The organism is Acinetobacter sp. YH12063, assembly GCF_013419715.1.
GTDB lineage: Bacteria > Pseudomonadota > Gammaproteobacteria > Pseudomonadales > Moraxellaceae > Acinetobacter > Acinetobacter amyesii.
Window position 1 is genome coordinate 1 of record NZ_VOZO01000010.1, and the last position, 57,671, is coordinate 57,671.

Consider the following 57,671-nt stretch of genomic DNA (forward strand, 5'->3'; position numbering starts at 1 on the left):
CCTTCCCGAACTCAGAAGTGAAACCTCTTAGCGCTGATGGTAGTGTGGGGTTACCCATGTGAGAGTAAGTCATCGCCAGCTCATTATTCGAAACACCCCCTGATACGTCAGGGGGTGTTTTTTTATGCGTGAGGGAAAGGGGAAAGGAAAAAGATAGAGGGGGATACGGAAATTAAGCGTTGGATATCCAACGCTATAAGTTTACATAGAACGATAAAATTATCTTAACTGACGTCGTGCATGCTTTAATGCTGTTCTTAACCCTTCTTCTAAAGTTGGATGATAGAAAGGTTTATCCAAAATTTCATGTATGCTTAGTTCTTCTGAAATCATCCAAGCTAGTAAATGTGCTAAATGTTCAGCTTCTGCACAGAATAGCTCAGCTCCTAATAGTGTATGGTTAATTGTATCCACATATACTTCGGCAGCCCCTTTATTTTTAGCAGCAACAATCGCACGACCTTGTTTTTCGTAAGAAACGAAACCAATGACGAATTCTGTGTTTTTATCTTGTAGTTGCTTATAGCTTTGACCAATAGTTGCCATTTGTGGTGTAGAAAATAAGATGCCTAAAGGGGTTAGCGTCTTGATGGATTTAATTTGTGGAAAGTTTAAACAGTTTTGTACTGTAAATTTACCTTCATGAGCTGCTTCGTGTTGGATAGGGGTATTGGTATGTGCATCACCGACAATAAAAATAGGATAATCAGCTAGTTGCTTTGTATGCGGATTGATCGGTAAATTTTTAATATCTTTAAATTCTGCACTTATACGTTCTAAACCTAAGGTATTTAATAATGTACGTCTGCCAGTTGCAGCTAAAACATAGTTAACTTGTAGCGACTTTTGTACGTTTTCTTCAGTATAGGTTAAATGAACTAGATCGCCTTCAAGAGAGTAATGTTCAGGTAAAATTTCAAACTTTAGCTTTAATTCTTTACTTAACTCTTCCTGTGCGAGCTTTTGCAATATAGGGCTACTCAGTGAGCCAATTTTTCGACTACGTGCAAAAACAGTGGTGTTTACATTAAGCCGTGTTAAAGCCTGAGCTAATTCCAAAGCGATGACGCCACTTCCAATAACTGCGACTGATTTAGGGAGTTGTTCTAATTCAAATATCTGATCTGATGTAATTAATTTATCGCCTAATATTTGTTTTTGTTCAGCATCTATAGCAGGAGTTGTACCTACAGCAAGGATAAATGACTTGGCTTTAAATGTTTGGTTGTTTACTTGAATGGTATTTGAATCAATAAATTCAGCTTTACCTGAAATTTTATGTTGGCTTGGCCAACTTTCAACATCTTTTAACGTGGCTCTTGTAAAACGATCACGTAAGGTTTGAACATGTTGCATGACGCTAGAGGTATCAATTTCACTTTTGACATCTAGTCCTAAATTATCTGCATGTCTTATTTCGTACATACGGTTGGCAGTAGAGATAAGTATTTTACTTGGCATACAACCAACGCGTGCACAGGTAGTATCCCAAGGCCCATCATTAATGATAAGAAGATTTTGTGTTTTTTTAATTGCTTCTTTATAGGCTGAAATGCCTGCTGTTCCTGAACCGATAATGATGATGTCGTACATTTGGATATGCTTCATTTCATGAGTTTAGATCTAATATATAAAAAACCCTCAGTATAGAGGGTTTAATTGCATTTTTTTACACTTAAAATTTAATACCAGAAGGTAATGTTAAACTTGTACTTACAGTTCCTGCATTATTAGTAGATGAACCTTTGAATGTTATTCCATTAATAGCATGTTCAAAACTAAGACTACCACTTGTAGCTTGTTTAAATTTCAAAATATTCGTCCCTGTTAATTTAATGCTTCCAGTAAATGTCTGGCTATTTAAACTAGAGGCTTCATTCTCAACTCGAGTCCCATCGATTGTTGTGATGCTAGGTAAAATTAGTTCTTGTTCACCTGAAGCTTTCACACGATAACTTGCTGAACTTGTGGTACCTGGTGTTGAGTTTAATACGAATGAAATTGGTTCTGCAAAAGGAATATTTGGGTTATCGTTAATTAATACATTAAATCCTGATCCAGATTGAATATTGTATAAATCTCCATCGAGAGAAGAGAGATCTTTGTAAATACTGATAGCACCTGTTGTTACTTCACGTTCAATATCATCACCAGTTTCTGGATCCGTAACTACTGCTGTTGTTGTAATTTTATAGTCGCTTGTATTGCCATTTATTAAAACAAACCTTTTTTGTTGAGTTTGTTGTATTCCCCAAGACTGTTGAAATGGATAAGCAAATGCACCAGTAATTGTTACATCATGGAAATTTTTATCTCCATTTTCATTTTCAAATACGTAAATGCGAGTATTGGATTCATATTCTTCTAAGTTTGGTGTCACTTCATCATGTTGTAATTTGATGTTTTTTAGATCATTAGCTGTAATATCGAAATCCCAGTTGTCATAACCCGGTAAGATATTTTTAATATCTTCGCCAATAAAAACATAACATGCTCTATAGTCAGTTTTACTTAAATAGAAACATTTATCTCTGTAGTGATAAGTATTTTTATATGAGTTTAAGTTTATTTTTCTAATATCTAAACTTAATTGTAATGGGCCTTGTGCAAATGTATCCATTGAATGATCAATATAGCCTTTTGCTGTTGATGCATCGTTAGGATCATAATTACCGAATAAATATTGCCCTTCACGTTTTAAAATTTCTAACTGTGCTTTTGCTGTTTCAGCTGGGGTTGTTGTACCACCATTGTTATTGTTTTGATTAGAAGAATCTGTTCCTTCGTTATTAAAATATCCATCACTACCGCCACCACCACAAGCAGTAAGTATCGTTGCTAAAGTAAGTACAAGTGTCCCTTGAACGAATTTCATGAAGTACCCCAAAATAGTTATTTATGTATAGAAAAAGTTATATTGCGTAAAGATACCACACATAAAAAATGGCGCAAATAGCGCCATCTTTATATTCGTCATTTTATAGTGCAGTCCCGACACTTACACCAACGGTTGGACGTACATTCATAGAATTACACCCTGTTAGCAACAACGTTGTAAATAAAACAGTGAGCACGAATTTAGTCATTGAGCAAACCTTGAGCCTGAGCTTGATTAAAAAGAGCTGTCGAACGTGAACCACTACGACAAATCATCAAAATGGGTTTAGGAAGCTCATTATAATATTTGGCAAATTCTTTCACGTCTGTTTGAGAAATTTTACCGCTTTGCACAGGTTGATACACAACACTCACATGAGACTTTTCAGCAATGCCTCGTAACTGTAAAACAGTCACTTCATTGCCCGCCTCATTATCTGGTCGGTTCACAATTACAGATTTAAATTTAAGTTGTTTGAGTAAACTTGAAAACTTATCTGTGGTCATTTGTCCAGAGACACTTAAATTTGCATTTAAGGGCTGACTGTTATTATCAGCAAATGTGGGTGCCGAAAAGATGCATGTTGCGATCAATAAAGCTTTTTGAATGAAAGCCTTAGTCATCCAAAAGATCCATCTGTTTTGCTAGTTGATATAGGTTATTTGAACGGTTACCTGTACGGCAGAACATTAGAACTGGCTTTGGCAATTCATTAAAATGATTAGCAAAGTTACGGACATCTAGCTCAGAAATTTGACCCGCAACAACAGGTTGATGAACATAGTCTAAACCAGCGCTACGTGCTGCTTCTTCAATTTGAGCACTGGTTGGTTGCTCAGGACCACCTTCCATGTCAGGGCGGTTATTGATAATCGATTTAAAGCCTTTTTCAACCACTTGCGCTACATGTTCTGGGCCGATTTGACCTGCAAAACCAACATTTTCGCTCATTGAGTCACTCCATAATTTAATTCGTAGAATTATGTTTTATGATAGCATTAAGCACAAACTTGAGCAGAATGTTCTTAAATTTTTATAAGCGATTACAACCATAAAATAACGCAATGGAGCGCGTATGCACGCCTATACAGTCGAACCACTGTATGTCAAAAGCGGACAAGATGTTATAGCTGCTGACTTTTATCGTCCAAAATCTGTTGAAAAACCTGCAGTCATTCTCATGGCACATGGTTTAGCGGCATTACGCCAATTTAAATTAGTGCAATATGCCAAGCGCTTTGTACAAGCGGGTTATGCTGTCGTGTTGTTTGATTATCGCTATTGGGGTGGCAGTACAGGGCGTCCGAGAGAGTTGGTGAATCTTAAAGCTCAACTTGAAGATTGGCGGACCATGATCGATCATTTACAGCAGCGTAAATCGATTGATTCGAGACGCATTGTATTATGGGGAACATCGCTGAGTGGTGGCTATGTACTTAGTTTGGCGGCAGAGCTTAAAAATATTAAAGCGCTGATGGTACAAGTTCCATTTGTCGATGGCGCTGAAAGTGCAAAGTTGTATCCCTTACAGCAATTACCCAAAGCGTTAAAATTATCGAGTCAGGACTATATGGGGTCTAAAGTTGGGATGAGTCCAACGACTTTACCTGTAGTTCATCCACATCGATTGTGTTTTTTACAGTCTGAAGATAGTTATGCCGGCTATTTATCGATTGTCAATCCTGATTTTTATTGGAGTGGCGAAATTCCAGCTCGGGCCTTTTTTAAGTTAATCCGTTATCGTCCAATTTTGGATGTCCGGAAAATTAGCATACCTGTACTTTTTATTGCGGCAAAAGAAGATAGTTTGATTCCCATCGAATCAAGCCGAGAAACTGCGACCAATATTGCACCGTATGTGCAATATTATGAGTGGGAAATGCAACATTTTGATATTTATCATGGGCAATGGTTTGAAAAAGCCATGGCAACCCAATTAGAATTTTTACATCAACATGTTGGAGTCAGCTAAATGATCGTTGTGTGTCCTGAATGTGGTGCAAAAAACCGTGTGCCTGAAGAAAAACTCGAAGTTGGACCTGCATGTGGTCAATGTCACCAAGCATTGATTCCATTGGCGCCCATCGAGTTGAATGAAAAGAACTTTGCAAATTTTATTAGCAATAGTGATTTACCTGTGCTGATTGATTTATGGGCTGAATGGTGTGGACCATGTAAGATGATGGCGCCACACTTTGCACAAGTTGCAAAATCAAATCCGAAGGTGGTTTTTGCCAAAATTGATACCGAAGCAAACCCTCGATTGAGCGGTGCATTTAATGTTCGTAGTATTCCTACACTGGTTTTGATGAATAAAACCAACGAAATTGCTAGAATAAGTGGTGCAATGCGTGCTGGTGAGTTACAACAATGGCTCAACCAGCAGTTAAATCTACCTCAATAAATGTCAGCGCCAGGAGCTAAAGTGTCAGAAACTCATGTAAAACCTGAAGGAACGCTTTCCCTACAAACCATCGCGATGCCTGCAGACACCAACTGGAGTGGTGATGTTTTCGGTGGTTGGATCGTGTCACAAATGGACTTGGCCGGTGCAATTCACGCAGAGCGTTTCAGTCAAGGACGCTGTGCAACGATTTCAATTAACCAAATGACCTTCCTCGTTCCAGTGAAAGTCGGGGATGTCATCAGTGTATATACCAAAATTTTAAAAGTAGGTAATACCTCTATCCAAATGCAGATTGAAGTTTGGGATAGCCATGACAGCTCACGTGATCCAATTCGCGTAACCGAAGGTGTGTTTACATTTGTCGCTGTGGATGTGAAAGGTGCTAAGCGTCAAATTCCTGCGGATGCAAAAGCTAAATTTGCTGCTGATCAAGCTTAATTAAAGTTAGACGCAAAAAAAAGCCGCTCAATCGAGTGGCTTTTTTATGAATAGTGACTGAGAAATTAGAACATCGTGTTTGAGTTGGCACTGGTTTCAGGAATGCTTTGTTGTACATCCCAATGTTCGACGATCTTGCCATTTTCAACACGGAAGATATCGATAATGGCTTCTCCACGGTCTTGATTATTTTGCGTAGAGTGCACATGTAAATAGACCAAATCACCTTCGGCAGCGGCACGTTTGATCTAGTTTTTTGCATCAGGATTTTGTTTAAAATACTCGGTAAAATAATCAACAAAAGGCGCTTTGCCATCAGGTACATGCGGATTATGTTGAATATATTGATTGCCAATATATCGGTCAGCATACGTCTTAACCTGATGTTTAAGAAAGACACCTTCATAAAAATCAATCACGATTTTCTTATTTTCCGCTGCTTGGCTGGTTTTAATATTGCTATCAGCCGCTTGATTTGGAGTCGTTGGCGTAGCAGGAATATTACTTTGACATGCAGTTAAAAAACCGCCATGCCGATGAATGAAAGGGGAATGATTTTTTTCATAAAGTGCTCAATATATTTGTGTCGTGCAAGCATATTGAGCGGAATTAGGGCGTATAAATAGTAAAAAACAGTCTTGATTTTGCTGAAATTTGGTAAAGTTTATACTTACCTAAAAGTAAGTTTTATTTACATTTATTTATTTTTCAGAGCGGATTTTGCCACCCAAGCCCAAAGCATTTCGCATTGAATAGGTGCTTCACCAGATTCATCGGTGACTAAGACCTGTACTAAGGTTTCACCTTTTTCTGTGCTTTGCATTTGTCGTTGCTGTTCGGGTGTAAGCGTTGCGATGGCTTTCATCCCACCTTGGGTTGGACGTTTAAAATCAACTTTGAAACTTTTAATCAGGACAATGGCGCTATCAGGGACGTTCATTGCTGTGACAAAACCTGTGGCTGTTTCTGCGATCAGCGCCATGGCACAGGCATGTACTTGCCCGATATGGTTTTGCATCGCCTTATGATTGGCGATGCTCACCTCAACACGCTCAGGGCTGACATGTTGATATTGGATTTTAGCTGTTCCAACCATGGGCACGACACGACCAAAAGCTCGACTGAGCAAACGACTCTGAAGACCTTTCGGTAATTTAGATGATGCGTTTACGATTTTATGTAGGCGGTTTGGTCGTGTCATGTCGTCCTCTATGGCAAATGTAATGCCTTAGTCTTTAAAGTTATTAAATTGAAGCGGCACACCAAACTGTTGCTCTTTTAAGAACGCCATCACTTGTTGCAAAGTGTCACGTTTCTTGTCAGTCACACGAATTTTGTCGCCTTGAATAGAAGATTGCACTTTAATGCCGCTTTCTTTAATGGCTTTATTGATTTTTTTTGCAGTATCAGAGTCAAGACCATCTTTCAGTTTGATCACTTGAATGACATTTTTACCAGAAGCGGTCATTTTTTGTGGATCGAGTGCTTGAATGTCAACTTTACGTTTGAAGAAATGATTTTCGAGCATGGTATACACTTGCTCACATTGGAAATCGCTTTCTGTTGAGATTTTGATTTCCTTATTTTTCTCATTTAACTCAATTGAAACGTCTTGACCACGGAAGTCAAAACGCGTCGCAATTTCTTTTTGCGTGTTTTGAACTGCATGATTTACTTCAAAAACTTCTAATTCCGAAACAATATCAAAAGAAGGCATAGATTAGACCTTTACAAAGGGAAAGAATATCTGAGATGCTAGGGATGTTTTCTTCATTTGCCAAGTGTTGTTTACATCAAAAGGAGTGTGCAATGATCCGTAAACAAGAAATTACAACATTTGAGTTCCCAGAAGACTCGATTATCTGGGATGTTCGCGATGCAAGTGCTTATGCTGAAGCACATGTGAAAGGTGCGGTTAACCGACCGATCAACGCATTGTCATCAGATGCACTGACTCAGGTGTCAACGGATCAACCCATTTACATTTTATGTGGTGGCGGAAGTAAAGCTCCACGTGCAGCAGAGTTACTAGAGGGTTTTGACAGCTCACGTGAATATGTAATCTTAATGGGCGGCACGCGTGCTGCTCGTGATGCCGGTCTTCCTTTGGAACAAGGGAAATGAGATCGAATCAAAAAAAGCGCCGAAAGGCGCTTTTTTATTGCAGGTTATTTTTTTGAGGTGGAGATGACGGCATCTGACCTTGAAAATAAGGCTTCTTGGTTTTTTGTTTCGCTTTAGCGCGTCGTATAAAACGTGCTGCATGAATCCTATCTAGTAGCTGTGTTGGAATAGGGCAGGCTTCTTTTAAGACCAGCGCGGCAATGATTTCACTACAGAGCGGGGCATACAGGAAACCTTTAGAACCGAGTCCACTACAGCTATAAATTTGCTGATCTTCATGGACTGCACCAATTACAGGGAAAAAGTCTTTTGTCTGTGCGCGAATTGCGGCACGTCCTTGCCATTGCTCAATCGGTGCTAAGGTTTTGGCAAAGTCGGGGAACACACTGTGGATAAGTTCATAGTTATGCACATGATCTTCTGTGAGAACGTCGGTGTCATCACGGCCGGGATAAAATGACGCGCCCATAATCATCTGTTCGGCATCCAGTTGCATGCAATAGCCTCCATAACTATAGGCGGTATGCATATCCATCTGTTGAGCGGGATTGTTCAACCAACTGACTTGTCCACGAATGGCACGCAGCTCTGGATAATCTGTTTGTAGCTGCATGCTCTCACGTGCCGCACAGAGAATGACATGCTCGGCAGATGGAAGCTGCTGATCCTGTGTAAATAGCGCAACGCCATTTTGTTGTTGCTCAATGCGTTGAATATCTGCTTGTAACAACTCAATGTGTGGATGCGCCAAGATTTGGTCACGAAGCTGATGTGGACTGACGGCACCTGCTTGTTTGAGGAGCAGGGTTGGAAATGCTGAAGCTAATTGATTTGGCGTGCCTTCTTCAGCAGCTAACACCTCTGAAGGATAAGCTTGAGCTAAATCAAGATGCTCTGCTTTATTTTTTAAAATAGATTGGTGAATCTGTAAGGGACGAAATGCCTTGAAGTTTTGATAATGCTTGAGCGCATATAACCAACTCAGGGTCATCAAATGTTCAGCACTTTGTTCAATTGAACTGAGTTTAGGGTTGAGTAGGGCAAGAGGATTACCCGACCCACCGCTGAGTGGTGCTGATTTCTCGTAAATACGCACTTGATGCCCACGTTGAGCAAATGCCCAAGCACAGCTTAAACCAGCTATGCCAGCGCCAATAATCGCGATTTGACGGGGCTTATGACCTAGAGTGATTTCAGAATTTTTTTTTTCGTCTAAAGTGGGTATGTCAGCAACTACGGATTGATCATCTGATCTTTCAGGTGCGAGCCAAAAAGCTTTGAGCATTTCACGCTTATGAGCAAAGCCACGAGGTCGTGTAATGGTAATACCATGCTCACGTAAGCCGCGTTTCAGTACACCTGCCACACTAAATGAGGAGAAGGTCGTCCCAATGTCTGATAGACGCACGATATTTTTGAGTACGTTTTCTTCCCACATGTCAGGATTACAGGCGGGTGCAAAACCGTCCAAGAACCATGCATTGACCGTAGCAGTTTTTGCCATGACCGGAAAAACGTCGTGTGCATCGCCTAACCAAAGATCAATCGAAAAACGCTCTTCTGGAAAATTGAGTCGATGACATCCCGCAATGGGTTCAGGATATTGCGCAATCAGTTGCTGTGCCAAAGGCTGTAATTCAGGCCATGCATTTAATGCACGAATGAGGTCTGCTTTAGATAAAGGAAATTTTTCTACAGAAATAGCATGTAGATGGCTGTGATTATCTGGACGAACCTGTTGCCATAATTGCCACAGGGCCAAAATATTTAAGCCTGTACCAAAACCTGTTTCACCGACACTGAAATATTCAAAATCAGTCAGTGCCGCAAGGCGAGTGTCGAGGTCATTCCCTTTTAAAAACACATGACGTGTTTCGAGTAGGCCATTATCCTTCGAAAAATACACATCACCAAACTGTTTAGACACTGGAATATCAATGCCATCGATCATTTGCCAATCGAGATCGGCAGTCTGAATTGCACTTGACAAAACTCAAGCAACCTTTAAATTGAAGTAGAAAAACGAATTACCATTGACGACGACGTTTGGTATAGACGTAACTGGCCAACAAGAAACCTAAAATCACGCCAACACCCAGTGTGGTCCCGCCATATAAAAACATCTGCGCGCTACGTTCACTTTGTAGCACTTGTACTTGTACGCCCAAGCTATCATTTTTAAGTTGTAATTCTTGGTTTTGCGCCAAGGCTTCAAGGTTAGCTTTTTCTAACTGTTGTAAGCGTACAGATTGGTCTTTGACCATCGCTTTGACTTTGGCATCTTGCAGCGCTTTATTTTTTGCCAATTGCTCAATGGTCAATGGATTTGCATCTTGAGGTTGACCATTAGGATTGACGGTTGCCGCCACTTTAATGATGCCCGGTTTATTGGCAGGAATGGTATGCGGCACAGGATTGGGAGGAGGTGTTGCAGTCGTTGCTTGAGCAGCAGGGGCTACAGCAGGTGCAGGAGCCGGTTCTTCAGCCCATGCAGTTGAACAAATTAAAGATAAGCCCAGTAAACTAGAAACAACGACGCGCATGAACCTTATCCTTTAGGAAATGCTTTGTTAAATGGTTTGACATCAATTTGGCCATAAACCCCTTCTTTGAGGAAAGGTTCATCTGCCAACCATTGGTCTAGGGCTTCACGACTATCAAAATCGACAATGATCGTACTGCCATAAAAACCAGCTTGCGGGTTTGCCGGATCTTTAGGCATCGCACCTGCAACAATCAGACGACCTTCATCATCAAGTTTTTGTAGACGTTCAAGATGTTGAGGACGAACTGCAAGGCGCTTTTCCACTGTACCTTCATTATCTGTACAGCTTACGACGAATAATGGCATGACTTTTCCTGATTTTTGACCAAATGGATTATTCTGAGGTCTTAAAGTATTTACGTAATACAATAAACTGAATAATGATAAAGGAAAACATCACGATCATGTCACCAAAAGCAGTGAATTCACCCCAATATTTTCCGTCAGCAAACAAATAAGCGAAAAAGGTGTGTAAACATGACATCACCACGAACATTGCAGCCCATGCATAGTTCAATCGTTTCCAACCGACAGCGGTTAAATTTAAGACTGGACCAAATAAACGTTCGATGAGTGGTTTCTTATCTTTACTAAATAGTGGAGAAAGTAAAAACGCGCCAGCAAATACCAAGTTCAGTAAAACGGCTTTTAAACGAATATAAAAATCATCGCTTAGCATCAGGGTAATACCACCAAAAATCACGGTCATGAACAACACAATCCATTGTTGTTTATCTAGACGGAATTTTTGCATGACAAACAATGCACCATAAACCACAAGCATGGAAATGATGAGACCTGATGTTGCCACAAGAATGTTATTGTTATCGACACCCCCAGCAGAACCAATCAATTGTAATAATGGGTGCTGCGTATCTTTTGGATCTACAGTTTTATATAAATAAAAGAAAATAATGAGTGGCACAAAGTCTAAAAGTGCTTTCATGTTAGAGTATCTAAATCTGATCAAATAAATGACATAGTATAGAGATGCAAGGCGTAGATTTACATACACACAGTAATATTTCTGATGGTACTTTGTCACCAGAGGCTTTGGTGCAGGCCGCAAGTGCTATTGGAATTCATACGCTGGCTTTGACTGATCACGATACGATGGACGGATTGTTGGCAGCAGAGCAGGTCGCGCATGAATTAAAGCTGCAATTAATCTCTGGCGTGGAGATTTCCAGCCAGTGGTCGAGATCTGCGACCAAAAAAAGTTATGGTGTGCATATCGTCGCTTTAAATATGCAAAATCCTGCGCCCTTACGAGCCTTATTAATGGATCAAAAGCGTATTCGAGCGGAACGTGCTCGGCAGATTTGTGACTTATTGATACCGTTAATTGGTCAAGATATTTATAGCGATGTGATTGCTAAAGTCGACCATATACCAGATCGGGTGACACGCACGCATATTGCCAAAACTTTGGTGGAAAAGGGGGTAGTTTCACGTCCACAACAAGCTTTTGATAAATATATTAAAGAAGGCAAAAAAGCCTTTGTAAAATTTGAAGGTCCGAGTCTTGCTGAAACCATTGAGGTGATTCATGCCAGTGGTGGCTTTGCAGTGTTGGCGCATCCGACGCGTTATGATTTATCTGCGACCAATATTCGTTATTTGATCGAAATCTTTGCAGAAGCGGGCGGCGATGCGGTGGAATTACCACCGGCAATTGAGCCATTATCGACTCGTCAAATGGTAGATCGTATGATTGCTGCCTTTAACTTAAAAGTTTCTGTTGGCAGTGATTTTCATGGCGACAATATGCCATGGATTAAACTCGGCAATATCCCTCGAGTGAAAGAAGGGCAAGTTGGAATTTGGGAGAGCTTTGCTTAAAGCCGTTCTCTAAGATTTTCCTTACTTAGAGATGTTAGGCACATAAAAGTAATTTTGAATTTTTTTAAAATCATTTTGAGTCGATTCGACGGAGTCTTACTTCTAGGGATTGAATAAAGGGATTAGCCGTCGGCTAGAGGTACTCTTACGAAACATTGTTTCTCATTCGGCAAAATGAGAAGCGTACTTCGTAAGGAAACCATCTTGCGGAGCAGTGCTCCTCACCGCAAAACTCGATCATTACCTTCAAATTATTCACAGTATTGCAAAAACATTTTTGATTAGAAGTAGTCCTGACTCAAACACTTGCGGATGACCTTGCCGCGTATCGTTCTTTTATTTAAATCAAATTACGCTTCTGATCTTGCTGCGTACATCAATTGCTTACATATCTTCGAGGTATAAAAAAAAGTGTACGGCAAGGTTATGTAAGCGAGGGTTTAGACGCATGGACCAATTAAAGTAAATTATGATCTTTGGCTTGAATCGGTGGTGGAGTGGGTTTGCCTAAAGTTCCAAGTAGTTCAATTTCAATGGTTCGTACCATCGAGTCCAATGGAAGGTCATTACTCTGTGTGCCGAAGGGCTCCTCAATCTCTGAACTCAGCGCATCTAAGCCTAAAAAGGTATAGGCCAAAATCCCCACCAAAAGTGGGGTCGCAAGACCTAAAGTAGAACCCAAGCTAAAGGGCAAGACAAAACAGAAAAAATAAACAGTTCGATTCAGCAAGACCGAATAAGCAAACGGTAATGGCGTGGTGGCAATACGGTCACAGCCGGTTTGTACGGTACTGAGCTCCATCACATGCTGATTCATCTGGGTATAAATAATATCTGAAATTTCACCATCTTTAAGCGCTTGCATCAGCTCCCATTGAATCAAACTCAACGTGTACTGCGGTGCATTGGCTTGTTGGTATAGTTGGGTGATGGCATTCGCGCTCATGCCGCTGGTTTCAACCAGTTCAGTGGGATTGGCAGTTTGATGGCGGAGTCGGTCACGTAAAACGTTGGCAAAGACGATTACATGTTGAATCACACGTTCACGACGGCCTTGACTGAGTAAACGGCAGTCACGGTCAAAATGGCGTGCATTGGCAATCAAAATGCCCCATAAACGCCGAGCTTCCCACCAACGGTCATAGCAGGCTGAGTTTTTAAAGCCCAAGAAAATCGACAGCACAACACCGATCAGGGTAAAGCCGACCAAAGGAAATTCGGTAAAATGGAAGATATCGACATAGGATAAGCCGCCCACAATGGCAGACAGCAACATAACGATCCCGAGCGGCGGTAAAACCTTAGGTAAAATCGTTCCTCGCCAAGAAAATAGCAGTTTAAAAATACTCGGTTGGTCACGGACGATCATGTTCGAATGATAATTTCTAGTTTTAAAAAATTATGATGATCTTCGGGTTTGCTCAAGCACTTGTCAATAACTGTTTCATGCAGATGAGTGTGCTTGGAGCAAGCCATGTTCAGCAAAGGAAAAACTCCCTTCTGTTGAGATAATACAATGATCGATCAGTCGAATTTCCACCAGCTGACAAGCCTGCTGAATGAGTCGAGTCAATTCAAGATCGGCAGCAGAAGGTTCTGCACGACCGAAAGGATGATTATGTGCAATGACAATACTGCTGGCATGTTCAGAAATGACATAACGCAGCAGTTGATTGATGGAAATTTCACAGGTATTGAGGCTGCCATAAAAAAGTTTTTTAAAGTTTATTTTTCTTAAATGCGCATCTAGACAGAGCACGCCAAAGACTTCTTGACGTTCCGATAAAAATTCAAAGCGAAGAAAGTTTTGCAATTGTTCAGAATGTTGCAAGTGTAAGGCTTCATTTTGAAAATGTTGACTCACATAGCGTTTACCGAGTTCTTTTACCGCCATGAGCTGCGCATATTTACTGTTTCCAATGCCATGAAACTGGCGTAAATCCTCAAGTGAAGCATCCATCAGCGCTTGCAACTGACCAAAATGTTGGATCAGGAGTCGTGCGAGTTCGACAGCAGAGTGCTGCTGGGAACCAGAGCGTAGGAAAATAGCCAGTAGTTCAGCATCGGATAAACTTTGTGCGCCTTGATGAATCAGGCGCTCACGTGGGCGCTCTTGTTCAGGCCAATTTTTAATTGAATTATTCATTATTCTTAGACTTTTTTATTATCAGTCAATCGGCTTTTTCACAGCAGATTGTTGGGTCAGTGCATATTTAATGCTATTGTGAGCGCCACTGCAACAGATAGGTAGCCTGTTCGTGAGCTTTGATTTAAGTGTAATGCCCACAAAAAATATTCTTTTAGGTGTCACTGGTGGTATCGCAGCCTATAAAAGTGCCATTCTTGTCCGTCGGTTAAAAGATGCCGGATTTGATGTGCGCGTGGTGATGACTCAAGGTGCGCAAGCCTTTGTGACCCCGCTAACGTTTCAGGCGCTTTCAGGCAACCCTGTGCATACCGAATTACTCAATCCCGAAGCAGAAGCGGGCATGGGGCATATTGAATTGGCACGTTGGGCTGATTTGGTATTGGTTGCTCCTGCAAGTTGTGACACGCTGGCAAAATTTGCGGCGGGTTTAGCAGATGACCTTCTTTCTACACTTTATCTTGCGACTAAAGCACCCGTCTGGGTTGCCCCTGCGATGAATCAGCAAATGTGGGCAGCCAAAGCGACACAGCGTAATTTAAATACACTGGTTGAAGATGGCGTACATGTGATCATGCCCGATGCCGGTTCTCAAGCCTGTGGAGATGTGGGCTTAGGACGTATGCCTGAGCCTGAAGATTTGGCGGATCAAGTAACGGCCTATTTTCATCAAGCACAGCGAGCCATTGCTGAAAAATTTGGCATGCTTGCAGGCAAACATGTGGCGATTACAGCTGGTCCTACACGTGAGTCGATAGATCCTGTACGTTATATTTCCAACCACAGCACAGGTAAAATGGGTTTCGCACTGGCAGCGGCTTGTTATGCAGCTGGGGCTAAAGTAACGCTGATCGCAGGACCCGTCAGTTTAGATACACCAAATGGTGTACGACGGATTAATGTGCAGTCTGCAATTAAAATGTTAGAGACCAGTCTGCAAATGTTAGATGAAAGCTGTGATATTTTTATTGCAACAGCAGCCGTTGCGGATTATCGCGTGGCAGAAGTTGCAGAGCATAAAATCAAAAAAGCTGGTGATGAACTCAATGTGGCATTAATTAAAAACCCAGATATCGTTGCAACGATTGCGCAGCAGTCAAAACGTCCATTTATGGTGGGATTTGCTGCCGAGACACGCAATGTCGAGGAGTATGCCGCAGGCAAACTTGTGGCGAAAAAACTCGATATGATTGCGTGCAATGATGTCTCACGTAAAGACATTGGTTTTGCTTCTGATGAAAATGCCATGACCGTGTTCTTCGCCGATCAATATCAAATGGAAAAGCGTGATTTAGAGAAAGCGTCAAAACAAGAAATTGCACAGCAATTGGTGGAAGCCATACATGATGCGCTACATCATGAGCCTGAAACGGACGATGAATAATTTCAGTTGATGCCTTAAAAATCCCCGCAATGTTCGGGGATTTTTTTATGGCGCATTTAAGATGTTTTATTTCAGGATTTATATTGAATAAATCACAATAGGATCGATTTCATATTGAAAATATGAAGGCTAGGAAACCACTACCAAAATGGTCATTTTCAACAAAAATATGTCAGCAAAAGACCAAAGCTGTCAGTGTTTTAAAACAGCAAAAATGCAATTTAAGTGATTGATATCAAAATTAAATATAAAATTGAGAAATCTTGATAATTTGGCTTGTACTGTGTGTTTTATTGGCTATTATGAAGCAAACAATGAGGAATGTTTGGATCGCAATCTGTGAACGGTCTGACTTTTTCATCAAGAATAAATGCATCATGGGGGATGCAATATGTTTCGATGGCTCACCATTTTTTTACTGTTGAGTTTGGCTGGTTGTAGCTATTTTGTCTCGACAGATGAATTATCTCGGCAGATTGAGCAGCAGATGCAACACGAGTTTGATCAGAATCCAGATTATCGGCAGTACCATTTACGGATTCAAAATATAAAAGTATTAGAGCGTAAGGGATTAAGCTTTAAGGCTCAGGCGACGTTGCAATACGATGGTCAGCCTTATACTGTTTTGGTCGATATTTATAAAGACCTGCAAGGCTATGCATGGAAAATAGATGAAGAACAATTTGCCTTCATTGACGAAGCTGAAATTGCAAAGTATCAGGCGCAGTTAGATCAAGAGTTGAATCATTTGGTTGAGGAATTGGAACAACCAACCGAGGAGGTTGAACCTGTTACATCGGCGCCTGAGAGCTATGTGGGTTTACGTGAGGAAGAAGATCCATCCGATTATCAATGGACCGATGATGATGAGCCTTTTCCCAAAGGGAACATTACGATCAATAGTCATTGAGCGATGATTGTGATTGCTTTGATGATTTTGCTGAGTTGTGACGATGTTGCCAAACACGTATTTTGTGAGGCGTGAAAATAAAAAAGCCCGCAAAATAGCGGGCTTTTACTTTTATAGGATTAATCTTCTAAAACGACTTTAGGATGATCACGTAAATAGTCTTCTGTACGTTGCATTGCATCTTTAATATTTTGGATGGCATTTTCCACATCTGCAAAGGTTTTGGCATTGCCACCACTTAAAGCCTGACGCCATTTTCGAGCACCTGGTAGATTTTGGAATAAACCTAAAATATGACGGGTAATGATAGAAAGCGGCGCACCTTCTTCCATGCGTTTAGCAATATACGGTAGCATCTGATCGATAATATCGAAACGGTTGGGTAATTCGAGATCCCAAAGCTGACCGATCTCAGCCAATAAATACGGGTTGTGATAAGCCTCACGGCCAATCATCACGCCATCAACATGTTGTAAATGTTGCTGCGTTTCAGCAAAGGTTTTCACCCCGCCATTAATTTCGATCAATAAATTTGGACGTTCTTGTTTCAGACGATAAACATCTTCATAACGTAAAGGTGGCACATCACGGTTTTCTTTTGGCGACAACCCTTGCAGCAGGGCAATACGCGCATGCACGATAAAATTGTCACAGCCAGTCTTTGCCACGGTATCGACAAAATGTAGCATTTCTTCATAAGACTGCATGTCATCAATCCCGATGCGGTGTTTCACGGTCACTGGAATATCAACAGCATTTCGCATTTCAGCAATACATTCAGCCACCAAATCAGGCTCTGCCATCAAGCATGCACCAATTTTATTGTTCTGAACGCGGTCACTCGGACAGCCGACATTGAGGTTTACTTCATCATAGCCCCAGTCCTGTGCCATCTTGGTACAGGTCGCTAAATCTTTGGGATTTGAACCACCAAGCTGTAACACAATCGGGTGTTCTTCGTTGTTATAGTCCAAATGACGATTCGCACCGCCAAATAATATCGCACCTGTGGTGACCATCTCGGTGTAGAGAATCACATTAGGGTTAAACAAGCGTGCAAAGAAACGATAGTCACGAGTCGTCCAATCCATCATTGGCGCAACACTAATTCGTGGTTGAAGTTTATTTTCAATGGGTTGGAGATCAGTCATTAAAAAAACACGCCTTAAAAGAACAAGATGGAAGAACGAAATGGAAAATGGTGAAGAAATACCAAAAGCTGTCTGAAATACGATGAAAAAAACCGCATTTCAAGACGCGCGCAATATTAGCATAAATTGTGGTTTGGGGCATGGTCTTGCTAGCGTGACATATTCAAGGTCAGGCTAGAAAAAGTCGGAAGTGTGGCTTAAGTAATTTAAATTTTTATGTGATTAATCTATAATTTTATAAACTTTATTGTATGGTTTCTCAGCAGATTTAACTGCCTGCCTTTATGTCTTTATTTTCCCAATATCTATTGCAACGCCAGTTTTGTATCTCGTTTGAATATCTAACGACGCAAAAAACGCATCTGGTCCCAACGACATTTGCAGGCTTTCCTGTGTGCATGACATTGGCTGACCGAGTACAAAGTGACACGGATATTGCTCCTTTAGAAGCAATGCAAGACTACCCTCAAAGCATTGAAAAAATTCTGCATTATTCGGGGAAAGGTCGAGATATCTCAGATTTTCAAACTTTTCTGAAAGATGCTCAGCAGCACGGGGTAGAGAATTTACTTTTGCTCAGTGGTGATAAACTCAAGCAGCATCAGGATGGGGCAAATGATCCGACTCTACGGAGCCGTTATTTAGAGTCGGTCAATCAAGTCATGGCAGCCAAAGACTATGGCGGGTTTTATTTAGGGGTAGCATTTAATCCTTTTAAATATGCAGAAGCAGAAAAGGATGCGCAGTATTTTAAACTGAATAAAAAAATTCAAGCTGGCGCTGACTATGTGATTACACAGTTGGGCTTTGACATGGATGTGTTGAGCAGTTACCAACGCTATATGCAGCAATATTATCCACGTGTGCCTGTACTGGCTTGTGTCATGCCGCTGACATTTGCCCGTGCCCGCTTTATGGCCAAGCAAAAAGTCGCAGGCATCGTGCTTTCAGCAGATGTATTAAATTTTTTGCAACAAGAACAGCAAACTGACGCCATACAAGCTGAACAAAATGTCTATGCACGCTGCGCTTTACAAATTTTAATGTGTCAGCATTTGGGCTATGCAGGGGTTCATTTATCAGCTTGCCATAAAGTGGAAGAGCAAGAGAAGTTGCAAAAAGCAATTTTGCAATTTGCCACATTAACGTTTGAACAGTGTTTAGCAAAATGGAAAATGCTTTGGCGCTCTAGTGTAGATGTGAACTTCCACCCGACGGGCGCAAATAACCATAAAGCTCCAGTTGAACAAGTTTTGAAATATAAAAGTATGCATGTCATGCATGAGTTATTTTTTAGTTCAAAACTGGCCAAAGGGGTGGGATCTTATATTTTTGCGGCCAAATTATGGCAAAAACCGAAAGCTGATGCAGCCTTGCTGAAAACAGAATTTATCAGTAAACATGGCATCGTGGGCTGTGAAAGTTGCGGACAATGTCGTTTAGGTGAAACCTTGTATATTTGCCCAGAAACCTGCCCCAAAGGATTAGCCAATGGACCCTGTGGTGGCTCCAACCTTGACCGCTGTGAGTTTGAAGACCGTGAGTGTATACACTCGGTCAAAGCGCGGTTGGCGAAAGCCGTGGGTCAAGAAAAAATGCTGAAGCAAGAGCTCATCCCTACCGTTGCAATTGAAACTCGCCACAGTAGCTCTTGGAAAAACTGGTTTGTTCCACCGAATTCGTCACCAACAGAACAATAATTCACTTAAAGCATTATTCAGTCTAAAACCTTCATAAAGGTGATTCTTTCAAGCGCTAATCATTCTAAAAATCAGACGAATAGTCGTATAAAAAAATGAAAAAGATGAAAGAAACAATTAAGATCAACAGCAGATGAAAATCAAAAATTAAAAATAGAAATGTGAAGAATTTGGGGAATACCACATGATGAAAGAAGACCTGCTTAGGAATAGCGTTGGTTTTCACATTGTCAGGCACAACAGGCTGTTCAGTTGTCATGGCAAGCAAGCAGCCAAACAAGAAAAATATTGAAATGATTCAACAAGGGCTATCTCGTAACTTGGTGATTGCTGAATTTGGCGCACCGATCACCTCTGAATATAAAAATGGCAAACGCTATGAAATTTATACCTTTACCCAAGGTTATTCGACTGCCAGTAAAGTGGGGCGTGCGTTTTGGCATGGTGCGGCAGATGTGGCGACTGTGGGTTTATGGGAGCTTTTCGGAACACCTGCCGAATCCGTTTTTAATGGAAAGAAAATGTCTTATGAATTGATTTTTGATGAAAATGGTCTTTTAGAACGTTATACCTATCTCACACAAGATGAGACCAAATAGTTGAATACAGAGATATTTTGATTGCATGCCGGTAAACAATTGCGCTAAGTTAAAATGGTAGAAAAATAAACGAATTATCCATTGGAATTTAGCAGGCATGATGCTACTTGAAGAAATATTTAAAAGTAAAAAGTCGGAACATACCGACCAATTTAATTTACGCATTCATCGAGGTTTAAGTTGGCTGAAAAAGTCAATTGATCTTCAAGATGATCTCGATTTGCAATTTATAAGTTTGTGGGTGTCCTTCAACGCAATATATGCGCAAGACTTACAGATTGCGCAGGACAAGCAAAGCTTAAGGCAGTTTTTATATGTGATCTGCCAAAAGGATGCAGAGCATAAAATCTATAATATTTTATGGGAGCGTTTTAGTCAGCCGATACGGTTGTTTTTGGATAATCCCTATGTTTATCAGGGATTTTGGGATTATCAAAATCAAAAAATTAGCCATGATGCATGCAAAGAGGGCTTGGCGCATGAAAAACAAAAAGTACTGCACGCGCTTAAAGAAAAAGATTCCGTTGATATTTTAATGGTGCTGTTCAATCGCATGTATACGCTACGCAATCAAATGGTTCATGGCGGCGCGACCTATAAAAGTTCGGTCAATCGGAAACAGCTTCAAGACGGCTGCACAATACTGTTGGCACTCTTACCGGTGTTTATGGTGATTCTTTTAGAAAATGCAGAAACCTTGGATTTAGGCAAACCCTTTTATCCTGTGGTGCAGGTCAGTTAATTTTCAAAAACTAAAGCCATAGTAATGTGGCTTTATTGCGGTGATGAATACTTCTCATTGTGGATATTTTAGTTGCCGCGCAGTATAGAGTTGATCGATCAATACAAAAAATCCAGCAGCAATGACTAAAGCAATCCCTGTCATGCAGGTGGTGGTCCAGCCGCCATGATGCCATGCAAATACGCCCAAAGCTGAACCACATGCACCACCGACAAAATAAAAAGTCATGTAAATTGAATTGATTCGAGAGCGTGCAATCGGGTTGAGTTGGAAAATAATATTTTGATTACAGCTATGTACCATTGCCAAACCGAGGTTGATTAGACCATAGCCCAAAATATAAAAGGCGAGGGAGCTTCCACCCATATACAGCAGTCCCCAACTGAGGGCTAAGATGCTACAACCGAGCCAGGTTAATTTTCGGTTGAAACCCAAATCCGCCCAACGCCCAATCCATTGTGTTGATAGGGCACCAAACACACCAACTAACGTTACAACACCGACCCAAACATCTGCCAAATGAAAAGGTGGCTCAGTCAGTAACATGGCAATGGTGGAAAACAGCATACTCATCGCAGCAAAGACACAGCCCCCAATCAGAGATCGGAAAATTAACCGTGGCTCATGTTTGAGTAATGCGCCCATGGATTGGAAAACTTGGCTGTAGGGCATCCGTGTGATGCTGACCACAGGCAGACGCTTTTTAAGTAAGACGGCTAATACCAACATCAAGAGCGCACTGAGGATGTAAATCGATTTCCAATGAAACAGATAGGACAATAAGCCAGAGAGACTGGTCGATAACAGAATGCCGACCAATAACCCACTCATTAAAAAGCCAACAACTGCCCCAATTTTTTCAGGTCGAATCACAACCGTGACCAAAGGGATGAGGACCTGAGCAGCCACTGAAAATAGCCCGGTGATAATGGTTCCTGCCCAAAGCATGTATAGATTGGTCGAAAAAGCACAGAGGGCTAAACCCACAGTCGCACCAAGCATAAGCAGAGGAATAAATTTGGCTTTATTTACAATATCGCCAATCGGCACAATAAACAGTAGACCCAAAGCGTAAGAGATCTGCGCGAAAGTGACGGTAAGCGCCACTTCAGATTGTGGAATTTGAAAGCTCTGTTGGATAGAAGCCACTAAAGGTTGGCAATAATAATTGGCACCCGCACATAAACCACATGCAGCAGCCATAAGCCACAACAGGGTTTTATCATGGCTAATGTCGATCGAGGCTTTCATAAATTGTCCAGATATTGGGCGGAAGCGTATGCAAAGAATTTGCTGCCACGCTGTTGTGGTCACTATAAGGAAAATCAAACAGGTCTTAAAGTGTTTCTCTGTGAATTGTATCCACGCACGCGTTTAGGATTTCTTACTGAGACTGATCATCAAGACACCCAGCATATTCAGACCGCAACCGACCCATTGCCATAGGTTTAAGTGTTCATTCAATAAAGCGACGGCCAGTAAAATCGTTAAAATGGGCCCGATAGAGGCGATCATGGCCGATTGTGCTGCCCCGAGTCGGACGATACTTTGCATCATCAAAATGGTTGGAAGCACGGTTACCAATAGTCCTAGCGCTAAACCATACAGCCAGACTTGACTCGGGAGTTGTTGGAGCAAGGCGATAGGCTGTGGTGTTGCAAATAGAAAATGAATAATCGTCCCAACGCAGGCAATGCTCAGAGCTAGACCAGTAAAGTGTAAAGAACCAAACTTTTGCATGAGGCCTGGCGTGAGTAATAAATAAATCGCAAACAACACGGCACTGGCAAAAACCAAACTACATCCGAGCCAAAAGTACTGATCATGTGGTGTGGCATTTTGTTCTTGTAGCATCACTAAAACTGTCCCGCCATAACTTAAAATCAGGGCAAGAATGGTTTTAAAACTTAGTGGCTTTTTGAATAAAACAGCGGAAGCCAGCACGGTTAATGTGGGATATAGGAAAAGTATAATTCGTTCAAGCGAAGCACTGATATACATCAAGCCACGGAAGTCGAGCCAGCTCGAAAAGTAATAGCCGATTAAACCGGAAATGAGCAAGAGCACCCAATCTTTTCGTTGAATCGTTTGATAAGAACGTCGACTCAGCCATGCAATGACCAAGAAAAACGGCAATGCACTCATCATGCGTAAAGCCATGAGGACAGTGGCATCGACAAGAGGAGAAAGTGCATAGGCTTGCTTAATAAAAATTGCTTTGGTACTAAACAAGAAGGCAGCAATCAGCGCAAAAATTGCACCGATGAAGTGCGGACTAAGGTTTCTTGACATAAGTTTAGGTGTGCCTCATGACGACTGAACGAATTCGACAGCATTGTTCTGATAAGTTTGAACTGTCATTTTGATTATAAAAAATGCATCGTGCGAGTAAAAATGCAAAAAAAGAATAGTACTTATTCCTTTATGCATAAGGGATTGCTAGATCAAACATGAAAAACAGCGGAAGAAATGACCAATTTGGTTTTGAATTTTTTAATCTCAACATGACTCGGCAGGTCAAATATATCAGGCTGAAACATTTAAGGTGAAAATTGCACATAAATGGTGCAATAGTGTTTTTTAGGGATAGAAAGTCAGTAGCGATATCATGATGCTAAATATTCAAAAAATTATTTTTTTAGCTAAAAAAGTCAATTCTAAGACTTAAGGCGAAGCATCAGGTGGGGAGGGCAAGACTTCGATAAACCCGAAACGTGCGCAAAAATTCATCGAATATTCAAGCTGACCGATTTGACTAGACTGTGGTAGAAAAAAGTCAGTTTTCAATACCAGTCAGCACGTCAAAACTGTCAAATGAGTCAACGAGCTGATGCAGTTTGAATGAACGACTGGCTTTACCTGACTTAAGTCGATTTTTCACGACACGTTCAGGTCATTCTGTGTTGAATGAAAATGTCACAATGATCAACGCACTGAAACAATCTGCATTAAAACTAGCGAAATTATTTATGTTTTTGGTCTTAAGTAATATTAAAAAGTTATAAATAGGATAAAAATGAGTAATAAATCGACAAATAAAACTGAATAAATGAAATATCGCACTATTCTTTTCATGAATCATGAGTTCAAAATATGGGCATTTATTAAATAAATATTGGGTAGTATTTTAAAAAAGTTCAATTAGAATCCAAAAATTGTACAAAAACACATCCTGAGGGGAGACATCGCGGATTGCGATGTTTACTTAAGAAAAATTAGCTTGAGGAACGCTCATGCAGATCGGAATTCCAGCCGAAACTGTTGTCGGTGAAAATCGCGTCGCTGCGACGCCTGAAACAGTAAAGAAGTTGATCAGCGCTGGTCATAGCGTCGTTATTGAACGTGGAGCAGGGGTAAACGCTGCTTACATCGATAGCGCCTATGAACAAGTTGGTGCCAAAATTACGGATGATGCCTATACCGGTAGTCAAATGATTTTGAAAGTTCGTGCACCTAAAGGTGACGAAATTCAAAAACTCACAGCGGGTACCACCGTTGTGGGGATGTTTGACCCTTACCGCAACACCGAACTTGACCAATTTGCGTCACAAAACGTGTCTGCATTTGCATTGGAACTTTTGCCACGGACCTTATCTCGTGCGCAAAACATGGACGTACTTTCATCTCAAGCCAACCTTTCAGGTTATAAATCTGTGCTTTTGGCTGCGGCAGAATATCAACGTATGTTCCCAATGTTGATGACAGCAGCAGGTACAGTAAAACCTGCACGTGTTGTGATCATGGGCGTAGGTGTTGCAGGCTTACAAGCTATTGCAACAGCGAAACGTTTAGGTGCCGTAGTTGAAGCAACTGACTTACGTCCTACAGCACGTGACCAAGTTGAATCTTTGGGTGGTAAATGGTTAGACGTACCAATGTCACCAGAAGAGCAACAAAAAGCAGCTGATGCTGCGAAAAATGGTTATGGCTGGATGCCGGGTGAAGACTACATTCGCGACCAAGCGATTATTGTTGATAAAGCCGTATCGAATGCTGACATCGTGATTACGACTGCATTATTGCCGGGCCGTGACGCACCACGTTTAATCAAAGCAGAAACTGTTGCCAAAATGAAACCGGGCTCAATCATTTTAGATATGGCGGTTGAAACTGGCGGTAACGTTGAAGGTTCTGTCTGCGGCGAAAATGTCGTGACTGCAAATGGTGTGAAAATTCTCGGTATCCCAAATATTCCTTCAACAGTTTCGACTGAAGCGTCGGCACTGTATGCACGTAACGTTTTGAATTTCATTGAAACCATGTTTGATAGCGAAAAGAACTTCGCGATTAACCCTGAAGAAGAAATTCAAAAAGCACTACTTGTCACTCATGGCGGCCAAGTGCTGCTGAAACGTGGTTAAGGAGAATCATCATGGTTGAAACGATTACTATTTTTGTCTTGGCAATCTTTGTTGGTTACTACGTGGTTTGGGGGGTAACACCTGCACTACACACACCATTAATGGCTGTAACCAATGCTTTGTCATCGATCATTATCGTTGGTGCGATGATTCAAACCGTTGGTATCCCAGGTATTGTGGATGCAAGCGTACAGTTCCAAAGCATTAACGTGGTGAGTATTTTAGGTGCGATTGCCGTTTTCCTTGCAAGTATCAACATTTTTGGTGGCTTTGCGGTGACTGCACGTATGCTTGAAATGTTCAAACCTAAGCAAAAGAAAAAAGAGGGTTAATCCATGGAATTCATTAAAGAATATGCGGATTGGTTCTACCTGATTGGTGCCGTTCTTTTTATCTTAACGTTGCGTGGTTTGTCTGGTCCGAAAACTGCGATTCAAGGTAACCGTTACGGCATGATCGCAATGGCGATTGCTGTAATTACTACATTCTTTGTTGCAGATCATCCCGTGATTTGGATGATTGTGGGTGCAATGGTGTTGGGTGCAGTCGTAGGTATTGCACGTGCAAAAACAGTTCCGATGACGCAAATGCCTGAAACTGTGGCACTGATGCACTCATTGGTCGGTTTGGCTGCGGTACTGATTGCGATCGCTGCAATTCTACATAACAACCAATTGACTGCGGCATTCGCAGGAAATGAAGCGGTATTAACAGCTGCGGGTGTAGAACATGCCCACATGAGCAAAGTTCATTTATTTGAATTGTTTGTAGGCTGTTTCGTTGGTGCGATTACCTTCACAGCATCGGTATTTGCTTACGGTAAATTGGCTGCGAAGAAATGGGCAAAAACCATTTCAGGTGGATGGGTAAAACCTGTTCAAGCCTTAATTTTCCTTGCGATGTTGGCGTGTGGTATCTACTTCTTTACCACAGGCAACATGAACGCATTCTGGGCAATGACTGTTCTTGCACTTGCATTTGGTTGGGTATGGATTGCGCCAGTAGGCGGTGGTGATATGCCTGTGGTGGTATCGTTACTAAACTCGTTCTCAGGTTGGGCAGCAGCAGGGATTGGTTTCACGCTTGAAAACAACATGCTGATTGTTGCAGGTTCACTGGTTGGTTCATCGGGTGCAATTCTGTCTTACATCATGTGTAAAGCCATGAACCGTTCAATCATCAACGTTTTGTTTGGTGGTGCAATGGGTGGTACAGCAGTAGCGGCGGCGGATAATGGTGAAAAAGCACAGCGTAATCACCGTTCAGGCTCTGCAGACGATGCTGGCTTCTTGATGTCAAATGCGGATAGCGTGGTGATCGTACCGGGTTATGGTATGGCGCAAGGTCGTGCACAAAATGCCGTGAAAGAATTGTGTGAAATCTTAAAAGAACAAGGTGTAAAAGTTCGTTTTGCGATTCACCCAGTGGCAGGTCGTATGCCGGGTCACATGAACGTACTTTTAGCTGAAGCTGATGTTGCATACGAAGACATTCTTGAAATGGACGAGATCAACTCAGACTTCCCAGCAACAGATGTAGTACTGGTGATTGGTGCGAATGACGTGGTGAACCCAGCGGCAAAAGACGATCCAAGTTCTCCAATTTACGGTATGCCAATCCTTGAAGCGCATAAAGCACGTACCATTATGGTGATCAAACGCTCTATGGCTACAGGCTACGCAGGTCTAGACAATGACTTGTTCTATAACGATAAAACGATGATGATCTTCGGTGATGCGAAGAAAGTTGTGGAAGATATGACAAAAGCCATTAATGGCGGCGGTCATTAATCCATATTGCCAAAGTCCCGCTGTGATAAAGCGGGATTGAGGAAGATTTAAACCACCTTCGGGTGGTTTTTTGTTTTCTTCGCTTTTATTTTCTTGGCTTTTGATTAATGTATGCTTCACACTAAAAGTACACAAATATTTAGCGCATCAGGTGCTTGAATCAAATTGATGCGTATTTTGAAACCAAGGTGCAGATCGATGCGCTGTTTTGTTTCATTAAATTTTGTTTCAGAGATTCAAAATATTGTCACGAACTGGTTTTGTGACGCAATGCATTGAAAAATAATTAATTGTCTGAAATTTGGTATTCTTTTTGCACAGCATGGTTATTCTTGGGGGAATAATCATGAAAAAAACATACTTGATGGCACTGTTTCTGAGTGTCCTGACATCGACTGCATGGGCAGTTGACCCGCAAATCGCCAGTAATATTCAAGACATTCGTATTTCGCTCGACAGTATTTGGGTGGTACTGGGCGGCATCTTGGTGTTCTTTATGCAAGCTGGATTTGCCATGATCGAAAGTGGTTCAGTTCGCAGTAAAAATACCGTGAATGTACTCATGAAAAACTACATGGATGCCTGCTTAGGTGGTCTGGTGTTTTGGTTGATGGGTTTTGGTCTGATGTTTGGGGTCAATACCACGGGCTGGTTTGGCTTAAGTCATTTTGCACCCGATCAACTGGATGACTGGCACTGGAACCTTCTATTTTTCCAAATGATGTTTGCTGCAACGGCAACCACTATTGCCAGTGGTGCAATGGCGGAGCGGATTCATTTTGTGGCTTATGTGGTGAGTGCGGCCGTTGTGTCAGGTCTGATTTATCCTGTCTTTGGTAGTTGGGCATGGGGCAGTTTATTTGGCGGAGACGGTTGGTTAAAAGCACTCGGGTTTATCGACTTTGCAGGTTCGACCGTGGTGCATTCTATGGGCGGCTGGGTGGCTTTAGCTGGCATCATCGTACTGGGCCCACGTTTGGGGCGATTTGGACGCAATGGGCAAAGCCATTATTTACCGGGGCATAACTTACCTTTAGTGGCATTAGGTGGTTTTATTTTATGGTTAGCATGGTTTGGTTTTAATGCAGGCTCGACCATTAATGCCAATGTCAGCGTAGGACGTATTGCTTTAAATACGCATCTTGCTGCGTGTGCGGCAGCGGTTGCATATATGTTGCTCTGCCTCATCCGATCTAAAGCCATTTTGATTCGCAGTACGATCAATGCCTCACTGGGTGGTTTAGTTGCCATTACGGCAGGCTGTGCAACGATGTCTCCACTCTATGCGGTCATCACCGGTTTATGTGCAGGTGTCATGGTGACCTTCCTGCCAATGCTCATGGAAAAAATGAAACTGGATGATGTGGTGGATGCGGTGACGGTACATGGTTTCTGTGGCGCATGGGGAACATTGGCTGCAGGGATCTTCCTTGAAAATAATATGTTTAATGGCGATGTCATCGCGATACAAGGGCTTGGAGTGATTGCTGCCTTTTTATGGGGCTTTGGCGTTGCGTTCATTGTATTTAAGGTCTTGGATCAATTGTTGGGTGGCTTACGGGTGAGTAAGCAACATGAACAACGGGGTTTGGACTATACCGAGCATGCTGAATTGTCTTATCCCGAGTTTCAAAAAGATGTGACTTTTGAAACGGATGATATGACTAAACGTCATTAACAGGAGTAAAGCAATGAGCACCGAACTGTTGAATTTGGCACAACGCCGCGAAGCTTTAGAAAAAGGCTTACAACAATTTATTCATGGGACTTTACTCGACAGTGCGCTACGGCACTGGGAACAGCAGTACAGCATGAAACCGTCATTTGTATTGAATCGCTTCTTAAATGATATCTGTACCACAGAGGAGCTTCGCTTTTATCGTAAAGATATGCTGAAGCAAGTTTTGTATGAGTTATCTACCTTAGAAAAGCAGGAACTGTTACGGGTTGAAAAACCGCAGGAGCAGGAGCAAGAAGACGAGCTCATTGCAGAAACGATTAGCGAGGCCTTTTTAGGCTTTATCGAGTCAGTCATGCTGACGGTGAAATCTACAGATCAGGCTGATTTCACCCAAGATGTGATTGAGCAATTAGAAGAAATCGGGCTGGCAATTGCGGCAAATGCACAAATAAATACGGCGAGTTTTGTCGAGTTTTTGCCCTTGACCAGTTATGCCAAAGTTTTAACGAGCATTTATGAAGTGTATTGTGACTTTTATGGCCCGATGCGTGCAGACCAAGTTTATGCACAAACCAAGCTGAAAATTAAAGCCAATTATCCTGAGGTGGATTTACACCAACTGCTTTAGTGTCGGGGGTAAAACACCATGAAGCTGATTGTCCGTGTATAAAGTGAAGGGATAAAAAAAGCGACCTAATTAGGTCGCTTTTTTCTGGAAGCTTAAGCTACAGTTTCTGGAGCTGTACGCCATAAGCTTTCTAAATCATAGAATTTACGTGCTGTAGGTAACATCACATGTACCACTACAAAACCGAGATCAATCAGGATCCATTCTGCATCACGTTCGCCTTCAACACCGATAGGGCGGAATCCAGCTTTACGTGCTTCTTCTGCCACGTTGTCTGCAAGAGACTTAATGTGACGAGTTGAAGTACCGCTCGCAATAACAATCGCATCTGCTACGTTGCTGATAGTGCTGATATCAAGTTCAATAATATCTTTGGCTTTTACATCTTCAAGTGCTTCACGTACAACAGCTAAGCAAGCTTGTACGTCTTTGATTTGCGTTGATTTTGCGAGATCGAGAGAATTAGAAGCGCTGGGCGATGGTTCTAAATTCATAGAGGGTATGATTTCCTGACAATTTTACATGATCTAATATAGCGGTTTTGTTGCTGAATTTCAAATCAACACGTCATTGACCATTGGCTAAATGAGGGAAGTATTTGTCTTTCCAAGCAAAAGAATGTGATGAGTTGCTTCTTGGTCGGTATTCAGCCGCGATGTAACCTGTATATTGGCTTTGATCTAACCATTTAAAAATCTCTGCAAATGGAATCTGCGCTGAGTCAGGTTCATGTCGCCCCGGACAGTCGGCAAACTGTATATGACCGATATCCTGAATATTTTCTGCCAAAGTACTGAGAATATCTTCACCCATCATCGCCATGTGGTAGCAGTCATATTGCATCTTCAAAGTAGAGTGTTGTACAGCTTCAAGCATTTCCTGAGCTTGGGCAATATTTTGCACCAAAAAGCGCGGCATATCAGTGCCATTAATCATTTCAAATACCGGTTGAATATGATGTTCGGACAACATGTGGCATGCCAGTTTAAGGTTGCTCGACAAGGTATTTAAACATGGGAGTAAGTCTGCATCTTGGGGCTGTTTGCCGGCTAAAATATTGACACTCGGTACATTTAACGCAGTGGCATAGCGAATACATTGCTCTAAGGCCTGATGAAATTGATTTTCACGCCCCGGAACTCCCGCAAGACCATCGCCGCCTTGCATCAAATCACCCGCAGGGACATTAATTAAACACAGGCTTAAATCATTGATAGTGAGCTGGGTTTGGATTTGCTCAATACTCAGCTCATACGGAAACTGAATTTCTACATGCTTAAAACCATGTTCACGAGCCAAAGCAAAACGCTCTAACAACGGCACTTCGGTAAAAATCATGGATAAATTAACCGCGAGCTGAGTCATGTATATCGTCCTTGAAGCAATTTACTTCTAAAGTGAAAGTCGTTAGTTTTGTTCGACATGTTGAATGATGGTGGCTAAATCTTTTTCTGCAAAACCATTGTCCTGATGGGCTTTGAGTTGCGATAAAGCAAGGCTGGCAACAGGGATGCTTAACTCAAACTCGGCGGCCAGTTGGACTGCATTATTCAGGTCTTTAGATAAAGTTTGAACTTTCCATTGCACAGGCTCGAACTGATGCGTTGCCATGCGTGGGGTTAAAATCTGAAAAGGCTTTGAATCTGCAAATCCACCTGCAAGCGCTGGTGCTAATAACGTGGTGTCTACACCTGATTTCTCGGCCAATGCGACAGCTTCTGCGATTAACGTGCTATTGGCAGCGACGATCAGCTGATTACAAATTTTGGTGGCTTGACCTGTACCTGAGTCGCCCATGCGAGTAACACGTTGAGATAAAACATTGTAAATCAGACTCAAATCTTGAATCGTTTCAGCATCACCACCGGCAAAGATGACCAAGGTGCCTTGTTCAGCACCGGCTGTGCCCCCCGAAACAGGAGAGTCAATCCAAGTGACTTGTTTCAACGTTGCAGTATGAGCCAATTGATGGGTTTGATTTACAGAAAGACTCGAGAAGTCGACAATAATTTGTCCTGCCGCTAAATGGGTTTCGATGCTTGCATACACCGCGGCAACAGCAGCATCATCTGCGAGACAAGATAAAACCACAGGATAATGGGCAATATTCTCCAATTGAAGCGCCGTCGCGCCAATCGCAATCAACTCATCACACGCAGCGGCAGTTCTGTTCCACACCGCAACTTCAAATCCTGCCTGAATGAGGCGCGTGGCCATGCGGCTACCCATCAGCCCCATACCTAGAAATGCAATTTTTGTATTACGATCAAACGCCATGTGCTGTACTCAATCTATCCTGTGTGACTATTTTACTTATATTGGCGTGGTAAAAACTGAACCTCTGGGTTCTTGTCTTTTTTACGTGCCAATTGGCTGTTTTTGCCGAGCAGTAATTTAAATTGCCAGATTTTTTCTAAGCGTAAAGATCGTTTTGGACTATGTTCCATGGCATCTAGTACTTGTTTTGCCGCTGCCAAGGCATCTGGTGAGCGTTGTGATAATTCTTCGGCTAATTGCTGCGCCTGAAGCAAAGGCTGTTCATTTAAATGTGTTACTAAACCAATATCCTTGGCATATTCTGCGTCAAAAATACGTGCTGTAAGGGTTAATTCCTTGGCTAAATCCAGTCCAATCACACCTTTGAGCGAGCGGGTTAAACCCATATCAGGGACTAAGCCCCAACGACTTTCCATAATCGACATTTGCGTTTTCGGGTGGGCAATACGGATATCGGCAGCCAAGGCAAGTTGCATGCCTGCACCAAAGCAAAAGCCTTCAAGTGCGGCAATCACCGGCACAGGAAGTTGTTGCCAAATCAGAAAGGCTTTTTGAAATAAACTTTGACCGGGCTTTAACAGTTCCCACGCGGCATAGGCACGATTTTTTGGATCATTGAGGTCAGCCAAATCAATGCCAGCACTAAATACATTGGCTTCACCCGTTAAAATGACACAGCGTAAGCTACGATCTTTTTTTAATTTTTCAGCGGTGCTGACCAATTCTTTGAGCAATGCAAAGCTCATTGCATTACGTTTTTCTGGACGGTTTAAGTAAACCGTTGCAATGCCATTATTTTTTTCTACACGTAATAAAGCCATGGTAATTACTCTTGTTGTTTCTGCGCCCGAGCATAGCATGCACCCTGACAGGATACATGACAGTGCAGTCACAACAGAAGCTGGACGGCACTGACTTTAGTCGGACTGCGCTTAATTATTTTGTTTGGCTAAGATTTGTTGAGCCGCGTGTTCAACTTGAGCCATGACATTTTTTAACTCATCAAAACGGTTCAGGGTTTCTTGAACAAAAGCTTCATCTGCTTTACGGCGTTCCTTACGTAAGGTCGATACAAATTGCTCAAATTGACCTGAAACCTCTTGGAGGGTCGGAGCGCCCACATAGCGGGTTGCACCATAAAGCCGATGTAGCACATGCTCTAATTGTGGAAAATCTTCATCTTCGATGAGCTGTGCCATTTCATGGGTTTCTTGCTCAAAGCTATCGACGAGCATTTTCAGTAAATCGACCGCAAGGTCTTCTTTATTCGCGGCCAACTGCAAGCTTTGCTGCCAATCTAAAATACTTGGCTCTAGGGCTTCAATCACCGAACTGAGCTCTAAAACCGGTACTTTCTTAAAGTTATCGGTAGTCCATTGAGTCAAGATTTGAATAATTTGATCCATTTGAATGGGCTTGGTGACATAGTCATCCATACCGCTTTGTAGGAGCTTTTGTTTTTCATCGGAGAGCGCATGTGCCGTCAAAGCGATAATTGGAAGGCGCTTATGATTTTCAAAAGTCGACTCAAGTGAACGAATGGCACGCGTGGTATCGACACCTGACATCACTGGCATTTGAATATCCATAAAGATGAGGTCAAAAGCCGTCAAACCTTGCTCTTGGCGAGCCTGAATGATTTCTATGGCTTCTTGTCCACTCAAAGCCTTGGTGGTTTTCACATTTAACTCAGAGAGCAGGGCTTCAAGTACAATCAGGTTCGGTAAATGATCGTCGACAGCCAAAATGTGCAGACCTTGACCATTAAATTCTTCATGTTGCTCTTGATCAAACCACGGCTCATTACTCAACAACTGAATCAGCGCTGTACGGCTGAGGGGTTGATGCAATGGGCGAGCACGGTACTCGTTCAACATGTTTGGATCGAGCATCATTTGGTAGCCATAAACCGCTAAGTTACCGCTATAACGATGACGAATTTCTTTGAGTAAAGCTTCGGAGTCACCACTATGATCGACGATCAACCAGGTATTTTCGTTGGTTTGCAACTGATTGAGTCGGCTAAATAAATCTAGGATTGACTGCGTTTCAATATGTTCAACATCATAATTTTCTAAATAATGACGCAGGACATTGGCAGTTGCTGGATGCGCCAAATAAGAAACAACTTGTAGATTGCTAAATTGTGGATGCACAATTTCAATTTCTTCATCGACCACAAAGCGCGCAGTAAACCAGAAGGTTGAGCCTTTTTCTGTTGGGGCACGTTCTTGGTTATCTTCAAAACCAATTTGTCCATGCATCAGGCTGACCAATTGTTTGGAGATGGCAAGACCTAAACCTGTACCGCCAAATTGACGGGTAACAGATGCATCACCTTGCGAGAAGGATTCAAACAGTTTCTTACGGTCGGTACCGCTTAGGCCGATACCACTGTCTTGTACACTAAAGTGCAGCAGACATTGACCGATGTCATCATGCTCCATACGGACACGGACAATAATTTCACCATCTGGAGTGAATTTAATTGCATTTGAAATTAAGTTGGTCAAAATTTGCTTGAAGCGTAGGACATCACCAACCACAAATTTCGGCACATTGTCCGCATAGTAGAAGGTCATATCGATGTGTTTTTGTGCTGCCAATGGCGACAACATATCCATCACATCAAAGACGGCTTCTTCTAAGTCGAATTGCGCAGTTTCGAGTTCTAGTTTGCCTGCATCGATTTTGGAGAAATCAAGCACGTCATTAATTAAAGCCAATAAATGCGCTGAAGATTTACGAATCGTTTGTAGATATAAATTTTGCTCATTACTGAGGTTGCCTTGGCGCAGTAAAAGATGAATAAAGCCATCAATACTGTTAAGTGGCGTGCGCAGTTCATGGGAAATATTGGCTAAGAACACCGACTTCGACTGATTGGCATGGATCGCTTGGTCACGAGCTTGACGATAGGTGATGTTTTGCACTTCCAAAGTATCGAGGGTGCGTCTTAAGTCATCTTCAGTTTGTTCGGTATGTTCACGTAACTCTAAGAAACTGAAATGCAAGCGTTTAACCACATTGGCAATATCACGCTGTAATAAACGGAGTTCGCCAGTACTGTTAATGATCATGTGCTGATCTAGGGTGTCGGCATTTAAACGTTGTAACTGCATACGAATTTCGTACATTGGTGCAATCCAACGACGTGAATAGAAATTCAAACACAGCAAAAGTAATAAGAGCGTCAATAAACCTGTTGCAATCAACACGATTAACACGCGATAGCGGGCAATTTGCAGCGGTTGATTATCCAGTTCAATGCTTAACCATGCCGGCGTCTGGGTTGAATCTGAAATTTTCAGGGCATAAACATGGTTACCCTGATGTGGAATTGGTCCAATAAAAGATGCTTTACTGTCAAAAGCAGGCCAAATAGCTTGATCTTGAAAGCCAATGCTCAGGCGGTTATTGCCTTTGAAATCTATAATCGCAGCACGAATCAAATGTTTTTCGTTCAACATGCTTTGCATGGCATTACGAGCTTGATCAAACTGCCACGGATAATGGTTGAGTAACTCTATGGCAGATTCTGACGTGGGTTGATAGCGCGTCAGGATCGCGACAGCCATTTGTTTTTGTTGTGCTTTGGCTGCATTGGAGGTTTCTGTTATTACCAACATTGCACCGACACAAGCCAAAATGGTGATCGGCACGAAAATAAGTGCAATCAACTGACCATAGGCATGATTTAAGTGTAGGCGTTTAAAAAGCTTTTTGTTGATATTTGACATGGTTTAAGCAGTTTATTCCTTATGCCCCGAATATTAGCATGGATTATTTAAAACTGATTGTGCTTTAATCACTTTCGCGAAAAAGCGAGGCAAATGGGTGCAGGCAAAGGCATTTTTTCATACAATAGGCGCACCTCGATATAGGTGTGAATAATGAGTAATACAACCCCTGATTTTCAAGCAGACGATTTTTTATTAGACCATTACGTCGGCAACACGCCGTTAGTGCGTTTACAGCGTCTGGCAAGTCATACTCAAGCAACAGTATTAGCCAAGTTAGAAGGCAATAACCCAGCGGGTTCGGTCAAAGATCGCCCTGCATATAACATGATTATGCAAGCGGAAAAGCGTGGTCAGATTAAACCGGGTGATACGTTGATTGAAGCGACGAGCGGAAACACAGGGATTGCTTTAGCTATGGTTGCAGCAATGCGTGGCTATAAAATGACCTTGATCATGCCTGCAAGTTCTAGCCAAGAGCGTAAAGATGCCATGCGTGCCTACGGTGCTGAACTGATCGAATCTGAAAACATGGAAGAAGCACGTGATCTTGCCCTTCAAATGGAAAAAGACGGCAAAGGTTTAGTCCTAAACCAGTTTGGTAACCCGGACAATGTGGAAGCACATTACCTCACTACGGGTCCAGAAATTTGGAAACAAACAGGCGGTAAAATTACACATTTCGTCAGCTCAATGGGAACCACTGGGACCATTATGGGGATTTCGAAATATTTAAAAGAACAAAATCCGGATATTCAAATTGTCGGTTTACAACCGTCTGAAGGCTCAAATATTGCTGGTATTCGCCGTTGGCCACAAGAATATCTTCCTACGATTTTTGACCCTTCACGTGTTGATCGTATTATGGATATTCCGCAAATTGAAGCGGAAAAAACGGCTCGTCGTTTAGCACGTACAGAAGGTATCAGTGCAGGTACCTCATCGGGTGGTGCGGTATGGGCTTCAGTTAAATTGGCTGAAGAAAATCCGGATGCCGTGATTGTTTGCATCGTATGTGACCGTGGTGACCGCTACTTATCTACTGGTCTATTCTCTGTTGTTGATCCTGAATAATTACAGTAGCCGATCGGCACTGGTGAGTACTTATGCGTTTACCTGTTTTAATTTTTGATATCGAAACACTGACAGATTTGAAGTCAGGTGCGCATTTGTATGGACTGGATCTGCCTGAGGTGGATTTAGATGCAGCGCTGACTAAACTGCGTCGCCAAGAGGCGGGCACGGATTTTCAGCGTTTGGCCTTGCATGAAATTGTCTGTATCTCTGGACTATGGATTGATGAAAAGGGCATGAAGTTGTTTTCATTTAGCCGTGAAGACAATAGCGAAGCTGAAATTTTAAAAAAATTCGTATCTATTTTTGAAAAGCGTCATCCGACCTTGGTCAGTTGGAACGGTTCGCAGTTTGATTTGCCTGTGATTTTGTTCCGTGCCATGTATCACGGACTATCTGCGCCAAGTTTGTTCGATCAGGGCGAGATTGATACGCAAAAGCGCTATAATAACTACCAGAATCGTTATCATCATCGTCATGTAGATTTGATGGATGTCATGGCCATGTTCCATGGTCGTCATTTTCAAAAACTTGATGATGCAGCACATTTACTTGGTTTCCCTGGTAAACGTGGTGATGGTGGCTACCATGTGCCTGAATATGTACGTGAACAACAGTGGACGGAACTGACCAGCTACTGTGAAGGCGATGTGCTCAATACATGGTTGATTTATTTACGCTGGCTGTTGCTGAAAGGGCAGTTATTGTTGAATGATCATCAGCACCTGATTCAAAGTACGATTCAATATTTACAAACTCAGCCGCAACACGCTGACTTTTTATCGGTATGGCAGCAAACCTCGCAACGTACCGAATTCACTCAATCTGATTTCCCATCTTCCACACATTAGGTACGCATGAAACACAAAGCCAAACCCCAAAAAGCCCAACAACCCATTTATACATTTCAGGTTGAATCGCTTTCACATGAGGGGCGAGGCATAGCGCACTTTGGGACGCATCCAGATCATCCTACAGAAAAACACGGTAAGAAAGTATTTATTCGTTATGCCTTGCCGGGTGAAACCGTGCGTGCGCGTATTACCAATGTCGTTAAGCGTCTCGAAGAAGCAGACAGTCTGGAATTGCTGAGTGAAGAGTCTGCTCTACGGGTAAAACCTACCTGTTTACATTATGGGGTCTGTGGTGGTTGTAGCATGCAGCATATCCATCCCGACGAGCAAATTCGTTTAAAACAAGATGTTTTACAATCACATTTGCAACATTTTGCCGGCATTCAGCCTGATCAATGGTTAGCTCCTTTACGTTCATTGCGTGAAGACTACCGTCGTAAAGCACGTATTGGTGTGCGTTACCTACCTGCAAAAGATAAGCTCGTGGTCGGCTTTCGTGAGAGCCAGTCAAATAAACTGACTTCGATTGACCGTTGTATGGTGTTGGATCGTGAGTTTGGCTCAATCACCACACTCAAACAATTGTTACAAAGTTTGCAAGGTAAAGCAGATATTGGGCATATGGAACTGGCCATGGGAGATCAAGAAATTGCCCTCCTGATTCGTCATACGGCGGAACTTTGCGCGGAAGATGTCAACCAATTAGTAAAATTTGCGTTACATAAAGAGTGGCAACTGTACTTACAACCTGAGGGACCGGACAGCTTACATCGCGTGGATCATCCCGATGCACCGATGCGTCTGCACTATGGTCTAAGTGACTTTGCTGTGGAATTTGGCTTTAATCCTCAAGACTTCACGCAAGTGAATTCCACGATTAATCCGCAAATGGTGAAACTGGCATGTGAATTGCTTCAGTTACAACAGGGTGAGCGAGTTCTAGATCTGTTTTGTGGCTTAGGAAACTTTTCTTTACCACTTGCTCAATGTGTGGGTTCAACGGGTCAAGTCGTTGCAGTTGAAGGGAGTGCAGAAATGGTTCAGCGTGGTGCAGAAAATGCACAAAACAATGGCCTTTCGCAACTGAAATTTTATTCACAAGATTTAACAAAAGATTTTTCGCATCATTCTTGGGCAAAACAAGGATTTGATGCATTATTGATAGACCCACCACGTTCTGGTGCAGAAGAAATAATGCGTTATGTGCCCAAATTTGGTGTAAAAAGAATCGTTTATGTGTCATGTAATCCTGCAACACTAGCACGCGATGCTGGGATGCTGGTACAACAAGGCTACCGTTTGAAAAAAGCGGGTGTCATGGACATGTTTACCCATACAGGGCATGTCGAATCGATTGCTTTGTTCGAAAAAGAAAATCAGATAAACGATCAAAAGTTATGAAGCGTAGAAAACTAGGAGTAGGGTATGGTCACAGTACGTGAACAATTACCTGGACGTCTCAATGAGCTGTCTCAGGAAACGACTGTAGAACATGCCGAGCAAGCACAGCATGATTTAGCTGAATGGCTAGAGCGTGTGAGTGGCATGTTTGACGGGGCTCCTCTAAAGCAACTCGAAGAAGTTGCCCATCTGACCTTACAGAATGAACTTGAAACAACGGTCAACCATCGCTCAAATACCTTCTATACGGGTATTGAAATGGCGGATATTCTTGCTCATCTGTATGCGGATGAAGATACGTTATCAGCAGCCATGCTGTATCGAAGTGTTCGTGAAGGCGTAACCAGTTTAGAAGAAGTCCAAAGCAAATTTGGCGATCAAGTGCATGCTTTGGTGAAAGGCACGCTTGCCATGGGTAAGTTGTCTGACCTGATTGAGCAAAATAAACGTTTAGAAGATCATTTTAATAATAACCAGCGTGAACATTTGACCGGCATTTATAAAATGCTGATTTCGGTGACCGAAGATGTTCGCGTTGTATTAATCAAACTTTCTGAACGTACCTATGCATTACGTGAGTTAGCGCATTCAACCAAAGAGCGTCAAGAGCGTGTCGCACGAGAAATTTTAACCATTTACTCGCCGCTCGCGCACCGTTTAGGGATTGCACAGCTTAAGTGGGAGCTTGAAGATCTCGCTTTCCGTTATCTAGCACCTGAACGCTATAAAGAAATTGCCTCTTTACTGAATGAAAAACGTTTAGAGCGTGAACAATATATTCAGTTCGTTACAGAAAAGTTGCGTAAAGAACTATTAGATCATGGCATTGAGGCCGAGATTAATGGTCGGGTGAAACACATTTATTCGATTTATCGAAAAATGAAGAGTAAGAACCTAAGCTTTGATCAGCTTTATGACATTCGAGCGGTTCGTGTTTTGGTGGATAATGTACCTGAGTGTTATCACACACTGGGGATCGTCCATCAGATTTGGCGTCATATTCCGCATCAGTTCGATGATTATATTACCAACCCGAAAGCCAATGGTTATCGCTCACTGCATACGGCCGTGATTGCAGAGAACAAATCTTTAGAAGTGCAAATTCGTACGCACAATATGCACGAAGAAGCTGAACTCGGGGTGTGTTCGCACTTTAACTACAAAGAAGGTTCTAAAACCACAGATTATTCATTTAATCATCGCTTACATTCTTTGCGTGCAGTGCTTGAACATTATCAAGAACGAAATGATGCTAGCGCCCATAAAGAAGATGAGGCTTCTGAAAACTTCGAACAAATCCAAGAGTTTGAAGATTTTGAGAAAATCTATGTGTTTAGTCGTGATGGTGATATCAAAGAATTACCACGCGGTTCGACTGTGCTCGACTTTGCCTATCATGTGCATACTGAAGTGGGCAACAAGTGCTATGCAGCACGGGTGAACCAACGTTATGTACCTTTAACCTATACCCTAAAAACTGGGGAACAGGTCGAGATTTTAACCAAGAAAGATCGTGAGCCTAACCGAGATTGGTTGGTAAACTCGCTGGGTTATATCAAGACGGCTCGTGCACGTGATAAGTTGCGTCATTGGTTCCGTCAGCAAGACCGTAGTAAAAACTTGGAAGTGGGACGTGAGATTCTGAATAAAGAATTGTCACGTTTGGCGATTCACCCGAAAAGTATCGATTTGAATGATTACTGCAATCATTTTAATGTGAAATTGGGTGAAGATATCTTGATTGGCTTGGTGAGTGGTGACATTAGCCTGCATGCCTTAATCAATCAGGTTAACCGTCATATGCACCTCGATCAGGATGAGCCTGAACTGGTGTTAAAACCGACATTGAACCCTCGTGCAAGTCATACGCTTTCGGCGCATGGTATTTTGATTGATGGTCTGGACAATGTAGAACTACACATTGCTCAGTGTTGTCAGCCTGTGCATGGTGAATCGATTGCCGGTTATATCACCCTGAATCGTGGCGTGAGTATCCATAAGGTCGCATGTCCGGATTATATCCGTATGATTGGACAAGAGCCTGAGCGTGCGGTTGAAGCGGATTGGGAAATGCAGCCAACTCGCGGTCAAAGTGTGCAAATCGTGGTGGAAGCTTATGACCGTCGTGGTTTGCTTAAAGATTTGACTCAAGTGATTTTCTCAGACCAAATCAACATTCGTCAGGTGAATACGATTTCCGAAAGTGATGGTATTGCCAATATGAAGTTATTGATTGAAGTGAAGGGATTGGCGCAGTTGTCGAAACTGTTGGCACGTCTAGAACAACAACCGGGCATTATCAGCGCCCGTCGATTGGTACAAGGTAGCTAAAAATAAAGCTGTATAAAAAACCCGCTGCGTGCGGGTTTTTTATTATATTGGGGGAGAGAAATTATAAAATTGAATGCTTATGCTGCCTTCAGAGCTTTTTGAAAAGCGTCGACAGAATCTAACACAAGCCATTGACCACTGGGTGGCAACAGGCTCTTTTAAAAATGGCAAAGCCGTGTGTGAACATTTTGGCTTAGCAGTTCCTTTAATTTCCCAATTATTAAATAGTCATCGGCAGATTGGAGAGAAATTTGCACGTGAGTTAGAGTCACAATTGGGACTCATTAAGGGAAGTTTAGATAATGAAGTTCAGTTTATAGAACAAGACAAGCGCACTAAGGAGCAAGTAAGTTTAGTCCTTTTTGAAATGCAGGTGGTTGAGACACAGGCATTTTCATTAAAACCGATTTCAAATAATGCATCTCAATATTCAGCATTATTTAAAAACACTCAAGACCTGTATTTCATTCGAATCACAGCGTCGTATTATACCCCTGTATTACAAGAGGGTTGGCTTGTGGTCTGTGATGAACGGCGAGGAGTGGAGAGATCGGATCTAGCCTGTGTATATTTGCGGAATGGTTTAAATCTTATTTTAAACATAATGCAGCAAACAGATGATACGTGGCAATTTGCAAGTCTAGACCAAAAACGACAGGTGGAATTCCTGCAATCAGATATTGAAAAATTACATCCTATTATTGCGATCTTACCTAGCTCATTTATTTAACGTAGTCGCATAAAAAAACCCATCCGAAGATGGGTTTTGATCTGAACTATAAGTTGAAAAGCTTAAGGAATCTCTTCTTCTTCAAATTCAGGCTTCACTTGTACAATGAAGTCTTGACGGTTTAGACCACGCCATAGCGCGAAGGCTGTACCAATGTAGATTGATGAATATGTACCCACAAATACACCAACAAACATTGCAACAGAGAACCATTTCAGACCATCACCGCCCAGTACCATCATCGCTACAACAACCAATAACAGTGTCATAGAGGTGTGAATGGTACGGCGAAGTGTTTCAGTCAAAGCACTGTTCACAACTTCGAGAGGTTCTGCACCGCGAATCTTACGGAAGTTTTCACGAATACGGTCAGATACAACGATGTTATCGTTGAGTGAGAAGCCGATAATCGCGAGTAGCGCAGCTAAAACTGTTAAGTCAAACGGCCACTGCATCATTGCAAAGATACCAATGGTCACCACGATATCGTGGAATAAAGACAGTACAGCGCCCATCGCAAGTTTGAACTCAAAGCGAATAGTGACATAAACCAGCATGAGCAGTAGGGCAAGACCTACAGCACCCGCAGAACGCACGTAGAGTTCATTACCGACTTGACCACCCACCACATCAACTTTATGTACTTCTGCTTTATTGCCCGGCAATTGAGCGGCAGTCGTAATGGCTATGGTTAAGTCTTCAGCTTCAATGTCTTTTTGAACTGGCATACGAACCATCAGGTCGCGGTCAGATCCTAAAGTTTGTACTACAGGATCTTTAAAACCAGCTTTTGTCAGCGCTAAGCTCACATCGGTAGATTTTACTGGTTGACTATAGTTCAACTCTGCTGCTACACCGCCAGTAAAGTCCAAACCGAGGTTTAGACCTTTGGTGCAAATAAAAAAGATACTTGCGAGCGTTAAAATAATTGATATCAAGGCTGCCGGTTTGGCAATCTTCATAAACGGAATAATGCGCTCGTTGTCAGGACGGCCGTATTGTTTCGGTTGAGTATTTTCAGTCATCTTCGATCTCCTAAATGCTCAACTTCTTCAGGTTACGTTTTTTACCATAAATGATTTGTACGATTGCACGTGTCACAGTAATTGCTGTGAACATTGAGCAGACAATACCAATCATTAGGGTAACCGCGAAGCCTTTAATTGGGCCTGTACCAATTGCGAACAGAATGAAAGCAACCAGGAATGTGGTTAAGTTGGAGTCAAAGATGGTGTTATACGCACGATCATAACCCGCAACAATCGCCTGTTTCGGCGAGGCACCCCATTTAATTTCCTCTCGTATCCGCTCACAGATCAGTACGTTGGCATCGACCGCCATACCAATGGTAATTACGATACCTGCAATACCCGGAAGGGTGAGGGACGCGCCAATCCAAGACATAATGGTTAAAATCATGGCAAGGTTAACCACGAGTGCAAAGTTGGCAATCAAGCCGAACACACGGAAGAAGACCACCATCCAAATCGCAACCAATAAGAAACCGATTTGAGTTGATAACACGCCTTTGTCGATGTTTTCTTGACCGAGACTCGGACCAATCACACGTTCTTCCACGAAGTACATTGGCGCTGCCAATGCACCTGCACGTAACATCAATGCAAGTTCAGATGCTTCTTGAGGTGAATCCAGACCAGTAATACGGAACTGAGAACCCAATACGGCTTGAATCGTTGCAGCATTGATGACCACAGATTCGGTATAAGGTGTACGAACTTCAGTTTGTGTGCCTGTTGTAGGATCTGCAACATAACTAATTTTTTGTTTGTTCTCGATGAACAGAACAGCCATTCGTTTGCCTACAGCATTACGAGTGGCTTCAGACATCAACTTACCGCCCGCAGTATCCAAAGTAATATTTACTTCAGCACCACCTGTATCTTGGCTAAAGCCTGATGACGCATTTTGTACACGTTCACCTGTTAAGATACGGTTACGGTTAAGCAATAATTGACGACCGCTGTCCAAAGATTCATAAGCAAATGCTTCTGTACCTGGCGGTAATGAGCCTTTTGCTTGACCTGTGTAAGGATCGATATATTGATCATTTAAGTCAGAAACTAAGCGGAACTCAAGGTTTGCAGTACGACCAAGTACACGTTTTGCTTCAGCAGTATCTTGTACACCCGGTAATTCAACCACAATACGGTTGCTACCTTGAGTTTGTACTAATGCTTCCGCTACACCTAACTCGTTAATACGGTTACGTAAAGTTGTTAAGTTTTGGTTGACAGCATAAGACTGAATTTCTTGTTTACGTGTATCTGTGTAGCTTAGACGAAGAGTCGAACCTTCAGTTGTTGCAACCGCTTGTTGAGTATATTCATTGCCGTTACGACGAAGGAAATCCATAGCTGCAGAACGGTCATCATTATTTGCAAATTGCATCGTAATGGTGTTGTTGTTCAAAGATAAGCTATTGAATTTTAATTTATTGTCACGAAGTTGGCGACGTAAGTCAGCCGCAGACGTTTCCATACGTTGTGAAATGGCTTTATCCATATCCACTTCGAGTAGGAAATGTACACCACCACGTAAATCCAGACCCAGCTTCATTGGTTTAGCACCAATTTTTTGTAGCCATTCTGGGGTAGTAGGCGCAAGGTTTAGTGCGACGACATAATTTTCACCGAGCCCACGACGTAGTGCTTCTTTCGCTTTTAATTGTTGTTCGCTCGAATCAACACGTAATAAAGCGGCATTATTGGTGAAGCTATTGTCATGGCTGGCAATATTTTCAGATTTTAAAATCTGCTCTGCTTTTTGTACGATGCTTTGGTCAATCTGGGTACCGGCTTTGGCACCTGAAATTTGAACAGCAGGTTCATCAGGATACAAACTTGGCAGGGCATATAATGTACTGATGACTAGTACCACTAGAATCAGTAGATATTTCCATGCTGGGTAACGCATTCGTTTTCTTCTTAAAATGAAAAAAGCCGTGCGGGTGCACGACTTATTTTTTGATTAAAGGTTATTTAGAGTGCCTTCAGGCAGAACTGAAATCACACTTGCGCGTTGTACTTTTACTTCTACGCCACGGTTCAGTTCAACAACTGCAAAATCACCTTCGATTTTTGTGATTTTACCCATTAAACCGCCCGCAAAAACAACTTCACTACCAACACCTAGGCTTTCAATTAGTGCACGATGTTCTTTTGCACGTTTTGATTGAGGGCGCCAGATCAAGAAGTAGAAGATTGCGACAAATACCGCAATCATCAACAGGTTTGCCATCATGCTCGGTTGCTGTGCAGCTTCACCTGCCGCGTGAGCAGTAGAAATAAAAAGGCTCATTTCATTTTCCTAAACTAAAAAAACTGGTTATCAATACTTTGATAAATAAATTGGACTTGTTCAGCAATTTACCTTGTCTTTTTCTTCAGCGCAAATGCTGAAAGAATTAATCTTGAGGACAAGGTGGCACTTCCATGCCGCGACGACGATAAAAGTCTTCAACAAACTCATCAAAAGTGCCATGATCGAGAGCATCACGCATCGCTTCAGTCAGACGCAGGTAATAACGTAAGTTATGAATAGTACCGAGCATCGAACCGAGCATTTCGCCGCATTTCTCAAGATGGAAGAGATAAGATTTGGTGAAATTTGTACAGGTATAGCAGTCGCAATGTGGGTCAAGCGGACTTTGATCATGACGATATTTGGCATTGCGAATACGCACTAAACCGTCAGTCACAAAATAATGACCATTACGTGCATTTCGAGTTGGCATCACACAGTCAAACATATCGACACCGCGACGAACTGCTTCTACGATATCTTCTGGTTTACCGACACCCATCAAGTAACGTGGTTTATCCGCAGGCATTTTCTCTGGAAGATAATCTAATACTTTGATCATTTCTTCTTTAGGTTCGCCAACAGACAAGCCACCAATGGCATAACCATCAAAATCAATTTCTTTCAGACCATTTAAAGATTCATCACGTAAATCTTCATACATGCCGCCTTGGATAATACCAAATAGTGCATTACGGTTTTTCAGCACGTCATGATGTTGAGTCTTACAACGTTTCGCCCAACGCAATGAAAGCTGCAGTGATTTTTGCGCTTCTTCATGTGTCGCAGGATAAGGCGTACATTCATCAAAAATCATCACGATGTCTGAATTCAGTGTGTGCTGAATATCCATCGAAATTTCAGGAGATAAAAAGACTTTAGAGCCATCAATCGGAGAGCGGAAAGTCACGCCCTCTTCTTTAATTTTGCGCATAGCGCCAAGACTGAAGACTTGGAAACCGCCTGAATCTGTCAAAATCGGGTTATTCCATTTCATGAATTGGTGTAAACCACCATGTTCACGAATGACATCTAGGCCTGGGCGAAGATATAAATGGAAGGTATTGCCCAAAATAACTTGGGATTTAATTTCTTTAATGTCACGTGGGAGCATGCCTTTTACAGTACCGTAAGTACCGACAGGCATGAACATAGGTGTTTCAACAACACCATGTTCAAGGGTTAAACGGCCGCGACGAGCACGGCCCGATTGCGCCAATTTTTCAAACTTCATACAAGGTCCAGATCAAGGCGAAAAAACAGTTCGCTGATGGTAAGAGTGCTAAAAGTGCTCTATTTTCCTTGATTCTGCGGTTAAACGCTAGCTTTGTCGGGTGTTAAGTCTGTAAATTTATAGATCGCTTCTTGTGACAAGGCTTCATCTGAACTCTTGGCATTAAAATAGAACTGGTTAATTCGCTGCAAAATTTCTTCTTTTTCCATCGCAAATGTACCTTTCGGGTCCGATGTCATGGCCACGATACTGTCAATAAGCTTTTGAATATAAGGATTCGTGGTTGCATAGCTTTTTTCTAAGCTTAAAAGATAGACTTCATTGGCTACATGTAAATAGTTATAAGGGTGTATTTCAACGATTTGAGCCAAATCAATCAGCAGGTCTTTATCATACTGAGACAGCTTCATACGCTTGGGTAAACTGTCGAGCTTGAGGGGTTGTTTGGATTTGAGAAAATCGTCAAGTTGTGTACTTGGAGGATTTAAAACCTGAGCTGAATAAATTTCTATTTCGGGCTGTGTCGGGACCGTGATAAAAAACAGAATATTGTCCAGTTCTATGCCGTAGGACTGAACCAAGTCGAATTTTGTTTGTTGTATGGCATTGAGCAAGATTGAAAGATGGTTAGCCGATTCAGACTTTATCGTAATTTTTATAGAAGATGGATCAAGGTTTAAATGGCCCACTTCATTTACAGATGTCAGTTTGAACTGCGCCAAGTCTTGACTTAAAGCCAGTAGGCTACGATAGCGCCATTTCGACACATTCCATCGATCATGCGCTGCAAGATATTGAGCAGAATATTCATCTTCGGCAAAAATACTACGCTGCGTAGAGACTGCGATATAGTCTATGGATAAATAGGGATTGAACGCCAATGTACATGCGTAAATATGGTCGTCTTGGTGCTGCTCATAGAGTTTGAAAAACTCCTGAATCAGCACATTTTTCAGTGCATTAATTTGATTTTGCATATTTTATTTTTCTTTCTAGTTTTGGAGGTGCTTGATCACCTCATCATTATTTTTTTTACTTTTGTGCATTAAAGCCCGAACTTAAAAGTTCGGACGATAATCAAAATTTTGGCTGGCAGCTTGATCGCGGAAAGGGCGAACCGCTTTTTTACTCAGCAATAGCGTATTAATAATATTGTTAGGAAACACTTGAATGTGGTTGTTGAACAACTCAACGTTGCGGTTAAAAATAGTAATCGCCGCACCGACATTTTCGTTTTGTTCTTCAATTTCATTCATCATTTTCAGATAAATTTCATTGGCTTTGAGCTCAGGATAATTTTCAACCACAACATTCAGGCTGCGCATCAGATCTTGATTTAAGGCTTCAATACGCTGTAATTGGCTGACATCGGTACTATTGACGTTCAAATTCATAATGTTTTGACGGAGTTCAGTGACTTTTGCCAAAGTCCCTTGTTCAAAATTGGAATATTGCTCAACCAAAGGCTGTAATCCATCTAAAATTTTGATTTTTTGACGTTCATAGCTAGCTACATCTGACCATGCACGAATGGTTGCATTGTGATGTCGGACAATGTTGTTGCGAATCATGATTGCGCCAATCACCAATACAATGATGATTAAAACAAAGATCAAAAGCCCCATAAAATTTTATCCTCAAGATAAAAGGTCGTAGTTTAAAACATTATTGTATGAAATCTATTTTAAAAACTGCGTTAAGTCGTTTTTCAAATTTTCTAAAGCATTTAATTTAAAGGTTCTGAGATGTCCACGCAATGCAGAAACATCCTGAATTCGTTTTGCTTTACTACTGACTTTAAATAAATCTGTAGAGCCAAGATAGCACATTATTCGGTGGCTCGGATGAAATAGCAGATCACCTTCACGGTTTTGAAAAAAATCCGCCAGTCGGAGGACAAAGCTCGGGCTGAGTAATTTAGCGATTTCCATTTGGTTATCGCCATAAAACTTTAATTTTTGATTGGTTTGAATATCGCTGCTGTGCCAAGGAAAACTATAGGGATAGCCAAAGTTTTTGCCTGTTGCAGATACGGCAAGCCCATGGATGCCAATATCAAAAACGAATACACCCCACAGGTCTTTATGGATTTCTTTGACCGTGACTTCAGCGCCGTCTTTGTCACGTACTTTCAGTTCATTCACATAGTGATAATGAAAGACCATGACCTGATGCTGTTGCTGATTTTCATCTTCCCAAACGGTGCTCGCAAAGGTCTGAATATCATTCGAAAGGCTGCCTTGCTTAAACACGGGGAACATACGTTTAAGATTGCCAATAAATTGTAGATTATTCAGTGGCATCGAAATGTATTCAGGCTGTCGGTTAAAGGCCAGTTGGTATTTTTTTGCAATGCATTCGGTTTCTAAAAATGCAATTACATCTTCGATCGGATCATCTTTTTCATAGCTGATATACGCCCAAAACACCATGACCAATCCCGCAGCAAAGCAAAGCTGTGCCCAGCCATGATCGGGCTGAATCACAATAAACAGCATGAAGCCGATACCCAGTGCGGCTAAAGCCAGCGGCAGTAAATTTTCAAATTTGAGCGTAATGGGTGCATTCCATGGATGCAGTCCATCGAGGAGCTCTTGGTGTGTTTTTGCGTTTCGGCCTATATCCCATAGCCGAGCAATATTCTGAAAAACCGCAGCATTCTTCTTACGACGAATATGGATGGAGTGCTTTACAGAATCGATCGGCATGGGGACTAAGTCATCGCATGATTATTGATGGTTAATATTATCAATTAACATCGCATCACCATAACTAAAGAAGCGATATTGGCTTTCGACGGCATGGTGATAGGCATTCAAAATATTGTCTCGATTAGACAACGCTGACACTAACATGAGCAGGGTAGACTCAGGTAAATGGAAGTTGGTAATTAAACGATCGACCACTTTGAACTCATAACCAGGGTAGATAAAGATTTGCGTATCACCTGTCCAGCCCTTGAGTTCGCCGCCATTAGCTTGAGCGGCACTTTCAGTCGCGCGAGTCGCTGTAGTACCGACAGCAATGACTTTATTGCCACGTGCTTTTGTCTCACGGATTAAAGCCATAGATTCTTCTGACACGTCACACCATTCGCTGTGCATGATGTGATTTTCAATGTCATTGGTACGTACGGGTAAAAATGTGCCTGCACCCACATGCAAGGTAACAAAGGTTTTATTCACACCTTTGTCTGCCAATTTTTTGAGTAGCGCTTCATCAAAATGTAAGCTTGCTGTTGGTGCTGCAACTGAAGCCAATTTGGTCGGATCGTTAAAAACAGTTTGGTAACGTTCGGTATCAATCGCTTCTGCTTCACGGTTAAAGTAAGGCGGAATCGGTAAAGCACCGTATAAATCTAAAACTTGTAAAATAGGCTGTGAAAATTCCACAACAAATAAGTTTTCATGACGGCCTTGAACGGTCACTTTAACTTCGTCTGGACCAATAAATAATTCCGCACCTTCTTTAGGCGTATTGCTGGCTTTAATGTGGCAATGTGCGGTTTTTGGGTCAAGAATACGTTCAACCAAGACTTCAACTGCACCGCCAGTTGCTCGTTTGCCTTTCAAGCGGGCTTTCATTACTTTGGTATCGTTCAGTACCAATAAGTCACCTTCATTGAGCAAGTCTAAAATGTCAGTGAAATGATGGTCGTGATATTCACCATTGATGTCGAGATGGAGCAGGCGTGATGCACTACGTGTTTCAAGCGGATAGCGGGCAATGAGTTCGTCCGGGAGATTGAAGTTAAAGTCAGAAAGTTGCATGTTTAAGAAATCTGAAAAGGGGGATAATGAAATTTGGCTTAGTATAAGCTTTTTTGGGTTTTAACGCTGAAATTGATGGATTATCCATCTAAAAAATCTTATACGGTTTATTTTTAATCAAATGAGAACATCATGCGTTGACAAGTTTTTGAAACAGTTTATTATACGTTTCAACACCTTCCCGAGGTGGTGAAATTGGTAGACGCGGTGGATTCAAAATCCACTATCAGAGATGATGTGTCGGTTCGAGTCCGACCCTCGGGACCAGATATTTGGAAAAGCCCTCAAGCACTATAAGACTTGAGGGTTTTTTTATGTCTAGAATTAATAACTTATATCAAATCCCTAGAAAATTTTCAATGATTCCATTAGCTACATATCAGGTGGTCACTTCGTAAAATGAGTACCTGAATTTTGTTTGGGTACTCATGGTGGAATCAGATGCTAAGCTTAAATTATTAGATCAATACAATAATCAAATGTGATTGATCGGGTGTCTTATAGGGCTTGTAGTATTTAAAAGATTTATTAACTATCTAAAGCTACTTTGATGACATCTGCAATTGTCTCAGTGTTGACACCTCTTTTTCGAGCATTCTCAGAGTGGAACCAAGTTGCTAAGTCTTTATTGCCTTTAGATGCATTGCAGCCAACACAGCACAATGCAATATTGGTTAAGGTTGTAATTCTTATATCGTTGATAATGTGTTCCCAAGACTTCTTGTTGGCTCTTTCAGTGCCAAACTTTTTGCCGCAATATACACAGCACAGGTCTCGCTCCGAGACCGCATCTTCTATGTGCTTTGGTATTCCCCATGAATTTGCCATTTTAGGTTTTCCTTATTTTATGGCTGTAGTTGAATGAAAAATCCTAACCTTTGATAAATCACATTCATAAAATTTAGAGCAAAGTATTAAATGAAAGAGTTGTCATAACACTATATAAATGAGGGTATAAAAAAACCAGCGCCGAAGCGCTGGTTTTTTTACATCACTAACTTAAGTTAGTTTTGCATCAACTTATTGAGCAGCATCAAGAGCAGCATTCAAAGTTGCGCTTGGACGCATTACAGCATTTACTTTCGCTGTATCTACAGCGTAGTAACCACCGATGTCCGCAGCTTTACCTTGAACTTCAGCAAGTTCTGCAACGATTTTTTCTTCGTTGTCAGCAAGAGCTTGAGCAAGAGGAGCGAATTTCGCTTTAAGATCTGCATCTTCGTCTTGCGCAGCAAGTTCTTCAGCCCAGTATTTAGCAAGGTAGAAGTGGCTGCCACGGTTGTCTAGTTCGCCAGTACGACGTGATGGAGACTTGTCATTGTCAAGCAATTTACCAGTCGCAGCATCAAGCGTATTTGCAAGAAGTTTAGCTTTCGCGTTGTCTTCTTTGATGCCCATTTCTTCAAGAGAAACAGCAAGCGCCAAGAACTCGCCTAAAGAATCCCAACGTAAGTGGTTTTCTTCTACAAGTTGTTGTACGTGTTTAGGCGCAGAACCACCCGCACCAGTTTCGTACATGCCGCCACCAGCCATTAGAGGCACGATAGAAAGCATTTTCGCAGAAGTACCCAATTCCATAATCGGGAATAAGTCTGTTAGGTAGTCACGTAGGATGTTACCAGTTACAGAAATTGTATCTAGGCCACGAGCAACACGTTCAAGTGTATAACGCATAGCACGTACTTGAGACATGATTTGAATGTCTAAACCAGTAGTGTCGTGCTCTTTCAAGTAAGTTTGAACTTTCTTGATGAGTTCGTTTTCGTGTGGACGGTACGGGTCAAGCCAGAAGATCGCAGGCATTCCTGAGTTGCGTGCACGAGTCACAGCAAGTTTCACCCAGTCACGGATTGGAGCGTCTTTCACTTGGCACATACGCCAGATATCGCCTTCTTCCACGTTTTGTGACATCAACACTTCACCAGTTTCTAGGTCGGTGATGTTTGCAACACCCGCTTCAGCGATTTCGAAAGTTTTGTCGTGTGAGCCGTATTCTTCAGCTTTTTGCGCCATCAAACCAACGTTAGGTACAGTACCCATAGTGCGTGGGTCAAAGTTACCATTCCATTTACAGAAATTGATCATTTCTTGGTAGATACGCGCGAAAGTAGATTCAGGCATTACAGCTTTACAGTCGTACTGTTTGCCGTCAGCACCCCACATTTTACCGCCACCACGGATCATTGCGGGCATAGATGCATCTACAATTACGTCATTAGGTGAGTGGAAGTTAGTGATGCCTTTTGCAGAATCAACCATTGCAAGTGCAGGACGGTGTTCTTGGCAAGCATGTAAGTCAGCAATGATTTCTTCACGAAGAGAAGTCGGAAGAGTTTCAATTTTTTCGTAAAGACCAGACATACCATTGTTGATGTTAATACCTAACTCATCAAACAATTTGCCGTGTTTTTCGAATGCATCTTTGTAGTAAATCTTCACACAGTGACCGAAAACGATTGGGTGAGACACCTTCATCATGGTCGCTTTTACGTGTAGAGAGAACAAAATGCCTGCTTCTTTACAATCATCTAATTCTTTTTCATAGAAGTCGCAAAGTGCTTTTTTGCTCATGAACATTGAGTCGATGATTTCGCCGTCTTGAAGCGCAACTTTAGGCTTAAGAACAACAGTTTCACCAGACTTAGTGATCAATTCCATTTTTACATTGCGAGCGCGGTCTAAAGTCATAGACTTTTCGCCGTGGTAGAAGTCACCTTCGTCCATGTGAGAAACGTGAGTTTGTGACCACTGTTTCCATTCGCTCATAGAGTGCGGATGTTTCTTCGCGTAATTTTTTACTGCAGTAGGCGCACGACGGTCAGAGTTACCTTCACGAAGTACAGGGTTTACAGCAGAACCTAGGCATTTGCTATAACGCGCCTTGATTTCTTTTTCTTCCTCAGTCGCTGGGTTTTCTGGGTAGTTCGGAACTGCAAAACCTTTAGACTGTAATTCTTTAATGCAAGCAGTTAATTGGCCAACTGAAGCACTGATGTTCGGAAGTTTGATAATGTTTGTGCTTGGATCTTGGGTTAATTGTCCAAGCTCTGCCAAGTTATTTGGCACCTTTTGTTCTTCGCTTAGGTAGTCTGAAAATTCAGCGAGTACACGTGCTGCAACTGAGATATCGCGTTTAACGATTTCAACGCCAGCAGGTTTAGTAAAGGTTTCAATGATCGGCAGCAGAGAGTAAGTCGCCAATAATGGCGCCTCGTCGGTCAGTGTGTAGATGATAGTTGACTTTCCACCAGCCATATATAGCCCCTTGCTTTAGATTGTGTCTTTGAGGTTCGAGCTTGTGGCTCGCCTCTATGAACCGATTTGCTTAAATAAAACTATGAAAGTATCGGGGTTCATTGCTTTTCAGTCAACGCAAGATCCTGTGATGTGGTCATTTCGTAGAAAAATGATACAAAAGAAGTGCAGTTTGACGCCCAATTTTAGCGCAAAACCGAGAAGGGAAATATTGAAAGCTTGTTATTCATAGCTTAAAGCTATTGAACAATTAAATTTATATCATTTTTTGGGGGCTGATCTGTTCTTTATGGCTCGTTCAAGTTTTAGTTGTAAAGCAAAGCATTTGATAGGTCAAACCGAATGCCTTAACTTTTAGGTGTAGATTTGGTGCGGAAGTTCGAAAATTAGTCAGGATTGTGGACTTTATTAAAGAACGACGTGAGTTTGATGCTCCGTTTGACTTTGAAGGCTCGCGGAATGTTTATGCGATAACTTATATATCTGATGAATAAGGCATGGCACTTTTTCAGCTTCAGTCATTTGGGTGAATGAGTTCATGTGCATTAGAAGCATGAAACGAATCTTTAGCTCAGTTTAATAAAGTAAAAGCGAGCAAGTATGGTTTAATGCTCAAATGACACACACAACTGATAAAAACTAATAAATTAGTCTAATAGAAAAGATTAATAATAGATTCATTTAGTGTAGCTGACTGAAACGAGCATCCTGATGAGCAATCTGGTCATAGAATAGTCATAAAACTCACTATTTTTTGTGATGTAGTTAAAGAAAATTAAACCCAGTTTTTTAGGTCTTATGTAAGTGAATATTTCTTTTGGTCATGTTTTTAGTTTGAATAAAACGCGAAAAGTACGATTTAAAATAAACAGTCAATAAAATTTAAATTAATTTAAGTTTCTAATTTTATTGTTTTAATTTTTGTTTTACCTTTAATGTTATGTTCTTTATAGATATTTTTATTTTCTAATTGGATGAAAGTTCGATTAAATAGCGCATTCGTAAATGATGTTTGTTTTTTTGTTGGGTTTTGTTATTGAGTGTTTGGGCTATTTTTGCTATTAATCTTGAACAGAACAGTTGGTTTTTATCTTTAAGATAAACCCTGAGGAGAGCAACGGGATGGCTTTACGTTTACTGGATATTGGTACACAAACCGAATTATTAACTGCCTGTCGTTTGTCTTTATTGATGGGGGTTTATACGGACGACAACCGCATTGCAGAATTTTTAAAGTTTGCGCGTGGTATTGTGCAAGTCGATAATGCTGTCCTCGCATTTAAAAATGAACCTTATATATGGTATGCGTCAGAGCACATATTTAAGGCCTTTATGGCCGAAGCTGATGATGATCGTCTAGATCAGTTTTTTGCTGAACATTCTCGTATAGACCGAGACGCTGAAAATTACCAAGCTTATTCCAACTATATGCAAGAACTTGGATTAGGGCATCAGCGTCTAGTCGCTTTCGATTTAAAATATGATCAAGACTCTATTGGTAAAGTGATTTTGTTTGATGATCAAGTCACTGCATTTGAAGCCAAACAATTAAAGATCGTTGAAGAATTTGTACAAAGTCTAGTCAATATTATTCAGCTTCGCGTTGAAAATGCTGAATTAAAAGAAGCCTATGAACAGCAGTCGGCACTTAATTTTAGTAAGACTAAATTTTTCCAAATTATTGCGCATGATTTAAGAGCACCTTTTCATGGTCTACTTGGATTTTCTGAAGTTTTGGCACAGGAGCGTCATACCTTAGATGATTCGAGTGTGCAAAATATTGCAGACTATTTATATGACACCACACAATCGACGTATAACCTCTTAGAAAGCCTGTTGAACTGGGCCATGGCAGAAGGTGGTCGCTTTGTTTATCACCCGATTAATTTTGATTTACATCAGTCTGCAAAAATCGTCAGTGATGTTTTAAATAGCTTGGCTGTGAAGAAAAATATTCGACTGATCAATGCCGTGCCTGAAGGCATTAAAGTCAATGCAGATATCAATATGATCACATCAGTGATGCAAAACTTGGTGTCAAACGCATTGAAATTTACCCATACCGATGGTAGAGGTGTGGTGACGATTTCTGCCGAACGAGATGGCGAACGGATTTTATTCACTATTCAAGATACTGGATTGGGGATGACCCAAGCTCAGATTGATGATTTATTTCAGCAAAAACTGACGGTTAGTATTAAAGGTACGGCAGGAGAACGTGGTACGGGGTTGGGTTTAGTCCTTTGTAAACGTTTTGTGGACTTAAATCAGGGTGAAATTGTGGTGAACTCGAAAGAAGGTGAAGGCACACAATTTAAAGTCTGGTTGCCACAGGCGACGAGCCTGCATCAAACCCTAAATACCGAGAGCAGCAGTGCACAGAAAGATGCGACCTTAAAAGATGCGACCTTAAGCGAACTTTAAAGTGCGTCTATTGGTATAAAAGCCTAAAAATACTTTTCCCTAAGCGTTATCAACTGTTATAACTAGAAAAAAATCACGCTAGGGTTTGTGAAATGAATGCGGAGCAATTGCAGAAAACATTACGTGCCAGTCAATATGCTGAACAGGTGCTCGGAATCCATCAGGCCAGTTTAGAACAAGACTATGCAATTGATCAGTTTCAAACCTCGCTCAGTACAGCACAAATTCAACATTTTGTCGCAAGCAGCCTCGCTGATATCCAAGATGAAAATAGCTGGATGCGTGCAATTCGTGTGCTGCGCGCACGCCTCATGTTCCGTTGGATTTGGCAAGATGCCAATCAACTCACCGATGTCGTCACCTTAACTCGAGAGCTTTCAGACTTTGCCGATGCGTCCATCTGTGCGGCAAAAGATTTTGCACTAAAGCCGTTGATTGCGAAATATGGCGAACCGCTAAGCTATAAGGGGAAAGTTCAAGACCTGATTGTGGTTGCCATGGGAAAACTGGGTGCGCAGGAACTTAATCTTTCAAGTGATATTGATCTTATTTTTGCCTTTGATGAACAGGGTGAAACCAACGGTCGAAAATGTATCGATGTACAGCAGTTCTGTATTTTATGGGGCCAGAAATTAATTTACTTGCTTGACCATATTACCGCAGATGGTTTTGTCTTCCGTGTAGATATGCGCCTTCGCCCATGGGGTGATGGTTCTGCCTTGGCAATCAGTCATGCGGCATTAGAAAAATATTTAAGCCAGCATGGACGCGAATGGGAGCGCTATGCCTGGATTAAGGCACGGATCGTCACGGGCGGTAAAGAAGGCGCCGAGTTACTGGAAATGACCCGACCTTTCGTCTTCCGCAAATATGTTGATTACACCGCTTTCGAAGCCATGCGTGAAATGAAAGCCATGATCGAACGTGAAGTGCTACGTCGTAATATCGAAGATGACATTAAACTCGGTGCAGGCGGAATTCGTGAAGTAGAGTTTATTGTTCAAGTTTTTCAGCTCATCTATGGAGGTTCAAAACTCGAGCTGCAAGACCGTCAATGTTTAGTGAGTCTGCATCATTTAGGTGAAGTTGGATTATTAGAAAAAACCGCGGTTGCTGATTTAGAAGATGCGTATTTATTTTTACGTCGTATTGAACATGCGATTCAAGCACTCAATGATCAGCAAACCCAATCGTTGCCACATGAGCCTGAACCACGCCAGCGCATTTTAGATACTTTAGGTTTTGCAACCTGGGATGACTTTTTGAATGTGCTCAATCAGAAACGTGCCAAAGTCATTTACCAGTTTGAACATCTTATTAAAGAAAAAGAACCCGATCCATTACTAGAAAGTTTTAGTCATTTAGAAGCACAGTTAAATGATGTTTTAGATGATGATGCCAAAAATTTAATTCACGAATTTTGGTATGGGCATGCGCTGAAAAAATTACCTGCCAAAGCTGTACAGCGTTTAAAAACTTTTTGGCCACATCTCATTGAAGCGATATTACAGTCAGATAAACCTCAGGTAGCCTTACTACGTCTCATGCCTTTGGTAGAGTCGGTGCTGCGCCGTACGGTCTATTTGGTGATGCTGATTGAGAGCAAAGGGGCATTACAACGATTAGTGAAAATGGCAACAGTGAGTCCTTGGATCTGCGAAGAATTGACGCATTATCCCGTGCTGTTGGATGAGTTTTTATCGATGGATTTTGAGCTGCCAAAGCGTAAAGATTTAGAAGACTCTCTACGTCAACAACTGCTTCGAATTGAAATTGATCAAGTTGAAGATCAGATGCGTGTTCTTCGATTATTTAAAAAATCCAATGTCTTAGCAGTAGCTGCTAGTGATGTTTTGGCCGAAAGCCCGTTGATGAAAGTATCGGATGCATTGACCGATATTGCTGAAGTGTCTGTGAATGCAACCTTGCATTTG

The 57,671-nt window shown here is 41.8% G+C and carries 52 protein-coding genes, 1 tRNA gene and 1 pseudogene (1 of these 54 running past the window's edge); 23 read left to right on the top strand and 31 right to left on the bottom strand.

What is annotated here, in order from left to right:
• Window positions 1-219: 219 nt before the first annotated feature.
• The 4 genes from FTU12_RS11635 to FTU12_RS11650 all read right to left on the bottom strand — a co-directional run bounded on the left by FTU12_RS11635 (window position 220) and on the right by FTU12_RS11650 (window position 3,829).
• The gene (locus FTU12_RS11635; RefSeq protein WP_180114426.1) at window positions 220-1,593 is read right to left on the bottom strand and encodes a dihydrolipoyl dehydrogenase; all 1,374 of its coding nucleotides are present in this window, start codon (window positions 1,591-1,593) and stop codon (window positions 220-222) included.
• Window positions 1,594-1,675: 82 nt separating this feature from the next.
• On the bottom strand, window positions 1,676-2,875 hold the full coding sequence (locus FTU12_RS11640) for a hypothetical protein (RefSeq protein WP_180024586.1): 1,200 nt from the start codon (window positions 2,873-2,875) through the stop codon (window positions 1,676-1,678).
• Between the two features lie 203 nt (window positions 2,876-3,078).
• Window positions 3,079-3,501, bottom strand: a complete 423-nt coding sequence (locus tag FTU12_RS11645; RefSeq protein ID WP_180114427.1) for a beta-lactamase hydrolase domain-containing protein — start codon at window positions 3,499-3,501, stop codon at window positions 3,079-3,081.
• A complete protein-coding gene (locus FTU12_RS11650) occupies window positions 3,494-3,829 on the bottom strand; it encodes a TIGR01244 family sulfur transferase (protein ID WP_078191321.1) in 336 nt (111 codons plus the stop codon). Before FTU12_RS11650 ends, FTU12_RS11645 begins: the two co-directional genes overlap by 8 nt.
• A gap of 124 nt (window positions 3,830-3,953) precedes the next feature.
• Between FTU12_RS11650 and FTU12_RS11655 the strand changes: the two genes are divergently transcribed.
• From FTU12_RS11655 to FTU12_RS11665, 3 genes are read left to right on the top strand one after another with little or no spacing between them, the layout of a single operon-like run.
• A complete protein-coding gene (locus FTU12_RS11655; protein WP_180008975.1) occupies window positions 3,954-4,850 on the top strand; it encodes an alpha/beta hydrolase in 897 nt (298 codons plus the stop codon).
• Window positions 4,851-5,282, top strand: a complete 432-nt coding sequence (gene trxC / locus FTU12_RS11660) for a thioredoxin TrxC (protein ID WP_078191319.1) — start codon at window positions 4,851-4,853, stop codon at window positions 5,280-5,282.
• Window positions 5,283-5,303: 21 nt separating this feature from the next.
• On the top strand, window positions 5,304-5,723 hold the full coding sequence (locus FTU12_RS11665) for an acyl-CoA thioesterase (RefSeq protein WP_078191328.1): 420 nt from the start codon (window positions 5,304-5,306) through the stop codon (window positions 5,721-5,723).
• Between the two features lie 65 nt (window positions 5,724-5,788).
• Here FTU12_RS11665 and FTU12_RS11670 read toward each other — a convergent pair.
• The 3 genes and pseudogenes from FTU12_RS11670 to FTU12_RS11680 all read right to left on the bottom strand — a co-directional run bounded on the left by FTU12_RS11670 (window position 5,789) and on the right by FTU12_RS11680 (window position 7,440).
• Window positions 5,789-6,223: pseudogene (locus tag FTU12_RS11670) on the bottom strand (ester cyclase).
• Window positions 6,224-6,420: 197 nt separating this feature from the next.
• A complete protein-coding gene (locus tag FTU12_RS11675; protein WP_180114428.1) occupies window positions 6,421-6,924 on the bottom strand; it encodes a DUF4442 domain-containing protein in 504 nt (167 codons plus the stop codon).
• 27 nt (window positions 6,925-6,951) lie between these two features.
• On the bottom strand, window positions 6,952-7,440 hold the full coding sequence (locus FTU12_RS11680; protein ID WP_078194203.1) for a YajQ family cyclic di-GMP-binding protein: 489 nt from the start codon (window positions 7,438-7,440) through the stop codon (window positions 6,952-6,954).
• Window positions 7,441-7,532: 92 nt separating this feature from the next.
• Between FTU12_RS11680 and FTU12_RS11685 the strand changes: the two genes are divergently transcribed.
• Complete coding sequence (locus FTU12_RS11685) at window positions 7,533-7,847, top strand: rhodanese-like domain-containing protein (RefSeq protein WP_078194202.1); 315 nt, start codon at window positions 7,533-7,535, stop codon at window positions 7,845-7,847.
• A gap of 34 nt (window positions 7,848-7,881) precedes the next feature.
• On the opposite strand, the gene mnmC is transcribed toward FTU12_RS11685, so the two are convergent.
• From mnmC to FTU12_RS11705, 4 genes are read right to left on the bottom strand one after another with little or no spacing between them, the layout of a single operon-like run.
• Window positions 7,882-9,837 (bottom strand): FAD-dependent 5-carboxymethylaminomethyl-2-thiouridine(34) oxidoreductase MnmC, encoded by a 1,956-nt coding sequence (gene mnmC, locus FTU12_RS11690; protein ID WP_180114429.1) that lies wholly within the window; start codon window positions 9,835-9,837, stop codon window positions 7,882-7,884.
• Window positions 9,838-9,874: 37 nt separating this feature from the next.
• Window positions 9,875-10,390, bottom strand: coding sequence for a hypothetical protein (locus FTU12_RS11695; protein ID WP_078191313.1), 516 nt, complete (start codon window positions 10,388-10,390; stop codon window positions 9,875-9,877).
• Window positions 10,391-10,395: 5 nt separating this feature from the next.
• Entirely contained in the window at window positions 10,396-10,698 is a 303-nt protein-coding gene (locus FTU12_RS11700; RefSeq protein WP_078191312.1) for a YciI family protein, read from the bottom strand.
• 28 nt (window positions 10,699-10,726) lie between these two features.
• On the bottom strand, window positions 10,727-11,338 hold the full coding sequence (locus tag FTU12_RS11705) for an inner membrane-spanning protein YciB (RefSeq protein WP_078191311.1): 612 nt from the start codon (window positions 11,336-11,338) through the stop codon (window positions 10,727-10,729).
• Window positions 11,339-11,382: 44 nt separating this feature from the next.
• Between FTU12_RS11705 and FTU12_RS11710 the strand changes: the two genes are divergently transcribed.
• Window positions 11,383-12,234, top strand: a complete 852-nt coding sequence (locus FTU12_RS11710) for a PHP domain-containing protein (RefSeq protein WP_180114430.1) — start codon at window positions 11,383-11,385, stop codon at window positions 12,232-12,234.
• A 457-nt stretch (window positions 12,235-12,691) separates the two neighbouring features.
• On the opposite strand, the gene FTU12_RS11715 is transcribed toward FTU12_RS11710, so the two are convergent.
• Window positions 12,692-13,603 (bottom strand): bestrophin family protein, encoded by a 912-nt coding sequence (locus FTU12_RS11715; RefSeq protein WP_078191309.1) that lies wholly within the window; start codon window positions 13,601-13,603, stop codon window positions 12,692-12,694.
• 75 nt (window positions 13,604-13,678) lie between these two features.
• Window positions 13,679-14,380: a DNA repair protein RadC gene (gene radC / locus FTU12_RS11720; RefSeq protein ID WP_168378714.1), complete on the bottom strand. Its 702-nt coding sequence runs from the start codon at window positions 14,378-14,380 to the stop codon at window positions 13,679-13,681.
• Window positions 14,381-14,492: 112 nt separating this feature from the next.
• On the opposite strand from radC, the gene coaBC reads away from it, so the two are divergent.
• The gene (gene coaBC, locus FTU12_RS11725) at window positions 14,493-15,764 is read left to right on the top strand and encodes a bifunctional phosphopantothenoylcysteine decarboxylase/phosphopantothenate--cysteine ligase CoaBC (RefSeq protein ID WP_180114431.1); all 1,272 of its coding nucleotides are present in this window, start codon (window positions 14,493-14,495) and stop codon (window positions 15,762-15,764) included.
• A gap of 391 nt (window positions 15,765-16,155) precedes the next feature.
• Window positions 16,156-16,674 (top strand): Asp-tRNA(Asn)/Glu-tRNA(Gln) amidotransferase subunit GatC, encoded by a 519-nt coding sequence (locus FTU12_RS11730; protein ID WP_180065618.1) that lies wholly within the window; start codon window positions 16,156-16,158, stop codon window positions 16,672-16,674.
• Window positions 16,675-16,793: 119 nt separating this feature from the next.
• Here FTU12_RS11730 and dusA read toward each other — a convergent pair whose 3' ends face one another.
• Complete coding sequence (gene dusA, locus FTU12_RS11735; protein ID WP_111885441.1) at window positions 16,794-17,825, bottom strand: tRNA dihydrouridine(20/20a) synthase DusA; 1,032 nt, start codon at window positions 17,823-17,825, stop codon at window positions 16,794-16,796.
• A gap of 284 nt (window positions 17,826-18,109) precedes the next feature.
• On the opposite strand from dusA, the gene FTU12_RS11740 reads away from it, so the two are divergent.
• From FTU12_RS11740 to FTU12_RS11750, 3 genes are all read left to right on the top strand, one after another.
• On the top strand, window positions 18,110-19,525 hold the full coding sequence (locus FTU12_RS11740) for a methylenetetrahydrofolate reductase C-terminal domain-containing protein (RefSeq protein WP_180114432.1): 1,416 nt from the start codon (window positions 18,110-18,112) through the stop codon (window positions 19,523-19,525).
• 209 nt (window positions 19,526-19,734) lie between these two features.
• On the top strand, window positions 19,735-20,124 hold the full coding sequence (locus FTU12_RS11745; RefSeq protein WP_180114474.1) for a hypothetical protein: 390 nt from the start codon (window positions 19,735-19,737) through the stop codon (window positions 20,122-20,124).
• A 97-nt stretch (window positions 20,125-20,221) separates the two neighbouring features.
• Window positions 20,222-20,866, top strand: a complete 645-nt coding sequence (locus FTU12_RS11750) for a HEPN domain-containing protein (RefSeq protein ID WP_180022580.1) — start codon at window positions 20,222-20,224, stop codon at window positions 20,864-20,866.
• Between the two features lie 54 nt (window positions 20,867-20,920).
• Here FTU12_RS11750 and FTU12_RS11755 read toward each other — a convergent pair whose 3' ends face one another.
• Together FTU12_RS11755 and FTU12_RS11760 are read right to left on the bottom strand one after the other, a co-directional pair.
• On the bottom strand, window positions 20,921-22,117 hold the full coding sequence (locus tag FTU12_RS11755; RefSeq protein ID WP_180114433.1) for an MFS transporter: 1,197 nt from the start codon (window positions 22,115-22,117) through the stop codon (window positions 20,921-20,923).
• Between the two features lie 123 nt (window positions 22,118-22,240).
• Window positions 22,241-23,158 (bottom strand): DMT family transporter, encoded by a 918-nt coding sequence (locus FTU12_RS11760; protein ID WP_180114434.1) that lies wholly within the window; start codon window positions 23,156-23,158, stop codon window positions 22,241-22,243.
• A 941-nt stretch (window positions 23,159-24,099) separates the two neighbouring features.
• Here FTU12_RS11760 and FTU12_RS11765 point away from each other — a divergent pair.
• The 5 genes from FTU12_RS11765 to FTU12_RS11785 all read left to right on the top strand — a co-directional run bounded on the left by FTU12_RS11765 (window position 24,100) and on the right by FTU12_RS11785 (window position 29,326).
• The gene (locus FTU12_RS11765) at window positions 24,100-25,227 is read left to right on the top strand and encodes a Re/Si-specific NAD(P)(+) transhydrogenase subunit alpha (protein ID WP_078191288.1); all 1,128 of its coding nucleotides are present in this window, start codon (window positions 24,100-24,102) and stop codon (window positions 25,225-25,227) included.
• 11 nt (window positions 25,228-25,238) lie between these two features.
• Entirely contained in the window at window positions 25,239-25,559 is a 321-nt protein-coding gene (locus FTU12_RS11770; protein ID WP_078191287.1) for a proton-translocating transhydrogenase family protein, read from the top strand.
• A gap of 3 nt (window positions 25,560-25,562) precedes the next feature.
• Window positions 25,563-27,017 (top strand): NAD(P)(+) transhydrogenase (Re/Si-specific) subunit beta, encoded by a 1,455-nt coding sequence (locus tag FTU12_RS11775; RefSeq protein ID WP_180010925.1) that lies wholly within the window; start codon window positions 25,563-25,565, stop codon window positions 27,015-27,017.
• A 346-nt stretch (window positions 27,018-27,363) separates the two neighbouring features.
• Window positions 27,364-28,695 (top strand): ammonium transporter, encoded by a 1,332-nt coding sequence (locus FTU12_RS11780; RefSeq protein WP_180114435.1) that lies wholly within the window; start codon window positions 27,364-27,366, stop codon window positions 28,693-28,695.
• A gap of 13 nt (window positions 28,696-28,708) precedes the next feature.
• Window positions 28,709-29,326: a hypothetical protein gene (locus FTU12_RS11785; protein WP_180114436.1), complete on the top strand. Its 618-nt coding sequence runs from the start codon at window positions 28,709-28,711 to the stop codon at window positions 29,324-29,326.
• Between the two features lie 92 nt (window positions 29,327-29,418).
• On the opposite strand, the gene rsfS is transcribed toward FTU12_RS11785, so the two are convergent.
• The 5 genes from rsfS to FTU12_RS11810 form a co-directional block, all read right to left on the bottom strand.
• Window positions 29,419-29,820 (bottom strand): ribosome silencing factor, encoded by a 402-nt coding sequence (gene rsfS, locus FTU12_RS11790; RefSeq protein WP_078191283.1) that lies wholly within the window; start codon window positions 29,818-29,820, stop codon window positions 29,419-29,421.
• A gap of 73 nt (window positions 29,821-29,893) precedes the next feature.
• The gene (locus FTU12_RS11795; RefSeq protein ID WP_078191282.1) at window positions 29,894-30,691 is read right to left on the bottom strand and encodes a hydroxypyruvate isomerase family protein; all 798 of its coding nucleotides are present in this window, start codon (window positions 30,689-30,691) and stop codon (window positions 29,894-29,896) included.
• A gap of 42 nt (window positions 30,692-30,733) precedes the next feature.
• Window positions 30,734-31,603: an NAD(P)-dependent oxidoreductase gene (locus FTU12_RS11800; protein ID WP_111885450.1), complete on the bottom strand. Its 870-nt coding sequence runs from the start codon at window positions 31,601-31,603 to the stop codon at window positions 30,734-30,736.
• Between the two features lie 32 nt (window positions 31,604-31,635).
• Window positions 31,636-32,424, bottom strand: a complete 789-nt coding sequence (locus FTU12_RS11805; RefSeq protein ID WP_168378725.1) for a crotonase/enoyl-CoA hydratase family protein — start codon at window positions 32,422-32,424, stop codon at window positions 31,636-31,638.
• Between the two features lie 111 nt (window positions 32,425-32,535).
• Window positions 32,536-35,343: an ATP-binding protein gene (locus FTU12_RS11810; RefSeq protein WP_180114437.1), complete on the bottom strand. Its 2,808-nt coding sequence runs from the start codon at window positions 35,341-35,343 to the stop codon at window positions 32,536-32,538.
• 153 nt (window positions 35,344-35,496) lie between these two features.
• Here FTU12_RS11810 and cysM point away from each other — a divergent pair, with 153 nt between their 5' ends.
• The 5 genes from cysM (at window position 35,497) to FTU12_RS11835 (ending at window position 41,733) form a co-directional block, all read left to right on the top strand.
• On the top strand, window positions 35,497-36,417 hold the full coding sequence (cysM, locus tag FTU12_RS11815) for a cysteine synthase CysM (protein WP_078191278.1): 921 nt from the start codon (window positions 35,497-35,499) through the stop codon (window positions 36,415-36,417).
• Window positions 36,418-36,449: 32 nt separating this feature from the next.
• Window positions 36,450-37,268 carry a 3'-5' exonuclease gene (locus FTU12_RS11820; protein ID WP_078191277.1) on the top strand — a complete coding sequence of 273 codons (819 nt, stop codon included), beginning with the start codon at window positions 36,450-36,452 and terminating at the stop codon, window positions 37,266-37,268.
• 6 nt (window positions 37,269-37,274) lie between these two features.
• Window positions 37,275-38,672: a 23S rRNA (uracil(1939)-C(5))-methyltransferase RlmD gene (rlmD, locus tag FTU12_RS11825; protein ID WP_180114438.1), complete on the top strand. Its 1,398-nt coding sequence runs from the start codon at window positions 37,275-37,277 to the stop codon at window positions 38,670-38,672.
• Window positions 38,673-38,696: 24 nt separating this feature from the next.
• Window positions 38,697-41,003: a bifunctional (p)ppGpp synthetase/guanosine-3',5'-bis(diphosphate) 3'-pyrophosphohydrolase gene (locus FTU12_RS11830; RefSeq protein WP_078194183.1), complete on the top strand. Its 2,307-nt coding sequence runs from the start codon at window positions 38,697-38,699 to the stop codon at window positions 41,001-41,003.
• A gap of 79 nt (window positions 41,004-41,082) precedes the next feature.
• On the top strand, window positions 41,083-41,733 hold the full coding sequence (locus FTU12_RS11835; RefSeq protein WP_180114439.1) for a hypothetical protein: 651 nt from the start codon (window positions 41,083-41,085) through the stop codon (window positions 41,731-41,733).
• A gap of 62 nt (window positions 41,734-41,795) precedes the next feature.
• Here FTU12_RS11835 and secF read toward each other — a convergent pair whose 3' ends face one another.
• The 8 genes from secF to queA all read right to left on the bottom strand — a co-directional run bounded on the left by secF (window position 41,796) and on the right by queA (window position 50,058).
• On the bottom strand, window positions 41,796-42,758 hold the full coding sequence (gene secF, locus FTU12_RS11840) for a protein translocase subunit SecF (protein WP_168378730.1): 963 nt from the start codon (window positions 42,756-42,758) through the stop codon (window positions 41,796-41,798).
• Between the two features lie 10 nt (window positions 42,759-42,768).
• Window positions 42,769-44,667: a protein translocase subunit SecD gene (secD, locus tag FTU12_RS11845; RefSeq protein ID WP_078194180.1), complete on the bottom strand. Its 1,899-nt coding sequence runs from the start codon at window positions 44,665-44,667 to the stop codon at window positions 42,769-42,771.
• Window positions 44,668-44,721: 54 nt separating this feature from the next.
• Window positions 44,722-45,051 (bottom strand): preprotein translocase subunit YajC, encoded by a 330-nt coding sequence (gene yajC, locus FTU12_RS11850; protein ID WP_078191271.1) that lies wholly within the window; start codon window positions 45,049-45,051, stop codon window positions 44,722-44,724.
• Window positions 45,052-45,157: 106 nt separating this feature from the next.
• Window positions 45,158-46,288 (bottom strand): tRNA guanosine(34) transglycosylase Tgt, encoded by a 1,131-nt coding sequence (gene tgt / locus FTU12_RS11855; protein WP_078194179.1) that lies wholly within the window; start codon window positions 46,286-46,288, stop codon window positions 45,158-45,160.
• A gap of 80 nt (window positions 46,289-46,368) precedes the next feature.
• The gene (locus tag FTU12_RS11860; RefSeq protein WP_180114440.1) at window positions 46,369-47,265 is read right to left on the bottom strand and encodes a DUF4303 domain-containing protein; all 897 of its coding nucleotides are present in this window, start codon (window positions 47,263-47,265) and stop codon (window positions 46,369-46,371) included.
• 81 nt (window positions 47,266-47,346) lie between these two features.
• Window positions 47,347-47,913, bottom strand: a complete 567-nt coding sequence (locus FTU12_RS11865) for a LemA family protein (protein ID WP_180114441.1) — start codon at window positions 47,911-47,913, stop codon at window positions 47,347-47,349.
• Window positions 47,914-47,967: 54 nt separating this feature from the next.
• Complete coding sequence (locus FTU12_RS11870; protein ID WP_180114442.1) at window positions 47,968-48,996, bottom strand: hypothetical protein; 1,029 nt, start codon at window positions 48,994-48,996, stop codon at window positions 47,968-47,970.
• 21 nt (window positions 48,997-49,017) lie between these two features.
• Window positions 49,018-50,058 (bottom strand): tRNA preQ1(34) S-adenosylmethionine ribosyltransferase-isomerase QueA, encoded by a 1,041-nt coding sequence (gene queA / locus FTU12_RS11875; RefSeq protein WP_180114443.1) that lies wholly within the window; start codon window positions 50,056-50,058, stop codon window positions 49,018-49,020.
• A gap of 180 nt (window positions 50,059-50,238) precedes the next feature.
• Between queA and FTU12_RS11880 the strand changes: the two genes are divergently transcribed.
• Window positions 50,239-50,325 (top strand) — tRNA-Leu (locus tag FTU12_RS11880).
• 261 nt (window positions 50,326-50,586) lie between these two features.
• Here the strand turns inward: FTU12_RS11880 and FTU12_RS11885 are convergent.
• Both FTU12_RS11885 and FTU12_RS11890 read right to left on the bottom strand, forming a co-directional pair.
• Entirely contained in the window at window positions 50,587-50,886 is a 300-nt protein-coding gene (locus tag FTU12_RS11885; protein WP_168378735.1) for an HNH endonuclease, read from the bottom strand.
• A gap of 192 nt (window positions 50,887-51,078) precedes the next feature.
• Window positions 51,079-53,313 (bottom strand): NADP-dependent isocitrate dehydrogenase, encoded by a 2,235-nt coding sequence (locus tag FTU12_RS11890; RefSeq protein WP_180114444.1) that lies wholly within the window; start codon window positions 53,311-53,313, stop codon window positions 51,079-51,081.
• A gap of 1,122 nt (window positions 53,314-54,435) precedes the next feature.
• Here FTU12_RS11890 and FTU12_RS11895 point away from each other — a divergent pair.
• Both FTU12_RS11895 and glnE read left to right on the top strand, forming a co-directional pair.
• A complete protein-coding gene (locus FTU12_RS11895; protein ID WP_180114445.1) occupies window positions 54,436-55,737 on the top strand; it encodes a sensor histidine kinase KdpD in 1,302 nt (433 codons plus the stop codon).
• Window positions 55,738-55,829: 92 nt separating this feature from the next.
• A protein-coding gene (gene glnE / locus FTU12_RS11900; RefSeq protein WP_180114446.1) for a bifunctional [glutamate--ammonia ligase]-adenylyl-L-tyrosine phosphorylase/[glutamate--ammonia-ligase] adenylyltransferase crosses the window boundary here: on the top strand, window positions 55,830-57,671 show its 5' portion. Its footprint extends 918 nt past the window's final position; 1,842 of the gene's 2,760 nt are visible here — the first part of the coding sequence; it begins with the start codon at window positions 55,830-55,832; its stop codon lies off the right edge, out of view.

What these genes read in the sequence shown, in the direction of transcription:
- FTU12_RS11635 (WP_180114426.1), bottom strand. Translation starts at nt 1,593, where the DNA reads ATGTACGACATCATCATTATCGGTTCAGGAACAGCAGGCATTTCAGCC.
- FTU12_RS11640 (WP_180024586.1), bottom strand. Translation starts at nt 2,875, where the DNA reads ATGAAATTCGTTCAAGGGACACTTGTACTTACTTTAGCAACGATACTT.
- FTU12_RS11645 (WP_180114427.1), bottom strand. Translation starts at nt 3,501, where the DNA reads ATGACTAAGGCTTTCATTCAAAAAGCTTTATTGATCGCAACATGCATC.
- FTU12_RS11650 (WP_078191321.1), bottom strand. Translation starts at nt 3,829, where the DNA reads ATGAGCGAAAATGTTGGTTTTGCAGGTCAAATCGGCCCAGAACATGTA.
- FTU12_RS11655 (WP_180008975.1), top strand. Translation starts at nt 3,954, where the DNA reads ATGCACGCCTATACAGTCGAACCACTGTATGTCAAAAGCGGACAAGAT.
- trxC (WP_078191319.1), top strand. Translation starts at nt 4,851, where the DNA reads ATGATCGTTGTGTGTCCTGAATGTGGTGCAAAAAACCGTGTGCCTGAA.
- FTU12_RS11675 (WP_180114428.1), bottom strand. Translation starts at nt 6,924, where the DNA reads ATGACACGACCAAACCGCCTACATAAAATCGTAAACGCATCATCTAAA.
- FTU12_RS11680 (WP_078194203.1), bottom strand. Translation starts at nt 7,440, where the DNA reads ATGCCTTCTTTTGATATTGTTTCGGAATTAGAAGTTTTTGAAGTAAAT.
- FTU12_RS11685 (WP_078194202.1), top strand. Translation starts at nt 7,533, where the DNA reads ATGATCCGTAAACAAGAAATTACAACATTTGAGTTCCCAGAAGACTCG.
- FTU12_RS11695 (WP_078191313.1), bottom strand. Translation starts at nt 10,390, where the DNA reads ATGCGCGTCGTTGTTTCTAGTTTACTGGGCTTATCTTTAATTTGTTCA.
- FTU12_RS11700 (WP_078191312.1), bottom strand. Translation starts at nt 10,698, where the DNA reads ATGCCATTATTCGTCGTAAGCTGTACAGATAATGAAGGTACAGTGGAA.
- FTU12_RS11705 (WP_078191311.1), bottom strand. Translation starts at nt 11,338, where the DNA reads ATGAAAGCACTTTTAGACTTTGTGCCACTCATTATTTTCTTTTATTTA.
- FTU12_RS11710 (WP_180114430.1), top strand. Translation starts at nt 11,383, where the DNA reads ATGCAAGGCGTAGATTTACATACACACAGTAATATTTCTGATGGTACT.
- FTU12_RS11715 (WP_078191309.1), bottom strand. Translation starts at nt 13,603, where the DNA reads ATGATCGTCCGTGACCAACCGAGTATTTTTAAACTGCTATTTTCTTGG.
- radC (WP_168378714.1), bottom strand. Translation starts at nt 14,380, where the DNA reads ATGAATAATTCAATTAAAAATTGGCCTGAACAAGAGCGCCCACGTGAG.
- FTU12_RS11730 (WP_180065618.1), top strand. Translation starts at nt 16,156, where the DNA reads ATGTTTCGATGGCTCACCATTTTTTTACTGTTGAGTTTGGCTGGTTGT.
- dusA (WP_111885441.1), bottom strand. Translation starts at nt 17,825, where the DNA reads ATGACTGATCTCCAACCCATTGAAAATAAACTTCAACCACGAATTAGT.
- FTU12_RS11740 (WP_180114432.1), top strand. Translation starts at nt 18,110, where the DNA reads ATGTCTTTATTTTCCCAATATCTATTGCAACGCCAGTTTTGTATCTCG.
- FTU12_RS11750 (WP_180022580.1), top strand. Translation starts at nt 20,222, where the DNA reads ATGATGCTACTTGAAGAAATATTTAAAAGTAAAAAGTCGGAACATACC.
- FTU12_RS11755 (WP_180114433.1), bottom strand. Translation starts at nt 22,117, where the DNA reads ATGAAAGCCTCGATCGACATTAGCCATGATAAAACCCTGTTGTGGCTT.
- FTU12_RS11760 (WP_180114434.1), bottom strand. Translation starts at nt 23,158, where the DNA reads ATGTCAAGAAACCTTAGTCCGCACTTCATCGGTGCAATTTTTGCGCTG.
- FTU12_RS11765 (WP_078191288.1), top strand. Translation starts at nt 24,100, where the DNA reads ATGCAGATCGGAATTCCAGCCGAAACTGTTGTCGGTGAAAATCGCGTC.
- FTU12_RS11770 (WP_078191287.1), top strand. Translation starts at nt 25,239, where the DNA reads ATGGTTGAAACGATTACTATTTTTGTCTTGGCAATCTTTGTTGGTTAC.
- FTU12_RS11775 (WP_180010925.1), top strand. Translation starts at nt 25,563, where the DNA reads ATGGAATTCATTAAAGAATATGCGGATTGGTTCTACCTGATTGGTGCC.
- FTU12_RS11780 (WP_180114435.1), top strand. Translation starts at nt 27,364, where the DNA reads ATGAAAAAAACATACTTGATGGCACTGTTTCTGAGTGTCCTGACATCG.
- FTU12_RS11785 (WP_180114436.1), top strand. Translation starts at nt 28,709, where the DNA reads ATGAGCACCGAACTGTTGAATTTGGCACAACGCCGCGAAGCTTTAGAA.
- rsfS (WP_078191283.1), bottom strand. Translation starts at nt 29,820, where the DNA reads ATGAATTTAGAACCATCGCCCAGCGCTTCTAATTCTCTCGATCTCGCA.
- FTU12_RS11795 (WP_078191282.1), bottom strand. Translation starts at nt 30,691, where the DNA reads ATGACTCAGCTCGCGGTTAATTTATCCATGATTTTTACCGAAGTGCCG.
- FTU12_RS11800 (WP_111885450.1), bottom strand. Translation starts at nt 31,603, where the DNA reads ATGGCGTTTGATCGTAATACAAAAATTGCATTTCTAGGTATGGGGCTG.
- FTU12_RS11805 (WP_168378725.1), bottom strand. Translation starts at nt 32,424, where the DNA reads ATGGCTTTATTACGTGTAGAAAAAAATAATGGCATTGCAACGGTTTAC.
- FTU12_RS11810 (WP_180114437.1), bottom strand. Translation starts at nt 35,343, where the DNA reads ATGTCAAATATCAACAAAAAGCTTTTTAAACGCCTACACTTAAATCAT.
- cysM (WP_078191278.1), top strand. Translation starts at nt 35,497, where the DNA reads ATGAGTAATACAACCCCTGATTTTCAAGCAGACGATTTTTTATTAGAC.
- FTU12_RS11820 (WP_078191277.1), top strand. Translation starts at nt 36,450, where the DNA reads ATGCGTTTACCTGTTTTAATTTTTGATATCGAAACACTGACAGATTTG.
- rlmD (WP_180114438.1), top strand. Translation starts at nt 37,275, where the DNA reads ATGAAACACAAAGCCAAACCCCAAAAAGCCCAACAACCCATTTATACA.
- FTU12_RS11830 (WP_078194183.1), top strand. Translation starts at nt 38,697, where the DNA reads ATGGTCACAGTACGTGAACAATTACCTGGACGTCTCAATGAGCTGTCT.
- FTU12_RS11835 (WP_180114439.1), top strand. Translation starts at nt 41,083, where the DNA reads ATGCTGCCTTCAGAGCTTTTTGAAAAGCGTCGACAGAATCTAACACAA.
- secF (WP_168378730.1), bottom strand. Translation starts at nt 42,758, where the DNA reads ATGACTGAAAATACTCAACCGAAACAATACGGCCGTCCTGACAACGAG.
- secD (WP_078194180.1), bottom strand. Translation starts at nt 44,667, where the DNA reads ATGCGTTACCCAGCATGGAAATATCTACTGATTCTAGTGGTACTAGTC.
- yajC (WP_078191271.1), bottom strand. Translation starts at nt 45,051, where the DNA reads ATGAGCCTTTTTATTTCTACTGCTCACGCGGCAGGTGAAGCTGCACAG.
- tgt (WP_078194179.1), bottom strand. Translation starts at nt 46,288, where the DNA reads ATGAAGTTTGAAAAATTGGCGCAATCGGGCCGTGCTCGTCGCGGCCGT.
- FTU12_RS11860 (WP_180114440.1), bottom strand. Translation starts at nt 47,265, where the DNA reads ATGCAAAATCAAATTAATGCACTGAAAAATGTGCTGATTCAGGAGTTT.
- FTU12_RS11865 (WP_180114441.1), bottom strand. Translation starts at nt 47,913, where the DNA reads ATGGGGCTTTTGATCTTTGTTTTAATCATCATTGTATTGGTGATTGGC.
- FTU12_RS11870 (WP_180114442.1), bottom strand. Translation starts at nt 48,996, where the DNA reads ATGCCGATCGATTCTGTAAAGCACTCCATCCATATTCGTCGTAAGAAG.
- queA (WP_180114443.1), bottom strand. Translation starts at nt 50,058, where the DNA reads ATGCAACTTTCTGACTTTAACTTCAATCTCCCGGACGAACTCATTGCC.
- FTU12_RS11885 (WP_168378735.1), bottom strand. Translation starts at nt 50,886, where the DNA reads ATGGCAAATTCATGGGGAATACCAAAGCACATAGAAGATGCGGTCTCG.
- FTU12_RS11890 (WP_180114444.1), bottom strand. Translation starts at nt 53,313, where the DNA reads ATGGCTGGTGGAAAGTCAACTATCATCTACACACTGACCGACGAGGCG.
- FTU12_RS11895 (WP_180114445.1), top strand. Translation starts at nt 54,436, where the DNA reads ATGGCTTTACGTTTACTGGATATTGGTACACAAACCGAATTATTAACT.